We start from the raw sequence: 54,109 nt of genomic DNA, 5'->3' as shown, positions 1-54,109 counted from the left end.
CATCCAGGAGCAGCTGCAGCAACGTCGGGCGCACCACGAGCGAACCCGAGCCTGTGGCGTCCAGCGTCGCCGTCGCGCGGACGTCGCCGTTCGTCAGCGCCTGCACGGTCGCCCCGGGGGCTCCGCTGAGCTGGATCCGCACCTCTGTGACGGTGCGCACGAGCACCGTGTACGCGTCCACGACCGCGGGCGTGCCCTCCGGTAGCACGGGACCCGGGTCGGGTGTCGGTGTCGGTGTCGGTGTCGGTGTCGGCTCCGGGGTAGGTGTGGGCGTCGACTCGGGAGTCGGCGTCGGGGTCGGCGTGGGCGTGGGCTCCGCGCTCGGCGTAGGACGCGGGGTCGCCGACGGCGCCGGGGTTCCGCTGCGGACAGGGTCGGGCGACGCCGGAGCGGGTGGCGTCGTCACCGTCAACTGCGCCGGATCGCTGGCGCGCGGAGTGCTCGAGGCAGCCGGGGTGGGGAACGCCGGGAGCGACACCGTCGGCGTCGGGGTGACTGCCGACGGGGACGGCGACGGGGGCGGCGGGGAGCCGACTGGCGTGGGTGGCGGGGCGGTCGGCATCTCGGTCACCGCGACGACGGGATCGCCCGGTGCGCGCTCCGTACCCTGCGCCGCCGTGAACGACACTGCCGCCACCACAGCCGCACCCGCGGCGAGCAGGGCGACGGTGGCGCCGACGCCCCCGGCCGCGGCCGTGCCGGCTGCCGCACCGCCGGCGACCGCACCGCCGGCGACCGAGGCACCGGCCACCGTCATCGCGTGCGCGGCACCCACCGCACCGGCTGTGCCGCCGGCACCGGATGCGGCGGAACCGCTGATCACCGCCGACGGCATCGCCGCGACGGCCACCGCCGCGCCGGCGCCTTCGCGCAGCGCCGTGAGCGTGGCCAATGCCGCCCCGGATCCCACGATGACCGGCAGCAGGACCATCGCGAGCCGCCCCGACACCTGCCGCGCCTCCGAGGCCACGGCGGAGCATCGCGTGCAGCCGGGCAGGTGGTTCCGCACACGACGGAGATCGCGACTGGAGAGGTTCCCCCGGGAGTAGGCACCCAGGTGGTCGACGACCCAGTGACACTCGTCGTTGTCGTCGATGGCCCGCAGGTGCGCCTGGATCCACGCCTCCCGCAGCCCCTCGCGGGCCCGGAACGCCAGTTGCGCCACGGCGACCGGCTTGATGCCCAGCAGCGGCGCGACATCGGCGGGCTTGAGCCGCTCGACCTCGGTGTACCAGAGCACCTCCTGCCACCGCGACGGCAGAGCCTGGAAGGCGTCGCTGGTCAGCGAGCGGTCGAGGGTGGCGTCGGAGGCGTGCGCCTCGGCATCCGGGTCTGCGACCTCGGCGACCTCGTCGGTGGAGGCATCCACCCGCGGTGCGCGGCCCCAATCTGCGGCCGTGTTGCGGATGCTGGTGAACAGGTACGCACGGAACGACCCGGTCGGGCCGCCTCCGCGGCGCACCGAGTGGTAGATGCGCGAGAAGGCCTCCTGCACGAGGTCGTCGGCCTCGAAACGCTGAGTGACCGAGCGTGCGACGGTGATCCCGGACCGATGGTGTCGTCGCCAGAGTTCGGCGAAGGCCTCCGGATCGTCGGCCCGCGATCGATCGAGCAGTTCGGCGTCCGACGGCTCCAGGCCGTCCTCTTCCACGGCAGCACTGTTCTGCGCCATCTCTCCCCCCAACGCATGTTCCCCCTGAACATGCGAGATTTCGCGCCGCGAGCACAGCAGCCGTCATTCCCCAACGGCGCCTGCTCGCGGGGCAACATTACGCCTCGCGAAGCGGCGACGGAAGAATTTCGCAGAACCCCGTAATAGAACGTGCCTTCCTGCGTCTCATCAGTGAAGGACACAGCGCCCCTGCCTGGGGGTGGGGGCTAGGGTCTGCGACGCCTTACTTGGGGGCTGCTTCGGTGGCGGGGCGTCGACGCGGGGCCCGAGCCCTCTTCCGGAGGAGCGTTCGGGCCCCGCCACTTCTTTCCGCCGTCACACGCACAGCGGGTCGCCCAGATCGATGCGCGTGCCGTCGATGGTGAGGCTTCCCTCGGCGCACAGCAGCGTCTCGGGACTCGGGCGCACGACGAGCGCCGTATAGGCGCCCTGCACGTCGTGCTCGGTCGCCTCCTGACGGTCGGGGCCGTGCGGGGCGGTCTGCGGGTAGATCGCGATCGTGACGGTGTTGCCCATCGCGAGGCCGTCGTAGCGCGTGATGCGGCCCCATCCGGCCTGGCACTTGTCCGACCAGACGACCTCGAGCAGAGAGTTGTCGGCGCGGGTGTCGCCCGAGACCACTCGGGCGTCGTCGAGGCACTCCGTCAGCGCAGGGTCCTCGCCGGAGGCCACCTCGATCTGCGGAGCCCCGTTGGCCGCGCCCGCCGCCTGCACCGAGAGGATCTGCGTCGCCACAACGGCGGCGGTCGCGCCGCTGACGGCCGCCCCGATGAGGAACGCCGCCGCCATGAGCCAGCCTGCGGTGCGCCGGGGGATGGACGGCGCCTGCTCGGGGCCGGCAGCCGCGGGCTCCTCCCCCGTGTCTACCGTTCCCTGGCCTTCGGCCGGGGCAGCAGCGGCCCGACGAGCCTGCGCGAGCGCGTCGCGCCGGTCGATCCATGCGGCGGGGTCTCCCCCGCAGGCCCGTGCGATGCCGTCGACCGTGCGCGTGGACGGCAGGTGACGGCCGGAGAAGGCCTCCGACAGGACGGTGCGCGAGATGCCGGTGTCATGCTGCAGCCGTGCGAGCGTCGGGCTTCCCGCGGCGAGCCGCAGCTTGCGCAGGTCGGCCACGAACTGGGCGACGGAATCGGCGTCGCCCGTCACCTCGGCATCTGACATGACCCTCCCCGGGGGTTCGCAGTTGCGTCTTTGATGTATACCACCCGGGGCATGGGCAAGTCCATGCGCACGCATCGGAGATCGGGGCAGGTTCCGGTGCGTTCGGGATTTCCGGATGCGTCCGGATCGGATCATCCGCGCCCCCGCTGCTTCTCCGGGGCGGGTTCAATGGAATCGGCATCAGCGCCGCGCGTCACACTGGACCGCGGCGCAGCCACGTCGGCGGGACACCGGGGGGTTCCCGCCGTGCGGTCACGCTTTCCGTGGCCGGAGCGCCCGCCGTCCTGTGGGGAGGCGGGCGCTCTTGCGTGCCGCGGAAGCGTGTCGGCGACTACTCCGCGAAGGCGGCCGCGATCTCCGCCAGCGCGCGGGGAGCGTCCTCGCCGGGCTGCACCTGCACGCACACGTGGTCGGCCCCCGCGTCGAGGTGCGCGCGCAGGGCCCGCACCAGGTCGGTCGCCTCGCCGTGCACCACGATGCGGTCGATCAGTTCGTCGCTGCCCTCGCCCGCGACATCCGCCTCGCTGAAACCGGCTCGGAGCATGTTGCCGGTGTAGTTGGTCAGCTGCAGGTACCGCCGCAGGAACGCGCGCGCCGCCCGGCGGGCCGCATCGACGTCGGCGTCGAGCACGACGGTCTGCTCGGGTGCGACGAGCTTGCCGGGCCCGAGCGCCTCCCGGGCCTCTGCCGTCTGGCTCGGCACCGTGAGGTACGGATGCGTGCCCCCGCTGCGCTCGGCGGCGAGCGCCAGCATCCGCGGGCCCAGCGCCGACAGCGCGCGGTCCTCCAGCGGTACGCCCCGCTCATCCAGCACGTCGAGGTAGTCGGCCATCGCCTGCAGGGGCTTCGTGCGGTGCGGCGTCGCCTCGCGGTGGCCCGAGCCGATGCCCAGCACCAGCCGGCCCGGGTGACGCGCGACGATGCGGTGGTACGCGTCGGCGAGCTCGGCGGCCTCGTCGCGCCAGATGTTCACGATCCCGGTGGCCACGACCACCGACTCCGTGCCGTCCAGCACCTGTTCGGCGCGTGCGAGGTCGGCGGCGGGCGAACCGCCCAGCCACACCGTGCCGTAGCCGAGGCGCTCGGCCTCACGGGCGAAGGGCACGTCGACGTCGCTCACACGCGCCCACACGCCCAGCTGCCCCAGGCGCGCGGTCCACGCGGGTGCCGCGCTCATCGCTGGTACGTCCCGTGCAGGATGGCCCGGCCGAGGGTCGCGAACGCCAGGCGGAACGACACCACCGCGGGCGTCGCGTCGGGAGTCACGCCCAGGGATTCCTCCCCCACGGCATGCACGACGAAGAAGTAGCGGTGCACCTGGTCGCCCTCCGGCGGCGCCGCGCCGGAGTAGCCGGCCTTCCCGCCGTCGTTGCGCACGTGGAAGGCACCGCCGGGAAGCGGAGCATCCGCCGCCCCCGCCGGCAGCTCGGTGACGGAGGCGGGGAGGTCGACCAGGGCCCAGTGCCAGTAGCCGCTCGGGGTCGGAGCATCCGGGTCGAAGCACGTCACGACGAAGGACTTCGTGCCCTCTGGCGCACCCGACCAGCGCAGTTGGGGCGACGTGTTGCCGGAGTCGGCGACCTGCGCGGGGTCCAGGGGCCGGCCGTCGATGACGTCGTCGCTCTCGAGGGAGAATGCGGGCACGGCCGGGAGGAGCGGATACGGATCGGGGGCCTGGGGGCGCGTGAGGTCGGTCATACCCCGAACCTATCGAGACGGACGCTGGGCGGCGGCGGGGTTGCGCGGCTAGCGTGAAGCCATGAGAACCGTGCTCCTCGGACCCACCGATACCCTCGTGCCCAACGTCGTGGCCGGGATGATGCGCATCACCGACAAGACCGACGACGAGATCCGCGCCCTCGTGTCGGCGGCGCGGGAGGCGGGCATCGACTTCTTCGACCACGCCGACATCTACGGCGACGAGCCGCACCAGTGCGAGCGGCGGTTCGCCGAGGCACTCCGTCTCTCCCCCGCCGAACGGGCCGAGATCACGATCCAGACCAAGGCGGGCATCGTCAAGGACGGTCCGTACTTCGACTTCTCCTACGAGCATCTCGTGCGCGCGGTCGAGGGTTCGCTACGGGCGCTGCGCACCGACTACATCGACATCCTGCTGCTGCACCGCCCCGACGCGCTGGTGGAGCCCGAGGAAGTGGCCCGCGCGTTCGACGACCTCGAGGTGGCCGGGAAGGTGCGCAACTTCGGGGTCTCCAACCACACGCCGCGCCAGATCGACCTGCTGCGCACCGCGGTCCGCCAGCCGCTCGTGGCCAACCAGCTGCAGCTGTCGATCCCGCACTCCCCGATCGTCGCGCAGGGCCTGGCGGCCAACATGGACATCGACCAGTCCGTCACGCGCGACGCCGGCGGCATCCTGGACTACTGCCGCGTGCACGGCATCACCGTGCAGGCGTGGTCGCCGTTCCAGGCCGGGTTCTTCACCGGCGTGTTCCTCGGCGCGCCCGAGTACGCCGAGCTGAACGCGGTGATCGACGACCTGGCCGCGAAATACGACGTGCCGCCCATCGCCATCGCGACCGCGTGGATCACCCGTCACCCCGCCGGCATGCAGGTCGTCCTCGGCACGACCACGCCCGAGCGGGTGACCGGCGCCGCCCTGGGGTCGGACATCCGGCTCACCCGCCCCGAGTGGTACGCCCTCACGCGGGCCGCGGGGCACCGCATCCCGTAGGGGTCAGAGCCACTGCTTGCGGCGGAAGACCGCCCACAGCGCGACCGACGTCCCCGCCATCAGCGCAAGGGCGGCCGGGTAGCCCCACATCCAGTCGAGCTCGGGCATGTAGGTGAAGTTCATGCCGTAGATCGTGCCCACCAGCGTCGGGCCGAACAGGATCGCGGCCCACGCCGAGATGCGCTTGACCTGCTCGTTCTGGGCGAGCGCGGTCTCGGTCTGCCGCTGCGTCTCCAGGGTCGCGTTGACCGTCAGCGCGTTCTCCAGGATCGCACGGAGGGAGGTGAGCTTGTCGGTGATGCGGAGGGCGTGGTCCAGCACGTCGCGCAGCGACCGTTGCAGTTCGATGTCGACGCCGTACTTGTCCGCTCCGCGCAGGAGGGAATCCAGCATCCCGCGCAGCGGCTCGGTGGCGCGCTGGAACAGGATGACCTCGCGCGAGAGGTCGTAGATGCGGCGCGACAGCCCCGCACCGCTTTCGGAGAACAGCTGGTCCTCGATCTCGTCGACATCGTTCTGCAGGCCCGCGGCGACGGGGGCGTACTCGTCGACGACCTCGTCCATGATCGCGTACAGCACCGCCTCGGGGCCGGTGGCGAGGAGATCGGGCTGAGCCTCCATGCGCTTGCGCACGCGCGCGAGGTCGGGCACGTCGGCGTGGCGCACGGTGACGACGAAATCCGGACCCACGAACACGTGCAGCTCGCCGAACTGCACCGACTCGGTCGCGTCGTCGTAGTGGGCGGGGCGGAGGACGGCGAAGAGGATGTCGCCGTAGCGCTCCAGCTTCGCGCGCTGATGGCCCGACAGGGCGTCTTCGACGGCGAGGGGATGCAGCGAGAACTCCGCCGCGACCTGCTCGAGCTCCTCGCGGCTGGGCCGGGCGAGCCCGATCCACGCCATCCCGTGGTTCTCGCGCATGTACTCGAAGGTCTGCTCCAGGCTCGCCGGGTTCTGGATGCGGCGGCCGGCGACGTACACGCCGTTGTCGATGATGGGCATCCGATCAGTCTGGACCACGGCCGCCCGTCAAGCCCCCATTCCTGCCGACGGCGGATCCGTATCGTGCAGCCATGACACGTTTCGGATACACCCTCATGACCGAGCAGAGCGGACCGCGGGACCTGGTCGACTACGCCGTCAAGGCCGAGGCGGCCGGGTTCGACTTTCTCGTCTCCAGCGACCACTACTCACCGTGGCTGATGTCGCAGGGTCACGCGCCCTACGCGTGGAGCGTCTTGGGCGCCGTCGCCTACGCGACCACCGACGTCGGGCTGATGACCTACGTGACGTGCCCCACGATGCGGTACCACCCCGCCGTCGTCGCGCAGAAGGCGGCGACGCTGCAGCTGCTGTCCGAAGGCCGCTTCATCCTCGGCGTGGGCTCGGGCGAGAACCTCAACGAGCACGTCGTGGGCGAGGGATGGCCCGCCGTCTCGGTGCGCCAGGACATGCTCGTCGAAGCCCTCGAGATCATCCGCGAGCTGCACAGCGGCGACCTCGTCACCTACGAGGGGGACTACTTCCGCGTCGACTCGGCGCGCATCTGGGACTGCCCCGAGGGCGGCGTGCCGATCGGCGTGGCGGTCTCCGGCGACAAGTCCATCGACAGATTCACCGACCTCGCCGAGCACATGATCGCCGTGGAGCCCGACGCCGAACTGGTCGAGAAGTGGAACTCGGTGTCGCCGCTGGGCGGGTCGGAGTCGGGTGAGTCGCGCAAGATCGGCCAGATCCCGATCAGCTGGGACCCCGACCGCGACACCGCGATCGCCCGCGCACACGACCAGTTCCGCTGGTTCGGGGGCGGCTGGGCCGTCAACGCCGATCTGCCGACGCCGGCGGGCTTCTCCGCCGCATCCCAGTTCGTGCGTCCCGAAGACGTCGCCGAGTCGATCGCGAGCGGTCCCGACCTCGACGAGCTCGCCGAGAGCGTGCGGCCGTACGTGGACGCCGGCTTCACCGACATCGCGATCGTGCAGGTCGGCGACGAGCAGCAGGACCGCTTCGTCAGCGAGGTCGCCGAGCCGCTCCTGGAGAAGCTGCGCGCGTTGTGATCAATGCGCTGTGACCGTCAGCGCCCGAAGGTGAGGAAGGCGGCGATCACGAGCACGATCGTGCCGAGCGCGATGATCGAGACCCCGACGATGAGCCACACCGGCTGACGGTACGGCGAACGGACGGGAACCCGGGAGCGAGATTTTCCCCTGCGGCTTGGCATAGCTCAGAAGGTACTAGATCAGGCGCGTCCTTTGAGGATCATGTGCCAGTACACCCACGGGAGCACGCGACGGTCGGCGATCCACGACAGGCGCCGCTCGCGGAACAGCGTCCGCCAGAACGGGACGCTGGGGGCGAGCCGGCCGCTGCGGTCGAACTCCGCGAACACGACCGTGCGCCGGCTGACCGTGTAGGGGCAGACCGAGTAGCCGTCGAAGCGCGCTCGCGGCTCCTGTCCGCGCGAGACGGCGAGGAGGTTTCGCACGAGCACCTTGGCCTGACGCCGCAGCGCGCCGCCGGAGCGGTACGAGGTGGTGTCGGCAGCATCGCCCAGGCCCCACACGTCGGGATGATCCCGGTGCTGCAGCGTCTCGGGATTCACCCGCAGCCAGCCGCCCTCCGCCGCCGGGCGGGCCAGGGAGGTGGCGGCGAGCCAGTCGGGAGCGCTCTGCGGCGGCGCGGCGTGCAGCACGTCGTAGGAGAGGGTCTCGGTGACATCGCCCCGCCCGATCGTGACCATGCGCGCCGACGGGTTCACCGACAGCAGGTGCATGCCGTAGTGCACCTCGATGCCGTACTCGTCGATCTTGCGCTGCAGCTCGGCGTCGATGGCGGGGATCCCGTGCGGGGTCGCCTCCGGTGTGACCAGGACGACGCGGATGCGGTCGAGCACGCCGACCGCGCGCCACCACGCGCACGCCAGATACATCGGCTTCTGCGCGGCGCCGGGGCACGTGGTGGTGTCCGCGGCCTGCACGAACACGACGGTGCCCCCACGCAGATCCCGCAGCAGCGGCGAGGCCTTCGCGGCGAGCGCGAGGTCGTAGTTCGACACGCCGGCCGGCGTCCGCATGGCCTCGGCCAGGCCCCCCACGGCGGTCCAGTTCATCTGGATGCCGGGGCACACCACGAGCTGGTCGTAGGTGACCGTCGCCCCTGAGGCCAGGACGACCTCGCGCGCCTCGGGCCGGATGTCCACCGCGGCATCCCGGATCCACTGCACGCCGCGCGGTGTCACCTGCCCTTGCGGCCGCACCGCGTCCTCGGCGAGCGCGGCACCGCCGGCGATGTGCGACTGCAGCGGCGCGAACACGTGCATCTCCCGCGGTTCGATGACCACGACCTCACGGATGCCGGAGCGCTTCAGCCGCCCCGCCACCGAGAGTCCGGCGTTGCCGCCGCCGATCACGACGACCCGGGAATCCGACATAGGCGCCATGCTAGGCGCCGCACCTCACGGCTTCCCGGGGTTGCGTGGCAGGCGTCGCGGCCCTAGCGTGCCGCAGCGTCGGGTACTCTCGACGGACAGCAAGGGGAGTACTCCCACCAGCGGCGGACCCGTCAATACGGACTCGAGGCAGCGTCCCGGCCCGCCGGCCCGGTTCCACCGGGATGGAGGAGACCTTGGCGTTCGGCAACGCCTACCTCTCTGGAGACCCCATGCATGTCACCCCCCTGGTCTGGGGCATCACCCTGGCCGTCACGGTCGCGTTCTTCGTCTACGAGTTCTTCGCGCACGTCCGCAAGGCGCATGAGCCGAGCATCGGGGAATCGGCGCGCTGGTCGGCGTTCTACATCGGCCTCGCCCTCCTCTTCGGCCTCGTCATCGGCCTGGTGTGGGGGTGGGACTTCGGCGGCGAGTACTACGCCGGCTACCTCACCGAGAAGGCGCTGTCGATCGACAACCTCTTCGTGTTCCTCATCGTCATGACCGGCTTCGCGGTACCGCGGATCTACCAGCAGAAGGTGCTGATGATCGGCATCGTCATCGCCCTCATCCTCCGCGGTGGCTTCATCGCCATCGGCGCGGCGCTCATCGAGAACCTGTCGTGGATCTTCTACGTCTTCGGCGCACTGCTGCTGTTCCTGGCCTACCGGCAGGCGTTCGCGCACGGCGACGGGAACCCGGCCGACGGGCGGATCATGCGCTTCGTCCGGCGCCACCTCGCCGTCACCGACGAGTACGACCACGACCGGCTGACGGTCGTCAGAGACGGACGGCGCTTCGTCACCCCGATGCTGCTGACCATCATCACGATCGGGTTCGTCGACCTCATCTTCGCCGTCGACTCCATCCCCGCCATCTACGGCCTCACCGAGCAGGCCTACATCGTCTTCACCGCCAACGCGTTCGCGCTCATGGGGCTGCGCCAGCTGTACTTCCTCATCGGCGGCCTGCTGGAGCGCCTCATCTACCTCTCCCAGGGGCTCGCGGTCATCCTGGGCTTCATCGGCGTCAAGCTCGTGCTCCACGCCCTGCACGTCAACGAGCTGCCCTTCATCAACGGCGGCCGGGGCGTGGAGTGGGCGCCGGAGATCCCCATCTGGTTCTCGCTGCTGTTCATCGGCGCGACGATCCTGGTGGCGACGGTCGCGAGCCTCCTGCGCACGCGCACCCTCCGCCGCGAGGACGCCCAGCCATGATGGGTCGATGAGAGCGTCGTTCTGGCGGGCGGCGGCCGTGCCGGCCGTCGCCCTGCTCGTCGCCGGATGCAGCGCGCCCGGCTCCCCCGCGCCGGCTCCTCCCCCCGCGGGCGCCGCGTTCGACTACCAGCTCGGCGGGGCGTACCCGCCGCCCGGCGGCGTGGAGGTGGTCGTGCGCGACCGGTCGGCGGCCCCGCTGGAGGGCGGATACTCGATCTGCTACGTCAACGGCTTCCAGACGCAACCGGGAGAGGCGGACGAGTGGCCGGTCGACGCGCTGCTCCGGCGCGAGGACGCACCCGTCGTCGACCCGCAGTGGCCGGATGAGATCCTGCTGGATGTCTCGACGCCGGAACGCAGAGCGGAGATCGCGGCCGTCGTGACACCGTGGATCCAGGAGTGCGCCGACGCCGGGTTCGACGCGGTCGAGTTCGACAATCTCGACACGTTCGCCCGCTCCGGCGGCGCCCTCACCGTCGACGACAACGTCGCACTGGCCGCTGAGCTGGTCGCCGCCGCCCACCGGGCGGGGCTGGCGGCGGCGCAGAAGAACGCCGCCGAACACGCCGAACGGTTCTCCCACGATGCCGGCTTCGATTTCGCCATCACGGAGGAGTGCGCGGCCTTCCAGGAGTGCGACGCGTACGAAGCCGTCTACGGGCCGCACGTGCTCGACATCGAGTACACCGATGCGCTTCCCCGTCGCTTCGATGAGGTGTGCGCCGACCCCGCGGTGCCCCAGTCGGTCGTGCTGCGCGATCGGGGGCTGGTGTCTCCCTCCGACGCGGGCTACTTCTTCGAAAGCTGCTAGCGCGTCGACCACCATGCCCACGCGACGAGCGCGGGCTGGAAGAACAGGCGGATGAAGCGCTTCCGGTCGGTGTCGAGCCCGAACGCCGACCGGCGCTTGCGCCACTGCTCGATGTTGCCGGGGAAGACGGCGAGGAAGAAGGCGGCGAGGGCGGCGCCGATCGTGCGGCGCTCGCGCGGCAGGGCGATCAGGGCCGCCCCGAATGCCATCTCGACGACCCCCGAGGCCAGCACGACGTCGTCCTTGTCCAGCGGCACGACCTCCGCGGCCCAGTCGGGCACCTGTGCCTGGAAGTCGCGCCGGGCCCAGAACAGATGGCTCAGGCCCGCGAACAGCATCGCGCCCCCCAGCATCCAGCGGGCGAATGTGCGCATGCGATCTCCTCTGTGGTTCATTCCAGGACGTGGGCCCGGATGGCCTCGCCCAGCAGTCGTGCGCCATCGACGGTGGGATGGACGCCATCCCACGTCAGGCCTTCGCGGTACGTGTCGTCGGAAGTACGCAGCGCCGCGGCGGCGTCGGCGAACTCCCACCCGCGCTCGGCGGCGAGTTGCCGCAGGTCCTCGTTGTAGGAATCGACCGCGTCGGCGGCGAAATCGATGGGCGGCACACCGACGAGCACGACCCGATCCACGCCGGCGGTCTCGGCGATCCGGACGAGGTGGCGCTCGGTGTCACGCAGGTCGACGCCCAGGGCCACGTCGTTCGTCCCGCCGAGGATCACGAGCACGTCGGCGTCGTAGGGCCGCACGTTCTCCGCCATCGCCTCGGTGAGGGCGCCCGACACCGCCCATCCCCCGGCGAAGACCACCCGCTCATCCAGCGCCCACGGCAGCCACGACAGCTCGCCGAAGTCGCCTCCGGCGAAGTCCGCACTATCGCCCTCGCTGATCGAGTCCCCCACCACGGCCATGCGCACGGCGCCTTCCGCGGCGGGCGGCGGTGCGGCGGCGCGGGGGGACGGAGGCGCGGAGGTCCCCGCCGCAGGAGCGCACGCCGGGGCGAGCGCGACGAGGGCCAGAGCCACCGCTATGCCCAGCGCAGATGAGAGGATCCTCACCCGCGGCCTCTCGCGGCTGCGCGGGCGGCGGGGCAGGATGATCGCCGAGTCGCTTCGCAGCGACGGGCGCGATGCGTGGCCGTCGGCCGACTGCCCCGACCGGCCGACGTCCACCGCACCGCTCACATCACACGGGAATGCCCGGGATTCGCGGGCGGCGGCTCGTCGTCGTCGGTCGCGGTGACCCACTCCCGCTGGCGTGCGGTGCTGTACTGCAGTGGGGGGCGGTGCGGAATCTCCACGGGCCGCCGCCACGGCTCTTGCGAGGAGTACATGGGATGCTCCGTATTTCTGCTTCTTCGCGTACCCCACCATCCCTCGACCATCGCCCCCGATCGATGGGCTTGACAGCGACGTCTCGGGCTCCCCCAAGAAGCCCGTCCCGTCCCCACCGGGGCCGCGTCAGGCGGCCCGCGCCCCGACGGGGACGCGGGCCGGCGGCGTCGAAACCTCGTCGTTCACCGGCACCGGCATGTTGAGGTCGACGGAGAGGCCGCCGGAGGAGTTGGCGGCGTTGGCCAGGTCTTTCAGGAAAGCAGGGTTGAGCATCTCGGGCTCGGCGCTGGAGAAGACGAATCGCAGGGGGATCGACGGGTGCAGCCAGATGGTCGAGCGCCCACCGGGGATGTCCTCGGGGTGCCGCCAGGAGAGCGTGAAGCTCTCGCCGCGGCGGAGCTTGGTCGCGGTGACCACCTTGACGTGGGCGAGCAGCCGGTCTGGCATCTCGATGGGCTGGGTTGCGTTGCCGTAGAACAGTTGTCCCATGATGCGGTGCGGTCCCCTCTGCCGGTCAGACGATTGAATGTCAGACGATTGATTTATTACTCAGCACGTTACTAGGCAAACTAGCAATCAGGCAACTGGATGAGGAACGTCTCATGTTTGTCGGCGTTGAGAAAGCTCACCTGGTGAGTAATCACCCTCCCTAACTACAATGGGAGCTTCACCGTTCCCAGCTCCGCCCGACGGAAGGATGCAGGTGACCACCACGGACACCGGCGACGCGATCGCCGAGGCCGTACGGGCCGTCGAACGACTCCGGCAATCGGAGTCGCGACTGGCCCGCCGCCGCCAGAATGCGTGCGGCCCCAGCGAGAACGCGCGAGCCGCCATGCGCTACATCCTCGAATGCACCGACGAGGGCGAATCGGTCACCCCCACGGGGATCGCGCAGCACCTCGGCGTCTCCACCGCATCCGTCACGGGGATGCTCGACCGCCTTCACGCCGGCGGTCTCGTCGCCTTCACGTCGAACCCGACGGATCGGCGCAGCAAGTACGTCGTCCCCTTCGACCGCGACATCGACCTCACCGACGTCGATCCGCTCAGCGCCCGCATCCGGGAGTTCGCCGGCGAATTGTCCCCCGCCGAAGCCGAGCACGTCGCGCAGTTCCTCGACCGCGTGCGGGAGGCCGTCGACCAGGAGTGCGCTTAGGCGCGCTCGGGCATCACCGGCGAATCGGGGTCCGGCTCGGGGATGATCGTCAGTCCGTTCGGACCGTTCGCCTCGCGCATGAGGTCGTCGACCCAGCGGCGGTTCAGCACGGGCGCGCGACTGCCGTAGAAGTGGAAGACCACCGGGATCGAGGGATGGATCCACGAGCTGCGGGTGCCGCTGCCGTCGCCGGCGGTGTGGTGGAACATGAAGGGCTCACCCCGGCGGAGCTTGTTCATGAAGATCACCCGGAGGTGGGCGAGCGCACGATCCTCGATATCGAACGAGTATCCGAGCCCGGTGTAAATCAGTTTTCCCACGTTCCGAGCGTACCCAACGGCGGCGCCTAACCATTCCCGCGGGCTTATCCACAGAGGGGGGACCCTGTCCCCCGAACGGGGGACACGCTCTGTATACTCGTGGAAGCGACCCGGCACCGGTCGCGAAGCCCCTGCCGGCGTGGATCTTTCATCCGCCGTCGGGGGCTTTTCCTGTCGGGCGCGCGGCCGGCCACTCGGCTAGAGTCCAAGTGATGATGAGACCGACCTCGCCACCGGCGAACCGTCGGCGTCTCCGGCGGATCCTCCTCGTGGGCGGGTCCTCCCTCGCCGTCGCGGGTCTCATCGCCGCCATCGTCCTCGTCGCCACTCACACGCAGGCCTTCTTCCAGATGCTCTCCGCCCGTCCACCTGCCGTCGACACGGTCATCGTGGTGCCGGACGAGTCCAAAGCCGCCCACGCGATCGCCGAGGGTGAGCCGACCACCGCGGCGGAGATCGCCGCGACGGAGTATCTCGCCGCCCAGCCCACCGCGTACTGGCTCACCCCCGAGCTCGAGCCCGCCGACGAGGTGTGGGACCGCATCGCGCACCTGGCCGCAGAGGCGCGCGAGCAGGACGCTGCTCTCGCCGTGGTCGTCTACGGGCTGCCCGGTCGCGACTGCGGCAACCACTCCGCCGGCGGGCTGGATGAACAGGCCTACGCCGCGTGGACGCAGCGGATCGGCGAGGCACTGCGCAATGCGCGCGACGTGCAGAAGATCGTGGTCCTGGAGCCGGACAGCCTCGCGCTCGCCCCCGAGTGCGGCAACGTCGCCGACCGCGGACGACAGCTGGCCGGCGCCGTGGACGCGATGACCGGCGTCGACACGTGGATCTACCTCGACGGAGGCCACTCCAGCTGGCTTCCCGCCGAGCAGATGGCCGACCTCATCCGCGGCGTGGGCGTCCTCGACCGCGTACGGGGCTTTGCGACCAACGTGTCCAACTACCAGACGACCTCGGCGGAATTCACCTACGCCCACGAACTGTCGGGGCTGCTGGGAGGCGCTCACGCGATCATCGACACGTCCCGCAACGGCGACGGACCCGGCGGAGCGGAGTGGTGCAACCCTCCCGGGCGGCTCGTCGGCGAGCCCGGCGGCACCTACGGCGACGGCGTCGTGGACACGAATCTGTGGATCAAACCGCCGGGTGAAAGTGACGGCGAGTGCAACGGCGGACCGGCCGCGGGGGCGTGGTGGCCGCGCGCGGCGGTCGAGCTCACCCGCGAGGTGCGATGAGGTCGCCGCGCACAACGCATCGTTCGAAGTGTGCGAGGATGGCGCACGACCCAGCGGTGGATCGAGTGAGGCGAAAACAAGGATGAGCGACTCCGCGGACGCGCACAAGACCGCCGTGATCGTCGAGGACGATCCCGACATCCGGCACCTCCTGGTCGAGGTGCTCGAGTCGGCCGGCTTCTCCACCGTCTCGGTGGGAAACGGCATCGATGGAGTGCGGGCCGTCATCGCCTACCAGCCGCTCATCACGACGCTGGATGTCAACATGCCGGGCATCGACGGGTTCGAAGCGGCCCGCCGCATCCGCGCCCAGTCCGACACCTACATCATCATGCTCACCGGGCTCGAGGACGAGGCCGACGTCGTGCTGGGTCTGGGCGCCGGCGCCGACGAGTACGTCGTGAAGCCGTTCCGTCCTCGCGAGCTCCGCGCCCGCATCGAAGCGCTGCTGCGCCGACCGCGCAGCGGAGCGGTCAGCGCGCCGCGCCAAGGCCCCGTCGGGCCCTCGTTCCCGGGAGCGCGCCCGGCCACGCAGAGCGTCCCCGTCGTGCGGCCGGAGGAGTACGCTCCCGCCGCAGCGGCGACGCAGGAGGCGCCGGTCATCGTCCCCGCGACGCAGGGTCCGGAGCCGCAGGCCGCCCCCGGCACCGACCTCGCGCCGCGCGCGGTCGGCGAGGTGGCCCCCGCGCCGGCGAACTGGCTCGTGCACCGCGACCTGCAGCTCGACCCCGACAGCCGGATCGTGCTGCTGGGCGGACGCGAACTCGAGCTCACCCGCACGGAGTTCGACCTGCTCGCCACCCTCCTCGAGTCCAAGCGACGCGTGCGCAGCAAGGCGGATCTGACCCTCGTGCTGCGCGGGGAGTCCTACGTCACGAGCTACTTCGTCGGCGAGGCCGACAAGCGCGCGATCGAAGCGCATATGACGAACCTGCGGCGCAAGCTCGGCGACAACCCGACGACCCCGCGGTACATCGAGACCGTGCGCGGCGTGGGCTACCGGCTCACGTCGGAGCTCGTCGCCCCGTAGCTGTACCGCGCCACGGCGCGATGCACGGATGCTCCGGCCCTCCCCAGGACCGGAGCATCCGTCTTTCCGACGCGTTCGGGCGCGTCAGACCTTGTATCCGTGGTGGCGACGGATGAGCTTTCCGAACATGAGCAGGGTCTGCAGGACGGTGACGACACCGACGATGGGCCACCCGATCCACAGGATCGAGGACTGCGTGACCGGGCCCACGAGGTTCCAGATGACGGCCATCGCGACGGCGACGGCCAGCAGCACGAGAAAGGGCGCCCAGTGCCCGAGCCCGCCACCCTTCTCGGCCTTGGCCTGCATCGCCCAGTTGTCGACCTGCTTGCGGGAGAGGAAGCGGGTCCACGAGCGGACGAAGTGGCTGATGCGGATCCACATGAAGATCTCCGCCGGGATGAACGTCGCGGCGAACAGGAGGTCGCGGCCGTTGCAGTTCTGCATCGTGCGGGCGATGCGCACGTTCAGGAGGATGGCGATCACGGGGGGCACGAGCCACAACGGGGAGAAGATGAACGCGTCGATCGAGAGCGAGCCGGCCAGCAGCGTGAAGAACGCCACGCGCACGAAGAGGTTCGTCAGCATGCCGAAGTTCTCGAACCAGCGCAGCCGCAGGTTGGGGTGGAACGGCTGGCCCTTCGTGTCGCCGCGCTGGCCCGGCCACATGAGCTCGATGGCGCCGTAGGTCCACTTCACCTGCTGCGCGTCGTACGCCGACAGGGTCGTCATCCCGCCCACGTCCGCGCGGGCGTAGGGGCTGATCTTGGTGAGGTAGCCGGCGCTCTTGATCTGCAGCGACAGCAGGGAGTCCTCCACCTCGGAGTCGCGCACCCACGGCGTGCTCTGGTGGTTCTGCTTCATCGCGTCGCGCAGGGCGTTGGTGGCGAAGATGGAGAACTGCCCTCCGAGCACGGCCATGTTGCGCCCGCGCAGGAGGTTCTGCAGATTGAAGGCGGCGAACTGCGTGCGCTGACCGGCGGTGAGGAACTTCGCGATGAGGCCCTTCATGGGCCGGTCATCGATGGAGTAGATGGCGGAGATGCCGCCGATGCGGGAGTCGGAGACCGCTTCGGTCTCCAGGTACTCGACGGCCTTGGTGTCGGCGATGGTGTCGCCGTCCACGCCCAGGAGGTAGTCGTAGCCCTCCACGAGCGAGTAGCCGTAGTTGAGCGCGCCGACCTTCTTGTCGGGGTTCTTTCCGATGTCGTGCACGAAGACCTCGGTGAACTGCTCGCCCAGGTCGGTGACGATCTCGTGGGGGCCGCTGTACTCGGAGGCGATCTTGACGGTGTTGTCCGAGGTGTTGTTGACCACGACGTGGATCACGTCGGGCACGCGCGTCTGGCTCAGCAGACCCTCGATCACCGCGGCGATCGAGTCCTCCTCGTTGTACGCGGGGATGATGCATCCGATGGTCGAACGGTGACCGGTGCTGTTCTCCAGGACAGAGGAGAAGTCGTCGGCGAGGTCCATCTCCGTGCCGGGACGCACCGGCTCGGCCGCATACGACGGGGCGTATGCGACGGGTGCGAGGTTCGTACGCGGTGCGTTCACGGTTCTACTTCCTGGTCCTGCGGGGGATCCCCCTGCCCGGCACTCACAGATTGACGCACGTGCCGCGAGGTACCCCGCACGCGGCGAAAGGGCAACCGCAAGATTCCCTCAAGACCGCCTGGATTCCGACCGAGCAGGCTCAGCCCGCGGCTCCGCCGGGGTGGATGGCGATCGGCAGGTACTGGTAGACCGACTGCTGCGCGAAGGACGTGTCGGTGTCGGCGGCGCCTTCCACCCACACGTTCATCGCGAACTCCAGCGTGATGCCGTAGGTGTCCTGGGGCAGCTGGTGGATCGTCGTCTCCGGCACGTGCAGCCCGCCCTGGAACGTGTTCAGCAGCAGCCCGCGGTCGGAGCGGATGGTGTCCTGCGGGACGAGCGTGCGCGGGTCCGCGCTGAAGCGGAACGGCGACTGCACCTGGCCGGAGGTCTGAGCGGTGCTGGAGGAGATGGAGATGCTGGAGATGTAGACGCGGCGCTTCTCGGCCAGCACGGCCTTCTCGTCGACGCGGTGGTCGACGACGTTCACGGCGAAACCGAACGTCTTGGGCGCCTCAGGCGTCCACTCCTGGGTGCGGCGGGAGTCCACCGCCCACACGTCCAGGACGAGTTCGAGCTCGTCGGCGATCTCGCTGGTCAACGACACGGAGCCGTTGTAGGTGAACATCGAGTCGAAGGCGATCGCCGACGAGGTGGGTTCCGGCGACGGAACCGTCGTCGGCGCGACGACCCGGGGCGCGGGGTTTCCGGAGAGCGTGTTGAAGGCGTCGACCACCTGCGTGCAACCGGTGAGCGCTGCCCCGGCCAGGACGAGAGTGACTGCGATCGCGGCAGCACGGAGAGAGGGACGGATCGGTCGAGTGTTCACTGCATGCTCCTGAGGACGGACCGCGCGACAGCGGGTACGGGCGGGTGACCACCGCGCTGCGCAGTGCAGGCCTCAGGGGGAATCTGCCGGTCGGCGGACCCGAAACGGGCGGCCGGCGGAGCAGAGACAGGATGGCGCCTAGGAGAATACACCACGGCCCCTGGACCCGCGGTCACTAGACTCAGAGCTATGGCAGCCGTGAACAGCCTCCCGGCCACGTCGCCTGCCGACACCGCACCGGACGGCCCCGACGGCGGCGGCCTCGCCGACAACCGCACACGGTCGATCTGGCTGCTCCAGCTCGTGCTCGCCGCGAGTGTCGTGGTCACCGTGCTGGTCGTGCAGGCGCTGGAACCGGCGCTGTTCGGGGTGTGGACCTTCTCCACGGGTGTGGCGATCATCATCGCCCTCACCGCCGCCTGCCTGGCCGTCCCGTGGCGCCGCGTGCCGCGGGAGTACATCGCACTCGTGCCCTTCGGCGACCTCATCGGCGTGAGCTTCCTCGTCCTGCAGAGCGACCTGCAGTTCGGCTTCTTCTGGGTCTTCCCCATCACGTGGATCGCGACGTACTTCGCCCTGCCCGCCCTCTTGGGCGCCCTCGCGATGGTCGCCGGCGTCATCATCCTCGACGGCACCCTCACCGGACCCGGCACCCACGACGTCGTGCGCCTCATGGTGGTGCTCCTCGCCCTGACCTTCATCGGCTTGACCACGTATCTCGCCGCGCGGCAGAGCCGCGCGTTCCGCCAGCTCCTGCGGAGGCAGGCCGGCCGCCTCCAGGGCACGCTCGCCCGCGTGAGCGGGCAGGAGCGGCGCGTGTCGCAGATGCTCAACGGCCTGGACACCGGCATCGCGCGGCTCTCCCGCGCCGGCGAGGTGCTGGCCCTCAACGACACGTACGTGTCGCTGTACGCGATCGACCGGGACGACCCCAAGCGACCCGGCCGCTCCGTGGAGTACTCCGCGCTGCGCGGCGATCCCCTGCCCGAACTCGATCGCCCCTTCGCCCGCGCGGCTCGCGGCGAGCTGTTCGAGGACGAGCGGGTGTGGCTGTTCGACACGGACGGCGAATGGCATGCCCTGTCGGTCTCGACGCGCCGTCTGACGCCGGCGGGCGACGAGCCCGAGAGCACGCTCCTCATCGTCCACGACGTCACGGCCCTCATCGAGGCCGAGCGCGCCCGCGAACGCCTCGCCGCGGTGGTCTCCCACGAACTGCGCAACCCCCTCACCGCGATCATGGGACACGCCGAGCTCGCACTGGAGTCGGACCAGTTGCCGGCCAAGACGCGCGAGCAGCTGGAGGTCATCGACAGCGCCGCCGAGCGCATGCAGACCCTCATCTCCGAGATCCTCGCCGGGTCCCGCGCGGAGGCGCGCGATCACACGGACGCCTCCTCCATCGACATCCGCCGCATCCTGGATGCCTCGGTCGAATCGTTCCGCCCCGCCGCCGATGGCCGCCGCGTGCGCGTGAGCGTCGACGCACCGCCGTCGCTGGAGGTGCGCGGAGACGCGTTCCGTCTGCGTCAGGCCGTCGACAACGTGCTCAGCAACGCCATCAAGTACACGCCGGGGGGCGGATCGGTGCGCATCTCCGCGCGGGCTGAGGTCGGTCACGTCGTGGTCGTGGTCACCGACACCGGCATCGGCATCGCCGCCGACGAGCTCCCCCGCATCTTCGACCCCTACTTCCGTGCGCGCACCGCACGGGAGAGTTCGACACCCGGCACGGGGCTGGGCATGGGGATCCTCCGCACCATCATCGAGGAGCACCGCGGCACGCTGCACCTGGAGAGCGAACAGGGCACCGGCACGACCGTGACCATCACGCTGCCGGCGGGGCGCGGCGAATGACCGGCGATCTGAATTCGATCGCCACCGCCAACCTCGGGATCGCGCAAGCCACCGTCGCCACCCTGGGCACGGTCATGATCATCGGCCTGGGCTTCCTCCAGCGGCCTTCGCGCGCGTCGCTGCTGTGGTCGCTCGCCTTCGTCCTCGCCATGGTCAGCACGTGGGTGAGCCTGGCCGGCGAGGCGCTCGGAAACGAACCGGTACGGCGCATCGGCCTGGGCGTGCTGCTGGGTGCACCCGCCCTGATCTGGTCGGGCTTCCGGGCCCGCCGCCGCGTTCCCGCCCTCCCTTGGATCGCGGCGGCCATCTCGGTGCTGTCGGCCCTCGGCCTGTGGCTGGGCTCGCACACCGAGTTCTACAACCTCATCTTCCGCGTGGACTTCTTCCTCGCGTCGATCTTCGCCGGCCTGACGCTGCTGGAGATCCGCCGCTCTCCCGATCGGCACGAGCGGCTGGTGGTCCCCCTCGTGCTCGTGTCCGGGAGCTTCGTCCTGCTGGCCTTCTTCATCCTCATCGCCGGCCTGTTCCACCCGACGGGCTCGGTCGACGACCTCTCCTTCGTGCGCCTGCTCAACACCCTCGGGATGCTGATCTACCTCGTGTGCGCGACGGTCACGCTGCTGTTCTTCACCACCGTGTCACCGGTGGGCGTGCAGACCGCCGCCTCCTGGCCCCAGTTCACCGTCACCGCGGCCGACCGTCTGGCGCGCGCCCGCGAGGCCGGCGAGACGTCGTGGGCCATGCTCGTCGTGCGACTGGACGATCCCGACGACATCCGCGCCGCCGCGGGAGAAGCCCTGTTCGGGCAGATCATCGAGCGGTTCGAGCACACCGTTCGTGCGTCGTTCCCGGCGGAGGCGGACATGGGCCGGGAGGGACGCGAACGCGTCGCGGTGCTGGTGTCGCGCCCCGGGCCGGTCCTGCGCGATCACGTGAGCCGGATGCTGCGGGCGATCACCGAGCTGGATGCTGCGCAGCCGATGGCGGTGCAGCTGTCGGCGAGCGTGGGGTGGGCGTCGGCGGACGTCGTGGGATACGACTTCCAGACGCTGCTCGTCCATGCCCAGCAGGCCTCGGAGGAGGCATCCGAGGGCGGCGGCGACCGCTGGCAGCGCGTGGGCGCGTAGCCTCAGTCCTCCGAGGCCGGTGCGACCCCTCCGCCGGCGATGGCCACGCGCACCGCGTCGGTCGTGGTCTGCTTGGCGTACTCGGCCGAGGTGGGCGTGGTCTGCACGAGGAACTCGTACGTGAACTGCAGCGTCACGTGGGTGGCGGCGGCGGGCACCTCGCCGATGTTGAACGTCTGCGAGTAGCTGTACGGCGCGAGCACGGGGTACCCCGCCGTCTGGTTCGACTGGTCCAGCTGCGCCTCCAGCGGCGCGAAGGTCTCGGTCGGGTTCGCCGGCACCGCGATCATCGACACGCGCTGCAGGCCCACCTGCTGGCCGTCGTCGGGGGTGACCGTCGTCGTGAGCGACAGGCTGACGGGTTTCAGCGCGGTCGGGGTCCACTGGTCCATCGACAGCGTGGACCAGTAGTTCACGGCCGCCGCGACGGCGCCGGCCTGCAGCGCGCGCTCCGTCGATCCGCTGGAGAGGTCGTTCGGCACGGGCTGCGGCACGACCGCGGCCGTGCGCGTCGGGCTCGGCGGCGCGGAGGTTCCGCCCGCCCCGCCCGCCCACGGGGCCGGGCCGCATGCCGTCAGCGACAGAACGCCGGTGAGAACGAACGCGGCGCCCACCGCTGCGCGGCGACGGGTTGATCGGACCATGGGGCACCCTTCGTCGTACGCCGTCAGTCTAGGGGGAGCCGCCGCGCCCTCCTGCGCGCGTCGACCAGCGCGCGGCGGCTCGCCTAGGGTGATCGAGTGACCGAATACCCCGTGAGCACCTCACGCCGGGTCGCGGGTCGCGTCGTCGCGGGGCTTCTGGCCGCCTTCGTCGCCGTCCTCCTCCTCGGCGGTCTGTGGATCGGCGTGCGCGGCGCGATGGCCTACGGCCACGTCGCCGACGCGCGCGCGGCGGCCGCCGATGCCCAGCAGGCGCTGTCCGATCCGGCGCAGGCGGCGGAGGTCATCGACCGGATCTCCGAGCACACCTCCGCGGCCAGGGCGCTCACGGGCGACCCCGTGTGGGCGCTCGCGGCGGGGCTCCCCTGGATCGGGCCGCAGCTGGATGCCGTCGCCACCCTCACCCGCACCGCCGACGAGGTCGCCACCACCGCCATCGCGCCGCTGGCCGAGGTCGCCACGTCCTTCTCCGTCGACTCGCTGCGCCCGCAGGAGGGCCGCTTCGACATCGCCGCCCTCGCCGACCTGCACGAGCCGGCCGTCGCGAGCGCCGAACGCCTGGCGGCCGCATCCGAGGAGGTCGCGCGGATCCAGCCCGAGAACCTGCTCGCGCCGCTGCGGGAACCGGTCGCCGAGGTGCAGACCCTCTTCGCCGACGTCGCGACCGGTGCCGACGCGCTGGGGCGCGCGACCGCGCTCATGCCGGCCATGCTGGGCGCGGAGGGCCCCCGCGATTACCTCGTGCTCTTCCAGAACAACGCCGAGTGGCGCTCGCTCGGCGGCATCGCCGGGGCGATGGCCGTCGTCCGCACCGAGGACGGCCGCATCTCGCTCAGCGCACAGGGGTCCACGCGCGACTTCCGGCGGTACGCCGAGCCTGTGCTGCCCCTGTCTCCCGAGCTCGAGGAGATCTACGCCCTGCGCCCCGCGCAGTACGTGCAGAACGTCACGCAGATCCCCGACTTCACCGTCGGCGCCCCTCTCGCCCGCGAGATGTGGCAGCGCGAGTTCGGCGGCCTGCTCAGCGGCGTCGTCGCGGTCGATCCGGTGACGCTGTCGTACCTGCTGGAGGCCACCGGACCGGTGACCCTCCCCACCGGCGACGTGCTTTCGGCTGAGAGCGCCGTGCCACTGCTGCTGAACGAGGTCTACCAGCGCTACGAGGTGCCCGCCGACCAGGACGCGTTCTTCGCCGCCGCCACGGCCGCGGTCTTCGGCACGCTCACCTCCGGCACGGCCGATCCGGTCAAGCTCGTCGACGCCCTCGCGCGCGCCGGCAGCGAGCAGCGCCTCTACCTGTGGAACGCCGACGAGGCCGACCAGGCGATCCTCGACGGCACGAGCCTGCAGGGCCGGCTGCCCGAGACGGATGCGGAGGCCACGCGATTCGGCGTGTACCTCAACGACGGCACCGGCTCGAAGATGGACTACTACATGAACGTCGCCGCATCCGTCGGCTGGTGCACCGACACGGAAGGCTCCCCCGACGCCCTGCTGTCGGTGCGGCTGCGCAGCGACGCCCCCGCCGACGCGGCCACCCTGCCCGAGTACATCACCGGCGGCGGCGCCCTCGGCACGCCCGCCGGCACGACCGAGACCGTCGCCTACCTCTACCTGCCGGAGGGGGCCGAGATCGTCGCCGCCCAGCCGGGGGGCACCGCGTCGCAGCCTTCCACCGGGTTCGGCGGCGGGATGCACGAGGGCCGGCGGGTGCTCACGTGGGCGACGAATCTGCTGCCGGGCGAGGAGGCGACGGTCACCCTGCGCGTGCGGACGCCCGCCACGCCGGTGCTCGAAGCCGTCGTGACGCCCACCATGCGCGACGTGGAATCCGCCGAACTTGCTCCGGGGTGCACGCCTACGGGACAATGAGGCACGCACTCGCGGCACCACCCCCTCCCCCGGAAGCGGCCCGATGAAGAAGTTCTTCCCCCGTCTCGTCGCCGTCGCGGCTCTGGCAGCCGGCGCCGTGTTCGCCGTCCCCGCCGCCGCGCTGGCCTACCCGGCCGAGGACGCCGCGAGCGTCTCCAGCGCCGTGGTGGAACCCGGTGGCAGCGCGACGCTCTCGGTGGCCGACGGGACCTTCGCGGCGAACGAGCCGGCCACCATCACGGTGACGGGCGAGAACGGCGCCGGAGCGACGTTCGGAATGGTCCGCGCCGCGGTGTCGACCGCGACGTACCGGGATGCCGTCACCAACGCGCAGGGCGGCCTGGATCCGGTGCGGATCACCTTCCCCGCCGACGCGCGCGGCGCCTACACGATCGCCGTCTTCACGGCCTCCTCACCGGGTGACACCGTCACGGTGACCGTCAACGGCCTCTCCGCCACCGGCGCGGACTTCGGCCCGTACCTGGGCATCTGGATCGGCGGCGGGGCGCTGGCGCTGGCCGGCGGAGCCGTGGCCGTGGCCACCGCCGTCGTGCGGCGCCGCCGCGACGCGGCGTAATCCACGCGCCCGCGCCGGCGGTCAGGCGACAGCAGCCGCCCGGCCGGCCGACACTTCCGCCGTCACGAGGATCGGCAGGTGGTCGCTGGAACCCTGCGGCAGCGTACGGATGTGCTCGATGTCGAACAGGTACGACGTGGCGAAGTCGTAGTGCCCTCGGAAGAAGCGGTAGCGCGTGTAGGTGCGGGCATCGCTCAGGGTCAGCTCGTACCCCTGGGCACGCACCTTCTGCCCCAGGTACTCCTTGAAGACGGGGTAGTTGTAGTCCCCGACCATGAGGGCGGGAAGGCCCTCCCCGAGGTTCTCCAGCTCGGCCAGGGCGGTGCGGATCTGGTGGCGGCGAAGCGAATTCAGCGCCGTCAGCGGGGCCGCGTGGAAGGAGGCGACGACGATGTCACGGCCGTGGTCGATGTCGTGCAGGCGCACGCCGAGGAGGCGCTCCTCTGCGGGCTTGAGCACGTAGTCGTGCAGCGACTTCTTCAGCGCCAGGGCGCGCACCTCCACGGGGCGGAAGGTGTTGGCCCGGTAGTAGACGGCGAGTCCCAGACGGTTGCGCTGCGTCGAATCCGCCAGGCGCAGCCCGCCGATCTCCTCGGGCATGTCGGTGGTGTCGCATTCCTGCAGGCACAGGACGTCGGCACTGTGCCCCTCGACCAGATCGACCAGTTCTCCGGCGGCTCGGTGTTTGCGCAGGTTGTACGAGATGACCCTCATGACGACTCCACCCTCGCATACGCGGCGCCGTCCCGGGTGCGGTTGACACCGATCCTTCAGCGTTCCCGGAGGACGCTCACTCCGCGTCGCGGCGGTTGCGGGTCTGCTCCGCCCGCGCGGCCAGCAGCTCGGCGGCGGGGTACCCCACCTCGACGAGGGTGAGCCCGCGGGCGGCCAGGACCTTCGTCTGCGCCGTGCGCTCCCCCGCATCCCGGATGGCGGCCACCTCGCCCACGGCGAGGCGCCCCTCGCCCACGGCGGCGCACGCGCCCACGAGGGCGCGCACCATGCTGTGGCAGAACGCGTCGGCCTTCACCTCCGCCACGAGCACGCCCGCGGCATCGCGCTCCCACCGGAAATCCAGCAGCGTGCGGATCGTCGTCGCCTTTTCGCGCGGCTTGCAGTAGGCGGCGAAGTCGTGCAGGCCGATGAGCGAGCGGGCCGCAGCATCCATCGCCGCCTCGTCCAGGACGCTGCGCACCGTGGTCGTGCGGTGACGTTCGAGCGGGTCGTAGTCGCTCGCGCCGTCGGCCAGGCGGTAGCGGTACCGCCGCCACACCGCCGAGAAGCGCGCGTCGAACCCCTCGGGGGCAGGCGTCGAGCGGCGCACCGTGACATCGGGATATGCGCCCAGGACGCCGCGGAGGCGACCGGCCAGCGCGGCCACCGGATCGCCGTCCCGCCGCCCGCGCGGCAGGCGCAGGCGCTGCTGCTCGTCGAGATCGATGTGGGCCACCTGTCCCGTCGCGTGCACTCCGGCATCCGTGCGACCGGCGACCACGAGGCGGGGCGCGGTGCCGAGGATGCGGGCCAGCGCGTCTTCGAGTGTGCCCTGCACGGTGCGCAGCCCCGGCTGGGCCGCCCAGCCCCGGAAGTGCATGCCGTCATAGGCGATGTCGAGACGGATGCGCACCCGTTCAGCCTAATCGGACGCCTCGGGCGCCTCGTCTAGACTGGCATGTCCCCCGGCCGCGACTGTGACCCGCACGCCTCTATGACCCCTCCTGCTCCGCCCCGCCCCGCGCGTTTCGCCGGGCTCGACGGGCTCCGCGCCGTCGCGGTCGCCCTCGTGATCGTCTACCACCTGTTCCCCGGATGGGTCTTCGCGGGTGGTTTCGTGGGCGTCGACGTGTTCTTCGTGATCAGTGGCTTCCTCATCACGACGCTGCTGCTGGGCGAGCGGGAGCGCACGGGGCGGATCGCCCTGGGCGCGTTCTGGACGCGGCGCGCCCGCAGGCTCCTGCCGGCGCTGGCGCTGGTCGTGACGGTGTGCGCGAGCGCCGCGTGGCTGGTCGGGGGCGACGTGCTCGCCCGCGTCGGCGCGCAGGTGCTGGGGGCGGCGACTTTCGGCTACAACTGGATCTCCCTCGCCGAGGGCTCGAGCTACTTCGCGTCCTCCGCTCCCGAGCTGCTGCGCAACCTGTGGTCGCTCGCGGTGGAGGAGCAGTTCTACGTCGTGTGGCCGCTGCTGCTGCCGCTCGTGCTGCTGCTGCCGTGGCGCTCGGCCAGGGTGGGGCTCGCGCTGGTGGCCGCCGCCGCGTCCGCGTGGTGGATGGCGCACCTCGTCACCGTGGACGGCGCCGTCACGCGAGCCTACTTCGGCACCGACTCGCACGCGTTCGGGATCCTCATCGGCGTCGCCCTCGCCTTCGCGATGCAGCGCGTCCTGCACGATCCACCCGCGTGGATGCAGCGGCAGCCGTGGCGGGTCGGAGCCGCCGCGGCCGGCAGCGGCGCCCTCGCGGGCATCGTATGGGTGGCCACTGTGCCGGCCACCGACTCGGCGGCCACCTTCCCCGGCGCGCTGGGAGCAGCATCCGTGCTGACCGCCGTCGCGATCGCCGCCGGGGTGTGGCCGGGCTCGAAGTTCGGACGCGGCATCGACGCGGCGCCCCTTCGCTGGATCGGCGACCGCTCCTACGGGCTGTACCTGTGGCACTGGCCCCTCGTGGTCCTCCTCGCCTCCGGGGCCGCGCCGGGGGCGGGCGTGCCGGTGGAGGCGGGCTTCGCGGCGCTGATCCTCACCGCTGCTCTCTCCGAGGCGTCGTACCGCCTCGTGGAGACGCCCGTGCGCCGGCTCGGGTTCCGCGGCGCGGTGCGCCGGCTCGGGACATCCCTCACCGGCGGGCCGGTGCGGCGCCTGGGCGCCCTGGCCGCCGTGACGTGCGCGGTGCTCGTGCTGGGCGGGACCACCGCCGCGATCGCCGGTGCGCCGGCCGCCACGACCGCGCAGAGCGCCGTGCAGGCCGGCATCGACGCGCTCCGCGCCCAGGAGGCCGCGCCTGCCGCGACACCCGAGCCGGAGCAGCCCCCGGCACCGGCCCCTTCCCCCACGCCCGTGCAGGGCGCGGAGATCACGGCGGTCGGCGACTCCGTGATGCTCGCCTCGGCTCCCGCCCTCATGGAGCGGTTCCCGGGCATCCACGTGGACGCGTCGGTGTCGCGGTCGATGTACGCCGCGCCGGGGATCCTCGAGCAGCTGGAGTCCACCGGCCAGCTGCGCCGCTACGTCGTCGTCGCGCTGGGGACGAACGGGCCGATCGAGCGATCCACGCTCCACCGCCTGCGCGAGATCCTGGGGCCCGAGCGGATCCTCATCCTCGTGACCGCACACGCTCCGCGCGACTGGGTGCCCGGCGTCAACGAGGAGCTCACGACGTTCGCCCGGGTCACCGGCGTCGGGCTGGCCGACTGGTCGGGCGCCGTCGCGCCGCATCCCGACCTGCTCGCCGGCGACGGCATCCACCCCGGCGATGCCGGCGGGCGGGTGTTCGCCGAGACGGTCGCGGGGGCGGTGGATGCGGCCGAGGCGCGCCGCGCCGCCTCTGCTCAGAAGTGACGCGTCAGCACGCGTGAGCGGTCGGTGGCGGCGAAGCCCAGCCGCTCGTACAGGCCGTGCGCGCCGGTGGGGCTCGCGGTGTCGACATCCAGCACGGCCTTGCGCAGCCCCGCATCGCGCGCGGCGGCGAGGGTGCGGGAGATCACGGTCGGGGCGTACCCGCGGGCGCGGCGGTCCCGGACCACGCCGATGAGGTCGATGTACGTGTTCGGCGCCCCCAGGGCCTCCCAATCCTCCTCGTTGACCGACGCGAGGCACAGCGCGACGACGCGGTCGCCCTCCAGGAGCAGCGTCGACAGGTCGGGGCGCAGATACGGGCCGTCCACGAACGCGCGCCACGGCGCCTCCACCGAGGGCAGGCTCCCCCAGTGGTCGCGGAAGGCGTCGTTGCGGGCGGCGAGCACGTCCATCGCCCGCTCCGGCGCGTAGGGGACCAGGCGCGTCCCCTCCGGCGCCGCGCGCTCGAGGACGGGCTCGGCCAGGTCGCGGACCATCGTTGTGAACCACCGCTCCGTGGACAGGCCGATCCGCTCGGCGATGGCCGCCGCATCCGTCGTGCGCTCCTCGGCGTACATCGCCACCTCCCCGGGGATGGGCACGTCGATGGAGGCGAGGTGCTGCAGCGCGCGGTCGTACGTCCACGCGAGGGCCGCCGTGCCGATGCCGCGGCGGCGGTGCGCCGGATGCACCGCCCCCTCCAGGATCACCTTGGCGGCGGTGTCGCGGGAGGGATGCAGGATCGCGCTGGAGGCCGCCAGCAGCTCACCGTCACCACCGAAGCCCAGGATGGTGTCGCGGGCGGGATCGATGTGCGGGAGTGCGAAGTGGTCGGCGATCTCCTCGCGCGGCACCGTGTAGGTGGGGTGATCCACGCGGCCCGCGGCGGCGAAGAGGGCGTGCACCGCGTCGATGTCGTCAGAGGTCGCCCCGCGCCACGCCGGCACCTGCGGATGCTGCGGGGCGGCGAGCTGCGCGGGCGCGGGCACGCGCGCGGACAGGGGTGTATCGATCACCGACCCACCCTACGACGAGACCCCCGTCCACAGGGACGGGGGTCTCGATCGAGTGCAGACGAGCGGTTACTTCGCGGCATCCTCGGCGGCGGCCTCAGCAGCCTCGCCCTCAGCGGGCGACTCGGCTCCCGCGTCGGCGGCTGCCTCGTCGGCGGCCGGCTCCTCCGCGGTGGGCTCCTCGGCGGCCGGCTCAGCGGCGGCGGCCGGAGCGGCAGCGGCGGGCGCGGACGACGTCTTGGTCGACTTCACCTTGGGGGTCACCGGCTCGAGGACGAGCTCGATGACGGCCATCGGAGCGTTGTCACCCTTACGGTTGCCCACCTTGGTGATGCGGGTGTAGCCACCCGGGCGGTCGGCGACCAGCGGCGCGATCTCGGTGAAGAGGACGTGCACGACCTCCTTGTCGCCGATGACGCTCAGCACCCGGCGGCGCGCGTGCAGGTCGCCGCGCTTGGCGAAGGTGATGAGGCGCTCGGCGAGGGGACGCAGGCGCTTGGCCTTGGTCTCGGTCGTCTTGATCGAGCGGTGGGTGAACAGCGCCGCGGCGAGGTTGGCAAGCAGCAGACGCTCGTGGGCGGGGCCGCCGCCGAGGCGGGGACCCTTCGTGGGCTTGGGCATGTCTCAGTTACTCCTGGAAGGTCTCGTGTCGGGGGGCCGCAGGTCAGACGGTCTCGTCGTCGTAGCCGCCGTAGAACTGGGCGCCGTCGAATCCGGGCACCGAGTCCTTCAGCGACAGACCGAGCGAGGTGAGCTTGTCACGCACCTCGTCGACGGACTTCTGACCGAAGTTGCGGATGTTCATCAGCTGCGTCTCCGACAGGGCGACGAGCTCCGACACGGTGTTGATGCCCTCGCGCTTGAGGCAGTTGTACGAGCGGACGGACAGATCGAGGTCCTCGATCGGCATCGCGAGCTCGTTGGAGAGGACCGTCTCGACCGGCGGCGGGCCGATCTCGATGCCCTCGGCCTCGACGTTGAGCTCGCGCGCCAGACCGAACAGCTCGGTCAGGGTGCGACCGGCCGACGCGACGGCGTCACGCGGGGCCATCGAGGGCTTGCTCTCGACGTCCAGCACGAGCTTGTCGAAGTCGGTGCGCTCACCGGCACGCGTGGCGTCCACGCGGTAGCTGACCTTCAGCACGGGCGAGTAGATCGAGTCGATCGGGATCTGGCCCGCCTCGGCGTACTCGTTGCGGTTCTGCGTCGCCGAGACGTAGCCGCGGCCACGCTCGATCGTCAGCTCGAGCTCGAACTTGGCGGTGTCGTTGAGGGTCGCGATGACCAGCTCGGGGTTGTGCACCTCGACACCGGCCGGCGCGGAGATGTCGGCGGCGGTGACCTCACCGGCGCCGGTCTTGCGCAGGTACGCGGTGATGGGCTCGTCGCGCTCGCTGGAGACGACGAGCTGCTTGATGTTGAGGATGATCTCGGTGACATCCTCCTTCACGCCCGGGATGGTGCTGAACTCGTGCAGCACGCCGTCGATGCGGATGCTGGTGACGGCGGCGCCGGGGATCGACGACAGGAGGCTGCGACGCAGCGCGTTGCCGATCGTGTAACCGAAGCCGGGCTCGAGCGGCTCGATGACGAAGCGGCTGCGGAACTCCCCGATCTTCTCCTCGGTCAGAGTGGGACGCTGTGCGATGAGCACTATGGGTTCCTTTCGATCACGTGCCCGCTATATGACACGTGCGGTGGGTGAGGTGTTGAGTTGTACTCAGGGATGCTGCGGCCGCCGCGTTCAGCGGGGCCGCAGCATCCATGCGACGAGGGGTCAGACGCGGCGGCGCTTGGGGGGACGGCAGCCGTTGTGCGCCTGGGGGGTGACGTCCTGGATCGAGCCGACCTCGAGGCCGGCGGCCGTCAGCGAGCGGATCGCGGTCTCACGACCCGAACCCGGGCCCTTGACGAAGACGTCGACCTTCTTGACGCCGTGCTCCTGCGCCTGACGGGCGGCGGACTCGGCCGCCATGCCGGCGGCGTACGGGGTCGACTTGCGCGAGCCCTTGAAGCCCACGCCGCCCGACGATGCCCAGCTGATGACCGCGCCGGAGGGGTCGGTGATCGAGACGATGGTGTTGTTGAACGTCGACTTGATGTGGGCGTGACCCAGCGCGATGTTCTTCTTCTCCTTGCGACGCGGCTTGCGCGCGGCGCTCTTGGCCTGTGCCATGGTGTGCGTTCTCCCTAAATCCTGGGGCGCCGGCGGAGGCCTAGCGCGCCTTCTTCTTGCCGGCGACCGTGCGCTTGGGGCCCTTGCGGGTACGCGCGTTGGTCTTGGTGCGCTGTCCGCGCACGGGAAGGCCGCGGCGGTGGCGGATTCCCTCGTAGGAACCGATCTCGACCTTGCGGCGGATGTCGGCGGCCACCTCGCGGCGAAGGTCACCCTCCACCTTGTAGGTGCCTTCGATGTAGTCGCGCAGGGCGACCAGCTGGTCGTCGGACAGGTCCTTGACGCGCACATCCGGGCTGATGCCGGTGGCTGCGAGGATCTCGGTCGAGCGGGTACGGCCAACGCCGTAGATGTAGGTCAGGGCGATGACCACGCGCTTATCGCGCGGGATGTCGACGCCGGCGAGACGTGCCATGCGACTCTCCTAGGAGTGTTGTGGAGGTGTGGAGCAGGATCGGTGCCCGGGCCTCCGCCCCGAGGTGTCCCCCTTGCGGGTTCTGATCCTGCCGTTGTGTGTATTGAGTTGTGAGTCGGTGGGTGTCAGCCCTGGCGCTGCTTGTGGCGCGGGTTGCTCTTGCATATCACCATCACCCGGCCGTGACGGCGGATGACCTTGCAGTGATCGCAGATGGGCTTGACGGAGGGGTTGACCTTCATGATGTTCCTGTTCGCTGTCTTCGTACCGCGCTCCGCTTTCGTCGAAGCGCGGCCGTTACTTCTCGACCGGTCTAGCGGTAGCGGTAGACGATCCGGCCCCGCGTGAGGTCGTAGGGGCTGAGCTCCACGACGACACGGTCCTCGGGGATGATGCGGATGTAGTTCTGCCGCATCTTGCCGGAGATCGTGGCGAGCACCTTGTGTCCGTTGCTGAGCTCGACGCGGAACATCGCGTTGGGCAGCGCCTCGGAGATGACACCTTCGATCTCGATGACACCGTCTTTCTTCGCCATATACTCGCTATCGCTCATTGCAGACCGGTCGGTCTGCGGTGGATGGGGATTCGGTGCTGTGACACGCCAATGAAGGCGCAACGCACCAAAGATCAATCATACGTGGTATTGCGCCCCCCGGCAAACCGCCGCCCCCGCCCCTCCCACGCCGCTCCCCTCGCCGCCCGCTTTTCGCCGAGACACCACTTCTCGTCCGAAACACGCGGCGTCGCCGGGTGTCTCAGCCGAAGTGTGGTGTTTCGAGCGGATGCGCCGCTCCTCCCCCGCCCGCGGACCCGACGATCGATCCACAGATCGTGCGTGCGGCCGGCCGCTCGTCCACCGCGGACGAGGATGGCGCCATGTCGCTCCTCGATCCGCACGCCCTCCGCGTCCTGCGGCCCTCGCCGGTCGTCCTCTCCGCTGTCCGCGACGAGTCCCTCACGGGCACCCGCCTGCGGGCCTCGAACGCGCACGTGCGGGTGCGGCCCGGCGTCTACGCGCGTGCCGACGAGTGGAGCGCCCTGCCGCCGTGGGACCGCTATCTCGCCCGCGTGCACGCCTACGGCCTCATCCATCCCGACGCCGTCTTCTGCCTCGAGTCCGCCGCGGCGCTGCTCGGGCTGCCCGTGTTCGGCGAGCCCCGCGACATCCACGTCTTCGACATCGGCCGCGCCCGCGGTCGTCGGCACGGCGACGTGTGCATCCATGCGAGCGACGATGGCCGCGCAATGACGGTGGGCGACCTCATCGTCACATCGGTCGCCGACACCGCCGTGGATCTGTTGCGGGTCCTGCCGCCGGCGTTCGCCCTCGCCGTCGGCGATGCCGCCGCGCGCCACCCGGCCGACCCCTGCACCGCCGACGACCTGCGGCTCGTCGCCGAGGTGCAGTCGAACCGCCGCGGTCGCGCGCAGCTGGAGTGGACCTTCGCGCGGATCGACGACCGGGCAGAATCGGTGGGCGAATCGGTGAGCCGCGCCGTCATCGAGTGGTGCGGCTTCCCGGCGCCGATCCTGCAGCAGACGTACCACTACGAAGGGGTGGAGGACCGCAGCGACTTCTACTTCCCCGACCAGCGGGTCATCGGCGAATCCGACGGGTTCGGGAAGTACCTGTCGGGGCCGGATGCGGCGGATCCCCGCGTCCTGCGCAAGGAGAAGGCCCGGGAGGACCGGCTCCGGCGACACGAAGGGGGCTTCGCCCGGTGGGAGTACGCCGACGCCATGCAGGCGGCCCCGCTGGACGCCAAGCTGCGGATCGCTGGGGTGCCGGCGGTCCGCCCGCCCCAGCACGCGCTGCTGGCGACCCTGCGCCACCACCCCCGCTCGCGCTGAAACACCACTTTCCGGGTGAGACGCCAGGCGACGCCTGGTGCTTCAGCCGGAATGTGGTGTCTCGGCGATCAGTTGAAGCGGGAGACGATGTCGCGCTGGGGGTCGCCGGTCAGGTCGGTCTGGTTGGCGAGCACCTCGCCGTTGACCACGATCGTCGGGGTGGCGACGCCGGAGGCGCCCTCCTGCAGCGGCGTCTCGCGGGTCATCGCGGCGACGAAGCGCTTGTAGGTGCCGTCGCTGACGCACTCGGCGACGTCGTCGGATGCTCCGACCCCCTGCGCGATCGCGACGATCTCGTCATCGGTCAGGCCTGTCCCGCCTTCGCTGGGCTGGTTGGCGTACATCGCCTGCACGAAGGGGAGCACGTTGTCGGCGTCGTCCTCCGCGACGCAGTAGGCCGCGTTCGCCGCCCGCGTGGAGTACTCGGTGCCGCCGGAGGCGCGGTCGAGGATCGAGACGGGGTGGATGTTGAGGGTGATCGTGCCGTCGGCGGCGAGATCGGCGAGGGCAGGACCGTACGCCTGCTCGAACGACGCGCACGCGGGGCACATGAAGTCGACGTACGTGTCGACGGTGTCGGGACCGTCGCCCACTGCGATGGCGCCGGTGGATGCATCCACCGCCGGGCTGTCCGGTGCCTCACCGGCGGAGTTGGCCAGGGCGTTGCCCCACCACACCGCGACACCGATGCCGATGAGCACCACCACCACGGCGATGCTGATGCCGATTGCGAACCAGTTGACCTTGCGCTGCGCCACGATCTATCCGATCTCCGTCGGGACCACACCGAAGGGCGCGAGCTTGTCCGCGCCTCCGTCGGGGGCCGTGAGTACCCAGATGCCTCCATCGTGCACCGCGACGCTATGTTCCCAGTGTGAGCCGTCTGAACGGTCGATGGTGGAGACCGTCCAGCCGTCGTCCTCGACGAAGGTCTCCTGGTCGCCCGCGACGACCATCGGCTCGATCGCGACGGCGAGGCCCGGACGCACGGGGGCACCCGGATCGGCCGTGCGGTAGTTGAACACGCTCGGGGACTCGTGCATCTTGCGGCCGATGCCGTGCCCGACGTAGTCGCGCAGGATGCCGTACGTTCCCGTCGCCGGGCTGTTCGCCTCGATGTACTCCTGGATCGCGGCGCCCACCTCGCCCAGGTGCGACGCCGTCGCGAGCCGCGCGATGCCGGCCCACAGCGAGCCTTCGGTGACGTCCGACAGCCGCCGGCGGGCGGCGACGAGCTCGGCCGGCGCGTCGCCGGGCACGACGACGCTGATCGCGGAGTCGCCGTTCCAGCCGCGCAGCTCGGCGCCGGCATCGATCGACACGAGGTCGCCGGGCTGCAGTGCACGGTCGGAGGGGATCCCGTGCACGACCTGCTCGTTGACCGAGGCGCAAATGGTGTGGCGGTAGCCGCGCACGAGCTGGAAGTTCGAGCGCGCGCCGCGGGAGCGGATGACGCGGGATGCTTCGGCGTCGAGGTCGAGCGTCGTGACGCCCGGCGCGATCATCGCGCGCACGGCATCCAGCGCGGCGGCGGTGATGAGCCCGGGCTCGATCATCGACCGCAGCTGCGCGGCGGACTTGTAGGCGGAGGAGCGGAAGGCCACGTCAGACCGCGGCGGAGCGCGCGAAGCCGCGCACCTCGAGCGCGGCGAAGATGCGCTCGGTCACGTCGTCCAGCGAACCGACGCCGTCGATCTCGTCGACGATGCCGCGCGTTCCGTAGATGCCGAGGATCGGCGCGGTCTCGGATTCGTAGATCGCCAGGCGCTGCGCGATGGCCTCTTCGGTGTCATCCGCGCGGCCTTGCTCCTGCGCGCGCTTGCGGAGGCGCTGCATCGACTCGTCGCGCGGCACGACCAGTGCCAGCACGGCGTCGAGGCTCTCGTTGCGTCCCTCGAGGAACTCGTCGAGGTTGCGCACCTGGCTGATGTTCCGCGGGTACCCGTCGAGGAGGAACCCGTCGGCGGCATCCTCCTTCGACAGCCGGTCGCGCACGACGGCGCCGGTGAGCTCGTCGGGCACCAGGCGGCCGGCGTCGATGATCTCCTGGACCTGCAGGCCCAGCTCGGTGCCACCGGCCACGTTGGCGCGGAAGACGTCGCCGGTGGAGACGACGGGGATGCCGAAGGCCTCGGCGATGCGGGCACCCTGGGTGCCCTTGCCCGAACCCTGCGGGCCGACGATGAGGAGGCGGAGGGGACGAGCCATCAGCGGAGGAGCCCTTCGTAGTGACGCTGCTGCAGCTGGGCGTCGATCTGCTTCACCGTCTCCAGGCCCACGCCGACGATGATGAGGATCGAGGCGCCACCGAACGGGAAGTTCTGGTTGGCACCGACCGTCGCGAGGGCGATGAGCGGCAGGAGGGCGATGAGGCCCAGGTAGATCGAGCCGGGCAGCGTGATTCGGGTGAGGACGTAGTCGAGGTATTCGGCGGTGGGACGGCCGGCGCGGATGCCGGGGATGAACCCGCCGTAGCGCTTCATGTTGTCGGCGACATCCACCGGGTTGAAGGTGATCGCGACGTAGAAGTACGTGAAGCCGATGATCAGCAGGAAGTACACCAGCATGTACAGCGGCGAATCGCCCGTGGTGAAGTACTGCGAGATCCAGGCGACCCAGCCGGGCACTTCCTCGCCGGCCTGCGGCTGGTTGAACTGGGCGATGAGGGCGGGGATGTACAGCAGCGACGAGGCGAAGATGACCGGCACGACACCGGCCATGTTGACCTTGATGGGGATGTAGGTGTTGGTACCGCCGTACGTGCGCCGCCCCACCATCCGCTTGGCGTACTGCACCGGGATGCGTCGCTGGGACTGTTCGACGAACACCACGAGCGCGACCACGAGGATGCCGACGGCGAGCACGAGGAGGAACACCTCGAAGCCGCGGGCCTGCGCGATCGCCCACATCGCGGCGGGGAAGGTCGCGGCGATGGAGGTGAAGATGAGGATCGACATGCCGTTGCCGACGCCGCGCTCGGTGACGAGCTCGGCCATCCACATGATGAGGCCGGTGCCGGCGGTCATGGTGATGATCATGAGCAGCTGCGCCCACCACACGTCGTTGGTGAGGACGTTCTCGCACTCGGGGATGCCGGTGACGCCGAACAGCTGGCCGCTGCGGGCGACGGTGACGAGCGTCGTGGACTGCAGCAGCGCGAGGGCGATCGTGAGGTAGCGGGTGTACTGCGTGAGGCGGGCCTGGCCGGACTGGCCCTCCTTGTAGAGGGTCTCGAAGTGCGGGATGACGACGCGCAGCAGCTGCACGATGATCGTCGCGGTGATGTAGGGCATCACGCCCAGCGCGAAGATCGACAGCTGCAGCAGGGCGCCGCCGGAGAAGAGGTTCACCAGCGAGAGCAGACCCTCGGTGCCGCCGGACTGCGCGAGACAGGACTGGACGTTGGGGAAATCGACGAAAGGCGTCGGAATGTGCGCACCGAACCGATAGATGGCGATCACACCCAGGGTGAAGCCGATCTTGCGTCGCAGATCAGGCGTGCGGAAGACCCGCGCAATGGCGCTGAACAAGTGGATTCCTCCAGAACGGTTCCGGCGCGCCGAGGCGCACAGACGACCAGCGTAACCCAGAAGGGCCGGGGGCTTACGCCTCCCGGCCCTTCTGCGGTTGGGGCGTGGTCAGTTGACCGAGCCGCCCGCCGCGACGATCTTCTGCTCGGCCGAACCCGAGACCTTGTCGACCGTCACGTTCAGCTTCACCGAGATGTCGCCGGTGCCGAGCACCTTGACCTTCTCGTTCTTGCGCACGGCACCCTTGGCGACGAGGTCACCCACGGTGACGTCGCCGCCGGCCGGGTACAGCTCGGCCAGCTTGTCCAGGTTCACGACCTGGTACTCCACGCGGAACGGGTTCTTGAACCCGCGCAGCTTCGGGGTGCGCATGTGCAGCGGCATCTGCCCACCCTCGAAGCCGACCTTCACCGAGTAGCGGGCCTTCGTGCCCTTGGTGCCACGGCCGGAGGTCTTACCCTTCGAGCCCTCACCACGACCCACGCGGGTCTTGGCGGTGTGCGCGCCGGGGACCGGACGCAGGTGGTGCACCTTGAGCACGCCGGGACGCGTCGCGGGAGCGGCGTTCTTGGCGGCGGCGGGCTTGCTCGCCTTGGCTGCCGCGGGCTTGCGCGCGGGCGCCTTCTTCGCGGGCTTGTCGGCCTCGACGTTGTCGTTGTCAGCCATCAGTCGATCTCCTCAACCTTCACGAGGTGAGCGACGGTCTTGACGTAGCCGCGCGTCTGCGCGTCGTCGGGACGGACGACAGCGTCGCCGATCCGCTTGAGACCGAGGCTGCGCAGCGTGTCACGCTGGTTCTGCTTCTCGCTCACCTTGGACTTGATCTGGGTCACCTTCAGTCGGCTCGCCATCAGACACCTGCCTTCTGCGCAGCGGCGGCCTTGGCCTCGTTGCGGATGATGATGCCGGGGACGACAGCGTCGTACTCCAGGCCACGGCGCGCGGCCACGGCACGGGGCTCTTCGAGCTGCTTGAGCGCCGCGACGGTCGCGTGCACGATGTTGATCGTGTTCGACGAGCCGAGCGACTTCGACAGGATGTCGTGGATGCCGGCGCACTCGAGCACCGCACGCACCGGACCACCGGCGATGACACCGGTACCGGCGGCTGCGGGACGCAGCAGCACGACGCCGGCGGCCGCCTCACCCTGCACGGGGTGCGGGATGGTGTTGCCGACGCGGGGAACACGGAAGAAGTTGCGCTTCGCCTCTTCGACGCCCTTCGAGATCGCCAGGGGCACCTCGCGGGCCTTGCCGTATCCGACACCGACGACGCCATTTCCGTCGCCCACGACCACGAGGGCCGTGAAGCTGAACCGGCGACCGCCCTTGACGACCTTGGACACGCGGTTGATCGTCACGACGCGCTCGAGGAACTGGCTCTCGTTGCGGTCGCGCGATCCGCGGTCACCACGGTTGGGGTTGCGCTCGCGGCCGCCGCGGCGAGCCTCACGAGGCTCGCGGTTGGCGTCGGCGGTGCCGGCCGTGGCCGTCTCGGCCGTGGCCGGTGCGGCCTGGGACGCGTCGGTCACTTCGGTCTCCTTGTTGTCACTCACAGGTTCAGCCCTCCTTCGCGGGCGCCCTCGGCGATGGCGGCGACGCGACCGGCGTACCGGTTGCCACCGCGATCGAACACGACGTCGGTGACGCCGGCGGCCTTCGCACGCTCGGCGACGAGTTCGCCGACCTTGCGCGCCTTGGCGGTCTTGTCACCGTCGAACGCACGCAGGTCCGTTTCGAGGGTGGATGCGGAGGCCACGGTGTGACCCTTGCTGTCGTCTACGAGCTGGACGAACACGTGGCGCGCCGAGCGGGTCACGACAAGACGAGGACGGACCTCGGTGCCGACGACCTTCTTGCGAAGGCGTGCGTGGCGTCGCGCACGTGCGACGGACTTCGACTGCACAGCCATGCTTACTTACCAGCCTTTCCGGCCTTGCGGCGGACGACCTCGCCCGCGTAACGCACACCCTTGCCCTTGTAGGGCTCGGGCTTGCGGATCTTGCGGATGTTGGCGGCCGCCTCACCGACGGCCTGCTTGTCGATGCCGCTCACGGTGAGGCGGTTGTTGCCCTCGACCGTGAAGGTGATCCCGGCGGGCGGGTCGACGAGCACGGGGTGGGAGAACCCGAGGGCGAACTCCACCGAGCTGCCTCGCTGGGCGACACGGTAACCCGTGCCGACCACTTCGAGGCCCTTGGTGTAGCCCTGGGTGACTCCGATGATGTTGTTGGCGATGAGCGTGCGGGTCAGGCCGTGGAGCGACCGCGACTCGCGCTCGTCGTCGGGGCGGGTGACGAGAACCTGGTTCTCCTCGACCTTGACCTCGATGGGGCGCGCCACGGTGAGCGACAGCTCGCCCTTGGGGCCCTTGACGGCGACATCCGAACCGGTCACCGTGACGGTGACACCGGCGGGGATGTCGATGGGAAGACGTCCGATTCGCGACATGTCAGATCACCACACGTAGGCGAGGACTTCCCCGCCCACGCCCTTCTGCTCGGCCTGACGGTCTGTGAGCAGACCGGAGGAGGTGGAAAGGATGGCCACGCCCAGGCCGCCGAGAACCGTGGGGATCTCGGTGGAGCGTGCGTACACGCGCAGGCCGGGCTTGGAGACGCGCTTGATGCCGGCGATCGACCGCTCGCGGTTCGGGCCGTACTTCAGCTGGAGCGTCAGGGTCTGGCCGACGCGGGCGTCCTCGACGGACCAGCCCGCGATGTACCCCTCCTGCTGGAGGATCTCGGCGATGTGGGTCTTGAGCTTCGAGCTCGGCAGCGACACGGTGTCGTGGTGCGCCGAGTTCGCGTTGCGCAGACGGGTCAGCATATCTGCGACCGGGTCTGTCATCGTCATGTGATGCTTCTTTCGATCATGAGGTTTCGGCTGCCGTTACACGACAGACGACCTTCTATGAATGGGTGGGGTATTACGCCTGCGCGTCTTCGGAACGGAAGGGGAAGCCCAGCTGACGCAGCAGCGAACGGCCTTCCTCATCGGTCTTGGCGGTCGTGACGATCGTGATGTCGAAACCACGGACCCGGTCGATGCGGTCCTGGTCGATCTCGTGGAACACTGCCTGCTCCTGGAGACCGAACGTGTAGTTGCCGTTGCCGTCGAACTGGTCGCCGGACAGGCCGCGGAAGTCGCGGATGCGCGGCAGCGCCAGGTTCACCAGGCGGTCGATGAACTCCCACGCACGGTCGCCCCGGAGGGTGACGTGCGCGCCGATGGCCTGACCCTCGCGCAGCTTGAACTGCGCGATGGACTTGCGGGCCTTCGTCACGATCGGCTTCTGGCCGGTGATCTTGACGAGATCGTCGATCGCGCCGTCGATCACCTTGCTGTCACGAGCGGCCTCGCCGACGCCGGTGTTCACCACGACCTTGACCAGGCCGGGGATCTGCATGACGTTGGTGTACCCGAACTCCTCCTGCAGCTTCTGCTGGATCTCGTTCCGGTACTTCTGCTTCAGGCGGGGCTGGATCTTGCCAGCCGCCGCGGCAGTCGCGGTGCTCATATTCAGAGGTCCTTGCCTGACTTCTTCGCGTAGCGCACGCGGACCGTGCGCTTGACGCCATCCTTGACCTGCTCCTCGACCCGGTGGCCGACACGGGTCGGCTTCTTGGTCTCGGGGTCGACGAGGGCGACGTTGGAGATGTGGATGGGGGCTTCGAAGGTCTCGATGCCGCCCGTCTTGGTGCCGCGCTGGGACTGGCCCACGCGGTTGTGCTTGGTGACGTAGTTCACGCCTTCGACGATCACGCGGTTCTGCTCGACGAGGACCTCGAGGACCTTGCCCTGCTTACCGCGATCTCCGCCGCGCTCGGGCTTGGCGCCCGAGATGACCTGAACCAGGTCGCCCTTCTTGATCTTCGCCATGATCAAATGACCTCCGGGGCGAGCGAGACGATCTTCATGAACTTCTTGTCGCGAAGCTCACGACCGACGGGACCGAAGATGCGGGTGCCGCGGGGCTCCCCGTCGCTCTTCAGGATCACGGCGGCGTTCTCGTCGAACTTGATGTAGGAACCGTCGGGACGACGGGTCTGCTTGACGACGCGCACGACGACCGCTTTCACGACGTCGCCCTTCTTGACGTTTCCGCCGGGGATGGCGTCCTTGACTGTCGCGACGATGACGTCGCCCAGGCCCGCGTAACGGCGGTTGGAGCCGCCGAGCACACGGATGGTGAGCAGCTCCTTCGCGCCGGTGTTGTCGGCGACCTTCAGTCGGGATTCGTTCTGAATCATGCGATCACTTGGCCTTTTCGAGAATCTCGACCAGGCGCCAGCGCTTGGTGGCGCTGAGCGGACGGGTCTCGTTGATGAGGACGAGGTCGCCGATGCCGGCCGCGTTCGCCTCGTCGTGCGCCTTCACCTTGGAGGTGCGACGGATGACCTTGCCGTAGAGAGGGTGCTTCACGCGGTCCTCGACCTCGACGACGATCGTCTTGTCCATCTTGTCGCTCACGACGTAGCCGCGGCGCGCCTTGCGGTATCCGCGGGCGTCGACGTCGCGCACATCGTGCGCGGCGCTCTCGTGCCCGGTGGCCTGGTCGGCGACCTCGGCGGTCTTCTTGGTGGTGGCCATCACTCAGCCTCTTCCTTCACGGCCTCGTCGGCGGGGGCCGCCTTCTTGGCCTTCGTGGACTTCTTCGCCTTGGGGGCGGCCTCGACCGGCGCCGGCGTGGCCCTGATCCCGAGCTCGCGCTCGCGGATCACGGTGTACAGGCGCGCGATGTCGCGCTTGACGGCGCGGATGCGGCCGTGGCTCTCGAGCTGGCCGGTGGCCGACTGGAAGCGCAGGTTGAACAGCTCTTCCTTGGCCTTGCGGAGCTCCTCGACCAGGCGGGAGTCTTCGAACGTGTCGAGCTCGCTGGGTGCGAGCGTCTTGGTGCCGATCGCCATTACGCGTCGCCCTCCTCGCGCTTGATGATGCGTGCCTTCAGGGGCAGCTTGTGGATGGCACGGGTCAGCGCCTCACGAGCGAGTTCCTCGCTGACGCCCGCGACCTCGAACAGGACGCGGCCCGGCTTGACATTGGCGACCCACCACTCGGGCGAACCCTTACCGGAACCCATGCGGGTTTCGGCCGGCTTCTTGGTGAGCGGTCGGTCGGGGTAGATGTTGATCCACACCTTGCCGCCACGCTTGATGTGACGGGTCATCGCGATACGAGCGGACTCGATCTGACGGTTCGTCACGTACGCGGGCGTCAGGGCCTGGATGCCGAACTCGCCGAAGGAGACCTTCGTGCCGCCGGTGGCCTGCCCGGAGCGACCCGGGTGGTGCTGCTTGCGGTACTTGACCTTGCGGGGGATGAGCATTACGCCGACGCTCCTTCTGCCACGGGGGCCTCGTTACGGGGGCCGCGCGGCGGGCGACGGTCGCCGCGGTCGCCACGGTCGTCGCGACCGCGGGACTTGGGCGCGTTGGCCTGCTCGCGTGCGAGCTCCTTGTTGGTGAGATCACCCTTGTAGATCCAGACCTTCACGCCGATGCGGCCGAAGGTGGTCTTGGCCTCGTAGAAGCCGTAGTCGATGTTCGCGCGGAGGGTGTGCAGCGGCACACGACCTTCGCGGTAGAACTCCGACCGGCTCATCTCGGCGCCGCCGAGGCGGCCGGAGACCTGGACGCGGACGCCCTTGGCGCCGGCGCGCTGAGCACCCTGCAGACCCTTGCGCATCGCGCGACGGAAGGCCACGCGGGCGGAGAGCTGCTCGGCGATGCCCTGTGCCACGAGCTGGGCGTCGGCCTCGGGGTTCTTGACCTCGAGGATGTTGAGCTGGATCTGCTTGCCGGTGAGCTTCTCGAGGTCGGAGCGGATGCGCTCGGCCTCGGCACCGCGGCGACCGATCACGATGCCCGGGCGGGCGGTGTGGATGTCGACGCGGACGCGGTCACGGGTGCGCTCGATCTCGATGTTCGAGACGCCGGCGCGGTCGAGCTGCTTCTTCAGCAGGTTGCGGATCTTGATGTCCTCGGCCACGTAGTCGGCGTAGCGCTGTCCGGGCTTCGTCGAGTCGGAGAACCACCGCGACACGTGGTCAGTGGTGATGCCGAGGCGGAAGCCGTACGGGTTTACTTTCTGGCCCATTACTTGCTCGCCTTCTTCTTCGTGCCGGTCGCCGAGCTCGTCGGAGCGTCAGCGGTCTCCGGCGTCGAGAGCACGACCGTGATGTGGCTCGTGCGCTTCTTGATCTGGAACGCGCGGCCCTGTGCGCGGGGCTGGAAACGCTTCAGCGTCGTGCCCTCGTCGACGTACGCGTTGGACACGTACAGGTCGGCGTCATCCAGGAATTCGTTCTCCTTGTCGGCCGTGACGCGAGCGTTCGCCATCGCCGAGGCGACGAGCTTGTAGATGGGCTCGCTGGCGCCCTGCGGCGCGAACTTCAGGATGGCCAGGGCCTCCTGAGCCTGCTTGCCCTTGATGAGCGCGACGACACGACGAGCCTTCTGAGGGGTCACGCGGATGTGTCGCACGCGTGCGATGGACTCCACCATTTCTCTCTCCTCTTCGCCTCCGCGTCAGCGGCGGCGGCCCTTCTTGTCGTCCTTCACGTGGCCGCGGAAGGTGCGGGTGGGCGCGAACTCGCCCAGCTTGTGGCCGACCATGGTCTCGGTCACGAACACAGGGATGTGCTTGCGACCGTCGTGCACGGCGATCGTGTGACCCAGCATCGCCGGGATGATCATCGAGCGTCGCGACCAGGTCTTGATGACGTTCTTGGATCCCGCTTCGTTCTGCGACACGACCTTGCGAAGCAGGTGCTCGTCGACGAAGGGGCCCTTCTTAAGACTGCGTGGCATCTTCTGTTCCTACCTACTTGCGCTTCTTGCCGGCCGTGCGACGGCGGACGATCAGCTTGTCGCTTTCCTTGTTGGCGTGGCGGGTGCGGCCCTCAGGCTGACCCCACGGCGTCACCGGGTGACGTCCACCGGAGGTCTTACCCTCACCACCACCGTGCGGGTGGTCGACCGGGTTCATGGCGACACCGCGGACGGTCGGGCGCACGCCCTTCCACCGCTTGCGGCCGGCCTTGCCCCAGTTGATGTTCGACTGCTCGGCGTTGCCGACCTCGCCGATGGTCGCGCGGCAGCGCGCATCGACGTTGCGGATCTCGCCCGAGGGGAGACGCAGCTGCGCGTACGGGCCGTCCTTGGCGACCAGACGCACCGAGGCGCCGGCCGAACGGGCCATCTTCGCACCGCCGCCGGGGCGGAGCTCGATCGCGTGCACGACCGTACCGGTGGGGATGTTGCGCAGCGGCAGGTTGTTGCCGGGCTTGATGTCGGCGCCGGCACCCGACTCCACGACATCGCCCTGCTTCAGCTTGTTCGGCGCGAGGATGTAGCGCTTCTCGCCGTCCACGTAGTGCAGGAGCGCGATGCGCGCGGTGCGGTTGGGGTCGTACTCGATGTGCGCGACCTTGGCGTCGACGCCGTCCTTGTCATTGCGACGGAAGTCGATCAGACGGTACTGGCGCTTGTGACCGCCACCGATGTGACGCGTCGTGATGCGGCCCTGGTTGTTGCGGCCACCGGTCTTGGACAGCGGGCGCAGCAGCGACTTCTCAGGCGTCGATCGGGTGATCTCGGCGAAGTCGGCCACCGACGAGCCGCGGCGACCGGGGGTCGTGGGCTTGTACTTGCGAATAGCCATAGTTGGAGTCCTTCTGTCCCGACCGTCAGCCGACTGCCGTGAAGATGTCGATGGTGCCCGACTTCAGGGTGACGATCGCGCGCTTGGTGTCCTTGCGCTTTCCCATCCCGAAGCGGGTGCGGCGGGCCTTGCCGACACGGTTGAGCGTGTTGACCGCGGCCACCTTGACGCCGAAGATCTTCTCGATGGCGAGCTTGATCTCGGTCTTGGTCGCGCGGCTGTCCACGTAGAACGTGTACTTGCCCTCGTCGATGAGCCCGTAGCTCTTCTCCGAGACGACCGGCTTGAGGATGACGTCGCGCGGATCCTTGTTGACGGTGGTCATGCCGACACCTCCTGGGTTGCGCCGGCCTTGGACGCGACGAACGCGTCGTAGGCGGCCTTGGTGAAGACGATGTCGTCGGAGACGAGCACGTCGTAGGCGTTGAGCTGGTCGAACGTGAGCACGTGCACGTACGCGAGGTTGCGCACGCTCTTGACGGTCAGTTCGTCACCGCGCTCGATCACGACGAGGACGTTCTTCTTCGTCGGGGCGAGAGCCGACAGCACGGCGGCCGCCGCCTTGGTGGAGGGCGCGCCCTCGATGCCGAACGAGTCCACGACGTGGAGACGGTCGCCGCGTGCGCGGTCGCTCAGCGCGCCCAGGAGCGCGGCGGCGATCATCTTCTTGGGGGTGCGCTGGCCGTAGTCGCGGGGCTTCGGGCCGTGCACGATGCCACCGCCGGTCATGTGCGGCGCGCGGATCGAGCCCTGACGGGCGTTACCCGTGCCCTTCTGCTTGAAGGGCTTGCGGCCGGCGCCGGAGACCTCGCCGCGACGCTTGGTCGAGTGCGTGCCCTGGCGAGCCGCCGCGCGCTGCGCGACGACGACCTGGTGGATGAGCGGAATGTTCGTCTTGACGTCGAACAGAGCGGCGGGCAGCTCCACGGAGCCGGCCTTTCCGCCGTCTGCCTTCACGACGTCGAGCGCGAGAGTCGAGTCAGCCATGGAGATCAGGCACCCTTCACTGCGTTGCGGACGTAGACGATGCGGCCGCGCGCGCCGGGGACGGCGCCCTTGACGAGCAGCAGACCCTTCTCGGCGTCGACGGCGTGCACCTTGAGGTTGAGGACGGTCACGCGCTCGCCACCCATACGGCCGGCCATGCGCATGCCCTTGAACACGCGGCTCGGGGTCGACGATGCGCCGATCGAACCGGGCTTGCGGTGGTTGCGGTGCGCACCGTGCGAGGCGGAGACGCCCTTGAAGTTGTGGCGCTTCATGACACCCGCGGTGCCCTTGCCCTTGCTGGTGCCGACGACGTCGACCAGCTGGCCCGCCTCGAAGAGGCCGTCCACGGTGAGCTCCTGACCGAGTGAGTAGTCAGCAGCATCCGCGGTGCGGACCTCGGTGAGGTGGCGGCGAGGGGTGACGCCGGCCGCCTCGAAGTGGGCGGTGAGCGGCTTGTTCACCTTGCGGGGGTCGATCTGCCCGTACGCGATCTGGACGGCGTTGTAGCCGTCCTTCTCCGGCGTGCGCACCTGGGTGACGACGTTCGGAGCGACCTCGATGACGGTGACGGGAACGAGCTTGCCGTTCTCGTCCCAGACCTGGGTCATGCCGAGCTTGGTGCCCAGCAGGCCCTTCGAAACCTTGGAGTTGATATCAGCCATGTCGGACCTCAGAGCTTGATCTCGATGTTGACGTCGGCGGGCAGGTCGAGACGCATGAGCGAGTCGACGGCCTTGGGCGTCGGGTCGATGATGTCGATGAGGCGCTTGTGGGTGCGCATCTCGAAGTGCTCGCGGCTGTCCTTGTACTTGTGGGGCGACCGGATGACGACGACGACGTTCTTCTCGGTCGGCAGCGGCACGGGGCCGACGACGGTGGCGCCGGCGCGGGTCACGGTGTCGACGATCTTGCGCGCGGACGAATCCAGTCCGGCGTGATCGTACGACTTCAGGCGAATGCGGATCTTCTGTCCCGCCATTGTCTGCTCACTCTCTTTCTCGCGTCTTACCGCTGTGTTCATTCGGAACACGGGCATTGGACGCACCATGGCGCTTGCGCGCCGGGCACTTCGGCGCCCTTTCGGGCGATGCTGCACCGCTGTTCTGCTGTCAAACCGGACGCCTGCGCATCCGGCCCGTCCTCCCCGCGCGCGGACGCACGGCTCCGGAGGGAGCAGAGGGGGTCGGTGTGTTGTTCTGCTGCCCGCGGCCTAGGTCTCGCGCTTGCGCGCTGCCTATGCACAGCCCTGGCAGTGATCCGGAGCGCACGCACGCGGCGGCACTCGGAATGTGGAACTGAACTAGTCTACGTGCAGCCCGGGCGTGTCGCAAACCCGGGCGTGTCGCGACCCGGGCCCCGGGTCACGAACCCGCCGCGACGTCCTCGCGCGGACGGCGCCGCACGGTCAGAGCGGTCGCTCCCCCGGCCAGTGCCAGCACACCGAGCAGGACGAAGGCCGCGAGCGGCCCGCCTCCCGTGGGCGGTAGCAACGATACCCGCACGGCCGCGTCGTCGCTGTCGCGGCCCGCGTCGCCGGGGTCGCCGAAGGTGTGGGAGTCGACCACTGCCACGTTGCGGATGGTGGTCGAGCCGACGCCGGGATCGACGGTGGCGGCGAGCGTGATCGGCGGTGCGCCGGATGCTCCGAGGCCCGACCCGGCCGGATGCAGCGGTCCGAACAGCTCGCACCGCAGCGTCCCGCCGTATCCGGCGGCGTTCTGGCCGGTCACCGCGCAGGTCCGCCAGTTCGGGAACGCCTCGGCGTCGCCCTGCCCGGGCCAGCTCACGTCGGTGACGCGGATCTCGGCGGGGATCGCGTCGGTGACGACGACGCCCTCGGCGGCGGAGTCGGTGCTGACGTTGACGGCCTCCAGCCGGTAGGTGAAGGAGCCGCCCGGCGCCGTCCGCTCGAGGGCGGCCGTCTTCTCGATGCGCACGTCGGAGTGGCGGGCGGCGGCGCAGTCGCCGCCGGCGGGCATCTCGGGGATCTGGAACGTCAGGGCGGGGTTCACGGTGAGGGTCAGGGTGCTCGGACCGCGCCACGCGAAGTCGGCCTCGCCGGGGTCGAGGATGAGCCCGTTCACGACGAACTGCGCCTGCTGCTCCGGTGTCATGACCGTGGTGGTCCCGGGGAGGTAGTACCCGCCACCAGGGGCGTAGTCCGACGCGCGCAGCGGCCGCAGACCGGCGTTGTCGATGCCGACACCGGCGGGAGTGGTGCGCACACCCACCCACGGGAACTCGTCCGCGTGGCTCGTCGATCCGCCGGGATAGGACCGCTCGACCGAGGCGGGGTCGGTGACCGGGCTGGCGCCATCCGGCGTCCACGACAGCTCGAGCGGCTCGTCCACGAGGTCACCGGTCTTCACCAGCGTGAAGCCGACGCTGGGCACGTCCGTCACGCAGCGCGTGAACAGCGCCGCAGCGATGTCGCGGGTCTGGACCGTGATGTCGTCGCAGTCGTTGCTGGGATCGCTGTCCCCGACCGCCGTCACGCACGCCTCGTTGACGAGGATGCTCTCGGGCAGCTCGGGAGTCGGGGCGGGGTCATCCGGACCGAGGGCGACGACGGGCGGCGCGGGCAGCGCGTTCACGGTGACCGAGAGGCGGATCTGCACGCTCGCACCCGGCGCCAGCCTGGCCGCGCTCAGCGCCACGGCGTTGTCCGCGTCCACGAGCGCGGGCGCGTTGTCGTTCGACCAGCCCGGGGCCGCGGAGAGGTCGATCGCGGTGACGGTGAGGCGGCTCGGTACGGGGTCGGCGACGCGCACGTCCGTCGCATCCACGATGCCGTTGTTCGTCACGGTGAGCACGTAGTCGAACGCGTCGCCTGCTTCCAGGGGGCCCTCGACGCCGTCGGTGGTCTTGGTGATGCCGACGTCGTCGAAGGGCACGAGCTCGCACGCGTCGTCGTCGGCGCTGTACCCGCCCGACACCACGGTCGCGGTGTTGGCGATGGGGACGCCGGGCGCCTCGACGTCGCCGCACTGCACCGGCTCGCCGGTCGGCGTCGCGGTGGCGCGCACCTGCGCCGTGATGGTGAACAGGTGCTCCCGCACCTCATCGGCGGCAGGATCGAAGGTGCCGTTCACGATCGTCCACGTGCCGGTGCCGTCCCACGAGGGGGCGTCGGGTGCGGGGGTGTCGGTCGTGCCGGCCTCCGCCGTCCATTCACCGGCCAGTTCCACGCCGTCTGGCAGGTCGGGGACGTCGGTGAGGACGTACGCGAGCGTCGGAAGCGGGTCGGCGGTGCTCGCCGGGTAGCGCACCGCGATGTCGTAGACGACGGTCCACAGCCCCGTGTCGGGGTCGAGCACCGCGTCGCCGACAGCCGTCTTCTCGATCTCCGGGAAGACCGGCTCGGCGCACGCGCGCACATCGGTCTCGACGCTCGCCGAGGTCAGTTGAGCGGTGTTGAGGAACCCGCCCGCCCCGTCGGGCAGGCAGACGGTCGTGCCGCCCTCCACGGCGGCGGCGGTGACGGCGGCCACGACGCGCACGGTGTAGGTGTGCGTGACCCCGGGGCCGATCGCCGTGCCGGAGGCGAGCACCGCCGGGTCGGGCGAGAACGTGAAGTCGCCCGAGGACTGTCCAGACCACGAGGCGCTGCGGATGTCGATGCCGTCGCCGAAGTCGAGCGTGTCGGTGAGGTCGTACGCCGCGGACAGGCCCTTCGGGTTGTCTTCGCCGACCGGGGGCAGGGTCACCTCGAGGTCGTAGAGGATGGTCCACAGGCCCGTCTCCGGATCCTGCTCGGCGCTCGTCACCGTCTTCGCGACGGACGGGTACACCCGCTCGTCGACGGGGATGCAGTCGGTGGCATCGATGGGGATGTCACCCACCCCCAGCTGCGCGGCGTTGAAGAACCCGCTCCCCGGCTCGCCGGTGCAGGCGGCGTCGTCTTCGCTGTAAGCGTCGGTCAGCTGCACGACCCACGTCACGCGGTACACGTGCGTGGCACCGGCGGCCAGCTCGACCCCGGTGACGAACTCCGTCCCCGGGGTCACCGGAAGCACCGGCTGGCCGGCGAGGTCGGTCCGCTGCGCGGTGCCGGTGACCGGTTCGATGCCCGTGGGGAAGCCCGGCGTGTCCGCCAGCGAGTAGAACGTGTCGAACCCGCCCGAGGTCACGGTGACGTCGTACGTCACGGTCCACCGCTCGGGGTCCGCCGGGTCCTGGGTCGCCGCGACGCCGACTTTCTCGATCGTCGGCAGGGCCGGCTCCGCGCAGTCGGAGGCGGGGACCTGCTCACCGGCGACGGTGACGGTCGCGGTGTTCAGGAACCCGCCGGCCGTCGTCCCCTCGCACGCGAGGTCGCCGCCCTCCCAGGCGGCCGCGTCGATGGTGGCCTGTGCCACGACGGTGTACGTCTCGGTCGTCCCTGGGGCCAGCGCGCGATCGGTCGCGAGAGTCGCCGTGCCGTCGGCGGCGAAGTCGCCCGTGCCGGTGGGGCCCGTCCATGTGGCGACGTCGACCGTGATGTCGCCGCCGAACTGCAGCGCGTCGTCGAGGCTGTAGACGGCCGCGAGGGTCTCGGAGGAGTTCGCCACCGCGATGTCGTACGTGATCTGCCACGTGCCGTCAGCGAGCTGGACCGTGGAGGTCACCGTCTTGGTGACGTCGGCGTCGGGCCGCTCGACCTCCGCGCAGTCGGACGAGGAGGGCTCTGCGATCCCGTTGGTGACGGACGCGGTGTTCCACACTCCGCCACCCTCGCCCACGACCGCGCCGCACGTGAGCGCCTCGTCGGGAACGGATGCCGCCACCGTCACGGTGCGCGAGAGGGTGTAGGTGTGCGTGGCCCCCGGCGGGAGCGTGCCGGTGGCCAGCGGGCCGTCTCCCACCGGGTCGGGGCTGCGCACGAAGGTGCCGCCGCCGACGGCGACGGGATCGGAGACCGTCCACTGCCCGCCGGACACTCCGGCCGGGAGGGGCCCGGCGATGTCGGTGAGGTCGTACGACAGCTCGATGTCGCTGGGGTTGGCCACGGCGATCCGATAGCTGAGCGTCCACGCGCCGGTGGCGAGGTCCTGCACCGAGGGCTGCGCGATCTTCTCGACGGTCGGGGCGGCCGGGACGGCGCATCCGGTGTCGCTCGCCTCGCCGCCGGGGTACGCCGCCTCGGCGGTGTTGAAGAACCCGCCGCCGGTCGTCGGCGAGCACTCCAGTGCCGACGCGTCGACCGGCGTGCGGTTCACCTCGGCCGTGATCACGTACGTGTACTCGTCCGTGCCGCCGGCCTCCAGCGGCACGTCGGTCACATCGGGCGCGCCCTCCCAGCCCTGCGTGAGGACGGTGAAGCTGGCGTCGAAGCCGGGCACGTCGGTGAGCGAATACGTCGTGGGCAGGGTGCTGCTGGTGTTGGTGACGACGACCGGGTACCGGATGGTCCACACCCCGCCCGCCGCCTGCGCCACGGCGCCGTCGGACTTCTCGATCGTCACCGGGACGATGACGTCGTCGTTGGTCAGGGTGCACGTGACCGCGTCGCCGGGCTGGAGGGTCAGCTCCGGAGCGGCCCTCGTCGTGTCGGGATAGCCGGTGCAGGTCAGGTCCGTCCAGTCGTATCCGTCCGGGCCCGTCTCACCGATCGTGTACACAGCGCCTGCGGCGACCTCCCCCGACGTTCCCGTCGGGCCGCTGAGGTTCGGGCCATCCGCGGTCGTCGCCGTGAGCGTCCAGTCCGTGGGGGCCGCGGTGCCGCCGGTGTCGCTGACGACCTCCTTCTCCAGGGTGAGGGTGGGGGCGATGTCGTCGTTGACGAAGCGGTACACCGGTGCGCCGAGCGCGGGCACCGTGACCTCCCAGTCTCCGTCGGCGTTCTGCCGCGGGTAGCCGGCCGGATCGGGGTTGGCCTCGACGTCCACCCACTCCTCGCCCACGCGCTGCTGCAGGCGCGAGAACTCGTACCCCTCGACGGTCGACTCGGTGAGGGTGTACACGTGGTCGGGGCGCAGCTGGATGATGCTCTCCGCCACCACCTCCTCGGAACCGGCGACGGTGGTGGGGGTCAAACCCGCCAGGGTCGCCGGGGTGGCGGTCAGATCCCATTCGTCTGCCGTGGCGGAGCCGCCGTCGTCGTTGACCACGGTCTTCAGGAGGGTGAGCTGGGCGTCCTGGTTCACGAAGGTGCACTGCACGCGGTAACCCAGCGGCACGTTCACGCCGCCGTTGATGCCGTCCGAATACCCGCTGTTCGGGTAGGGGTCACCGTTCTCGTCGACGCGGATGCACGTCGCCGATCCGGTCGACTGCGGATTGCTCTGCAGGTCCGTGCGCTCGTCGACCTGGATGTACCGCGCGTCGCCACCGGACTCGAACAACTGATAGCGGGCATTGGGGGTGACCGGCTGCGACGTCGTGCCGGGGGCACCGTCGACACCGGAGAACCCGGGGAGCCCTTCTTCGACCGGCGCGCCGGCCAGGAACGACGCGTTCAGTGTCCAGCTCGTCGGGTCGGCGTCGCCGCCGTCGACCTCCTTGGCGAGGGTCAGCCGGCTCTCGCATGTGACGGTGTTGGTGATCGTCGCGGTGTTCTGCGCCTGGGAGAGCGTGAGGTCGTACCCCGTGCCCAGGGGGATGTCCACGGCGGCCCCGTTGAGGCTCGTCACCACCGCGTCGTCGGTGCACAGCGTCGTATCGATCAGGGAGACCTGCTCGGTGACCGTCACGGTGTCGCCCTGCGCGTACCCCGACCGGGTCACGCCCCACCCCTGGTTGCTCGCGGCGGCGTCGTCGGGACCGGTGAGCTGCAGCTGCGCGGACAGGCCTCCGGGCTGGGCGCCCTCGGCGTACGCGACACCGTTCACGACCCAGTTCTTCGTCACCGTGATGTCGGCTTCCGGGCTGGGGGCACGGTTGTAGACGGTGCAGTTGACCGCCTGCGTGCTGGGCACGGTGACGGTGAAGCCGTCGGTGGGCGAGCCGGTGGGCACGACCGGATCACCGGTGTTCAGATTCGTGCAGACGGCGTTCTGCCCGTCGACGGGCTGGAGCGTGAATCCGGGCTGCTGGGCCTCGGTGACGGTGACCGAGGCGGCATCCGTGCCGCCGGGGAACTGCAGCGGGAAGCTGACGGTGCCCGTGGCATCCGCGGTCGTCGTCCGGACCGGCTCGGGCGTCGTGACCCCGGCCGTGCCGATCTCGCTGGTGAACTGCCAGCCGGCGCCGGCGGGCGTGGCCCCCTCTATCGAGCCGGCGGGAGCGGATTGCGGGACGATCTGCTTGGTGACGTTCAGGGTTCCCTCGCAGGTGCCCAGCGCGAGGCTGCGCAGGTCCCGCCCCACCCCGGCGTAGTCGGCCGTCTGGTAATAGTCGGCCGACGCGCCGTTGGAGCCGTCATAGGCGACCGGACCGGAGATCGCGCGAAGGTTCAGGGCCGTGGCCGTGCCGCTCGCGCCGTCACCGACGCCGAAGGCGATGAGCCGCGTGGGGGATCCGCCCGCCGGTCCCGCCTTCAGCGCGTTGGCGGAAAAGATGCCGTTCTCCGTCTCGCGGAAGCGGTTGAAGTTGCCGGGCCCCTGCTGCGGCTGGTTGTAGAACGTCGGGTCGCCGTCAGTGATGATGACGGCGAGGTCGAAGTTGTTCGCCGCGGTGTTCGCCGCGGCGGCCACGCCGAGTCCGCGGTCCCAGTTCGTGCCGCCCACCGCCGTCCAGCCCGCGTACCGGTTCTTGAAGGCATCCGCCTGCGTCGCGGTGGCCACGGAGGTCAGGCTCGGGAAGTTCGCGCTGGCGCCCTCTGCCGGCGACACGGTGGAGAAGGAGAACAGCGACATGCGGGAGGGGGTGCCCTGGAGGGAGTCCACGAAGGTGTTTGCCGCGCTCTTCAACTGCGCGAGATCGGAGCCGACCGACCCGGACAGGTCGAGGATCAGTGCGACGTCCAGGCCGCACGAGACATCCAGCGGCGCGTTGTTGCGCGACTGCTGCCAGATGCCTCCGGAGGCCGTGGCCTGCGAGCCCGACGACAGCATGAAGTCGCTCGCGTTCTGCGAGCTGTAGACGTTGCCGGCGCGCAGCTGGTTGCCCGTGCGGAACTGGTATGCGGTGGCCGCACCGCCTCCGGTGCCGGGTCCGGTGCGCAGCGACGGATTGGCGTAGTACCCGTCGGGGACGCTGGCCTGGACGACCCAGTACCGGTCGTCGCGGTTGGCCTGGGGGAACCCGAAGGGCCCGAGGCCTGTGTTGGGGACGATGAAGGAGCAGTCGCCCGCGGCATCCGAGACGCACCTGGCCCACCCCTCCCCGGTGCCGGCCACACCGTCGGGGCGCGTGCCGTTGGGTCCGCCGGCGCCGCCCTCGTTCAGCAGCAGGACGACACCGGCCAGGTTCGAC

General features: G+C 70.2%; 62 protein-coding genes (2 of these 62 only partly in view). 13 read left to right on the top strand and 49 right to left on the bottom strand.

What is annotated here, in order from left to right; genetic code table 11:
- From E4K62_RS02970 to E4K62_RS02955, 4 genes are all read right to left on the bottom strand, one after another.
- Positions 1–1,672 carry the 5' portion of a sigma-70 family RNA polymerase sigma factor gene (locus E4K62_RS02970; RefSeq protein WP_135063409.1) on the bottom strand. It extends 77 nt beyond the left edge of the window, so 1,672 of the gene's 1,749 nt are visible here — the first part of the coding sequence; the start codon lies at positions 1,670–1,672; its stop codon lies beyond the left edge, outside the window.
- 315 nt (positions 1,673–1,987) lie between these two features.
- Positions 1,988–2,833 carry a DUF2690 domain-containing protein gene (locus tag E4K62_RS02965; protein WP_135063407.1) on the bottom strand — a complete coding sequence of 282 codons (846 nt, stop codon included), beginning with the start codon at positions 2,831–2,833 and terminating at the stop codon, positions 1,988–1,990.
- Between the two features lie 331 nt (positions 2,834–3,164).
- Positions 3,165–4,010 carry a TIGR03620 family F420-dependent LLM class oxidoreductase gene (locus E4K62_RS02960; RefSeq protein WP_135063405.1) on the bottom strand — a complete coding sequence of 282 codons (846 nt, stop codon included), beginning with the start codon at positions 4,008–4,010 and terminating at the stop codon, positions 3,165–3,167.
- Positions 4,007–4,531, bottom strand: a complete 525-nt coding sequence (locus E4K62_RS02955) for a YbhB/YbcL family Raf kinase inhibitor-like protein (RefSeq protein ID WP_135063403.1) — start codon at positions 4,529–4,531, stop codon at positions 4,007–4,009. Before E4K62_RS02955 ends, E4K62_RS02960 begins: the two co-directional genes overlap by 4 nt.
- A gap of 61 nt (positions 4,532–4,592) precedes the next feature.
- Between E4K62_RS02955 and E4K62_RS02950 the strand changes: the two genes are divergently transcribed.
- The gene (locus tag E4K62_RS02950; RefSeq protein WP_135063401.1) at positions 4,593–5,525 is read left to right on the top strand and encodes an aldo/keto reductase; all 933 of its coding nucleotides are present in this window, start codon (positions 4,593–4,595) and stop codon (positions 5,523–5,525) included.
- A 3-nt stretch (positions 5,526–5,528) separates the two neighbouring features.
- On the opposite strand, the gene corA is transcribed toward E4K62_RS02950, so the two are convergent.
- A complete protein-coding gene (corA, locus tag E4K62_RS02945; RefSeq protein ID WP_135063399.1) occupies positions 5,529–6,527 on the bottom strand; it encodes a magnesium/cobalt transporter CorA in 999 nt (332 codons plus the stop codon).
- Positions 6,528–6,598: 71 nt separating this feature from the next.
- Here corA and E4K62_RS02940 point away from each other — a divergent pair, with 71 nt between their 5' ends.
- Positions 6,599–7,582: an LLM class F420-dependent oxidoreductase gene (locus E4K62_RS02940; protein ID WP_135063397.1), complete on the top strand. Its 984-nt coding sequence runs from the start codon at positions 6,599–6,601 to the stop codon at positions 7,580–7,582.
- Positions 7,583–7,599: 17 nt separating this feature from the next.
- Here the strand turns inward: E4K62_RS02940 and E4K62_RS18645 are convergent, their stop codons facing one another.
- Both E4K62_RS18645 and E4K62_RS02935 read right to left on the bottom strand, forming a co-directional pair.
- Positions 7,600–7,746 (bottom strand): hypothetical protein, encoded by a 147-nt coding sequence (locus E4K62_RS18645; protein ID WP_167747714.1) that lies wholly within the window; start codon positions 7,744–7,746, stop codon positions 7,600–7,602.
- Between the two features lie 18 nt (positions 7,747–7,764).
- Positions 7,765–8,955: an NAD(P)/FAD-dependent oxidoreductase gene (locus E4K62_RS02935; RefSeq protein ID WP_374108165.1), complete on the bottom strand. Its 1,191-nt coding sequence runs from the start codon at positions 8,953–8,955 to the stop codon at positions 7,765–7,767.
- 230 nt (positions 8,956–9,185) lie between these two features.
- Between E4K62_RS02935 and E4K62_RS02930 the strand changes: the two genes are divergently transcribed.
- Both E4K62_RS02930 and E4K62_RS02925 read left to right on the top strand, forming a co-directional pair.
- Positions 9,186–10,169 carry a TerC family protein gene (locus tag E4K62_RS02930; RefSeq protein WP_135063393.1) on the top strand — a complete coding sequence of 328 codons (984 nt, stop codon included), beginning with the start codon at positions 9,186–9,188 and terminating at the stop codon, positions 10,167–10,169.
- 7 nt (positions 10,170–10,176) lie between these two features.
- Entirely contained in the window at positions 10,177–10,980 is an 804-nt protein-coding gene (locus E4K62_RS02925) for an endo alpha-1,4 polygalactosaminidase (RefSeq protein ID WP_135063391.1), read from the top strand.
- Here E4K62_RS02925 and E4K62_RS02920 read toward each other — a convergent pair.
- The 4 genes from E4K62_RS02920 to E4K62_RS02910 form a co-directional block, all read right to left on the bottom strand.
- Complete coding sequence (locus E4K62_RS02920; protein WP_135063389.1) at positions 10,977–11,354, bottom strand: DoxX family protein; 378 nt, start codon at positions 11,352–11,354, stop codon at positions 10,977–10,979. The two genes, E4K62_RS02925 and E4K62_RS02920, sit on opposite strands and share 4 nt — an antisense overlap.
- Positions 11,355–11,371: 17 nt before the next feature.
- Positions 11,372–12,040, bottom strand: coding sequence for an SGNH/GDSL hydrolase family protein (locus E4K62_RS02915; protein ID WP_167747713.1), 669 nt, complete (start codon positions 12,038–12,040; stop codon positions 11,372–11,374).
- A 122-nt stretch (positions 12,041–12,162) separates the two neighbouring features.
- A complete protein-coding gene (locus E4K62_RS18640; protein WP_167747712.1) occupies positions 12,163–12,315 on the bottom strand; it encodes a hypothetical protein in 153 nt (50 codons plus the stop codon).
- Positions 12,316–12,442: 127 nt separating this feature from the next.
- Entirely contained in the window at positions 12,443–12,805 is a 363-nt protein-coding gene (locus E4K62_RS02910; protein WP_135063385.1) for a DUF7882 family protein, read from the bottom strand.
- A 214-nt stretch (positions 12,806–13,019) separates the two neighbouring features.
- Here E4K62_RS02910 and E4K62_RS02905 point away from each other — a divergent pair, with 214 nt between their 5' ends.
- A complete protein-coding gene (locus tag E4K62_RS02905; RefSeq protein WP_167747711.1) occupies positions 13,020–13,475 on the top strand; it encodes a MarR family winged helix-turn-helix transcriptional regulator in 456 nt (151 codons plus the stop codon).
- Here E4K62_RS02905 and E4K62_RS02900 read toward each other — a convergent pair.
- On the bottom strand, positions 13,472–13,795 hold the full coding sequence (locus tag E4K62_RS02900; RefSeq protein WP_135063381.1) for a DUF7882 family protein: 324 nt from the start codon (positions 13,793–13,795) through the stop codon (positions 13,472–13,474). The two genes, E4K62_RS02905 and E4K62_RS02900, sit on opposite strands and share 4 nt — an antisense overlap.
- A 212-nt stretch (positions 13,796–14,007) precedes the next feature.
- Between E4K62_RS02900 and E4K62_RS02895 the strand changes: the two genes are divergently transcribed.
- Together E4K62_RS02895 and E4K62_RS02890 are read left to right on the top strand one after the other, a co-directional pair.
- The gene (locus E4K62_RS02895) at positions 14,008–15,036 is read left to right on the top strand and encodes a glycoside hydrolase family 6 protein (RefSeq protein ID WP_240742797.1); all 1,029 of its coding nucleotides are present in this window, start codon (positions 14,008–14,010) and stop codon (positions 15,034–15,036) included.
- A gap of 82 nt (positions 15,037–15,118) precedes the next feature.
- Complete coding sequence (locus E4K62_RS02890; RefSeq protein ID WP_135063379.1) at positions 15,119–16,066, top strand: response regulator transcription factor; 948 nt, start codon at positions 15,119–15,121, stop codon at positions 16,064–16,066.
- An 84-nt stretch (positions 16,067–16,150) separates the two neighbouring features.
- Here the strand turns inward: E4K62_RS02890 and E4K62_RS02885 are convergent, their stop codons facing one another.
- Positions 16,151–17,542, bottom strand: a complete 1,392-nt coding sequence (locus tag E4K62_RS02885) for a glycosyltransferase family 2 protein (protein WP_135070768.1) — start codon at positions 17,540–17,542, stop codon at positions 16,151–16,153.
- Positions 17,543–17,762: 220 nt separating this feature from the next.
- Positions 17,763–18,491, bottom strand: coding sequence for a fructose 1,6-bisphosphatase (locus E4K62_RS02880; protein WP_240742796.1), 729 nt, complete (start codon positions 18,489–18,491; stop codon positions 17,763–17,765).
- A gap of 189 nt (positions 18,492–18,680) precedes the next feature.
- Here E4K62_RS02880 and E4K62_RS02875 point away from each other — a divergent pair, with 189 nt between their 5' ends.
- Positions 18,681–20,348, top strand: coding sequence for a sensor histidine kinase (locus tag E4K62_RS02875; protein WP_135063377.1), 1,668 nt, complete (start codon positions 18,681–18,683; stop codon positions 20,346–20,348).
- Positions 20,345–21,475, top strand: coding sequence for a diguanylate cyclase domain-containing protein (locus E4K62_RS02870; RefSeq protein ID WP_135063375.1), 1,131 nt, complete (start codon positions 20,345–20,347; stop codon positions 21,473–21,475). Before E4K62_RS02875 ends, E4K62_RS02870 begins: the two co-directional genes overlap by 4 nt.
- Positions 21,476–21,477: 2 nt before the next feature.
- On the opposite strand, the gene E4K62_RS02865 is transcribed toward E4K62_RS02870, so the two are convergent.
- Positions 21,478–22,119, bottom strand: coding sequence for a hypothetical protein (locus E4K62_RS02865; protein ID WP_240742795.1), 642 nt, complete (start codon positions 22,117–22,119; stop codon positions 21,478–21,480).
- Positions 22,120–22,215: 96 nt separating this feature from the next.
- On the opposite strand from E4K62_RS02865, the gene E4K62_RS02860 reads away from it, so the two are divergent.
- Both E4K62_RS02860 and E4K62_RS02855 read left to right on the top strand, forming a co-directional pair.
- The gene (locus tag E4K62_RS02860; RefSeq protein WP_240742794.1) at positions 22,216–24,009 is read left to right on the top strand and encodes a DUF4012 domain-containing protein; all 1,794 of its coding nucleotides are present in this window, start codon (positions 22,216–22,218) and stop codon (positions 24,007–24,009) included.
- Between the two features lie 43 nt (positions 24,010–24,052).
- Positions 24,053–24,586 carry a cell wall protein gene (locus E4K62_RS02855; protein WP_135063373.1) on the top strand — a complete coding sequence of 178 codons (534 nt, stop codon included), beginning with the start codon at positions 24,053–24,055 and terminating at the stop codon, positions 24,584–24,586.
- A 21-nt stretch (positions 24,587–24,607) separates the two neighbouring features.
- Here E4K62_RS02855 and E4K62_RS02850 read toward each other — a convergent pair whose 3' ends face one another.
- Positions 24,608–25,300, bottom strand: a complete 693-nt coding sequence (locus E4K62_RS02850; protein WP_135063371.1) for an endonuclease/exonuclease/phosphatase family protein — start codon at positions 25,298–25,300, stop codon at positions 24,608–24,610.
- Positions 25,301–25,376: 76 nt separating this feature from the next.
- Positions 25,377–26,213 (bottom strand): tRNA pseudouridine(38-40) synthase TruA, encoded by an 837-nt coding sequence (truA, locus tag E4K62_RS02845; protein ID WP_135063369.1) that lies wholly within the window; start codon positions 26,211–26,213, stop codon positions 25,377–25,379.
- Between the two features lie 81 nt (positions 26,214–26,294).
- Between truA and E4K62_RS02840 the strand changes: the two genes are divergently transcribed.
- The gene (locus E4K62_RS02840) at positions 26,295–28,139 is read left to right on the top strand and encodes an acyltransferase family protein (RefSeq protein ID WP_135063367.1); all 1,845 of its coding nucleotides are present in this window, start codon (positions 26,295–26,297) and stop codon (positions 28,137–28,139) included.
- Here the strand turns inward: E4K62_RS02840 and E4K62_RS02835 are convergent.
- The 7 genes from E4K62_RS02835 to infA form a co-directional block, all read right to left on the bottom strand.
- Positions 28,130–29,152 carry a GNAT family N-acetyltransferase gene (locus E4K62_RS02835; protein ID WP_135063365.1) on the bottom strand — a complete coding sequence of 341 codons (1,023 nt, stop codon included), beginning with the start codon at positions 29,150–29,152 and terminating at the stop codon, positions 28,130–28,132. The genes E4K62_RS02840 and E4K62_RS02835 overlap by 10 nt on opposite strands.
- A 66-nt stretch (positions 29,153–29,218) precedes the next feature.
- The gene (gene rplQ, locus E4K62_RS02830; protein ID WP_135063363.1) at positions 29,219–29,770 is read right to left on the bottom strand and encodes a 50S ribosomal protein L17; all 552 of its coding nucleotides are present in this window, start codon (positions 29,768–29,770) and stop codon (positions 29,219–29,221) included.
- 43 nt (positions 29,771–29,813) lie between these two features.
- Positions 29,814–30,803, bottom strand: coding sequence for a DNA-directed RNA polymerase subunit alpha (locus E4K62_RS02825; RefSeq protein ID WP_135063361.1), 990 nt, complete (start codon positions 30,801–30,803; stop codon positions 29,814–29,816).
- A gap of 123 nt (positions 30,804–30,926) precedes the next feature.
- Positions 30,927–31,325: a 30S ribosomal protein S11 gene (rpsK, locus tag E4K62_RS02820; protein ID WP_023954078.1), complete on the bottom strand. Its 399-nt coding sequence runs from the start codon at positions 31,323–31,325 to the stop codon at positions 30,927–30,929.
- Between the two features lie 40 nt (positions 31,326–31,365).
- Positions 31,366–31,740, bottom strand: coding sequence for a 30S ribosomal protein S13 (gene rpsM, locus E4K62_RS02815; RefSeq protein WP_135063359.1), 375 nt, complete (start codon positions 31,738–31,740; stop codon positions 31,366–31,368).
- Between the two features lie 125 nt (positions 31,741–31,865).
- Entirely contained in the window at positions 31,866–31,982 is a 117-nt protein-coding gene (gene rpmJ / locus E4K62_RS02810) for a 50S ribosomal protein L36 (RefSeq protein ID WP_005050492.1), read from the bottom strand.
- A gap of 71 nt (positions 31,983–32,053) precedes the next feature.
- Positions 32,054–32,275 carry a translation initiation factor IF-1 gene (gene infA, locus E4K62_RS02805; RefSeq protein WP_017201569.1) on the bottom strand — a complete coding sequence of 74 codons (222 nt, stop codon included), beginning with the start codon at positions 32,273–32,275 and terminating at the stop codon, positions 32,054–32,056.
- 341 nt (positions 32,276–32,616) lie between these two features.
- Between infA and E4K62_RS02800 the strand changes: the two genes are divergently transcribed.
- A complete protein-coding gene (locus tag E4K62_RS02800; RefSeq protein WP_135063357.1) occupies positions 32,617–33,591 on the top strand; it encodes a hypothetical protein in 975 nt (324 codons plus the stop codon).
- Between the two features lie 68 nt (positions 33,592–33,659).
- On the opposite strand, the gene E4K62_RS02795 is transcribed toward E4K62_RS02800, so the two are convergent.
- The 25 genes from E4K62_RS02795 to E4K62_RS02675 form a co-directional block, all read right to left on the bottom strand.
- Positions 33,660–34,349 carry a DsbA family protein gene (locus E4K62_RS02795; RefSeq protein WP_135063355.1) on the bottom strand — a complete coding sequence of 230 codons (690 nt, stop codon included), beginning with the start codon at positions 34,347–34,349 and terminating at the stop codon, positions 33,660–33,662.
- Positions 34,350–34,352: 3 nt separating this feature from the next.
- Positions 34,353–35,195, bottom strand: coding sequence for a type I methionyl aminopeptidase (gene map / locus E4K62_RS02790; protein WP_135063353.1), 843 nt, complete (start codon positions 35,193–35,195; stop codon positions 34,353–34,355).
- A 1-nt stretch (position 35,196) separates the two neighbouring features.
- Positions 35,197–35,799, bottom strand: a complete 603-nt coding sequence (locus E4K62_RS02785; protein WP_187270412.1) for an adenylate kinase — start codon at positions 35,797–35,799, stop codon at positions 35,197–35,199.
- Complete coding sequence (gene secY / locus E4K62_RS02780) at positions 35,799–37,121, bottom strand: preprotein translocase subunit SecY (protein ID WP_135063351.1); 1,323 nt, start codon at positions 37,119–37,121, stop codon at positions 35,799–35,801. Before secY ends, E4K62_RS02785 begins: the two co-directional genes overlap by 1 nt.
- A 108-nt stretch (positions 37,122–37,229) precedes the next feature.
- A complete protein-coding gene (gene rplO, locus E4K62_RS02775) occupies positions 37,230–37,787 on the bottom strand; it encodes a 50S ribosomal protein L15 (protein WP_135063349.1) in 558 nt (185 codons plus the stop codon).
- The gene (rpmD, locus tag E4K62_RS02770; RefSeq protein WP_135063347.1) at positions 37,787–37,972 is read right to left on the bottom strand and encodes a 50S ribosomal protein L30; all 186 of its coding nucleotides are present in this window, start codon (positions 37,970–37,972) and stop codon (positions 37,787–37,789) included. Before rpmD ends, rplO begins: the two co-directional genes overlap by 1 nt.
- Positions 37,972–38,676, bottom strand: coding sequence for a 30S ribosomal protein S5 (gene rpsE, locus E4K62_RS02765; protein WP_135063345.1), 705 nt, complete (start codon positions 38,674–38,676; stop codon positions 37,972–37,974). Before rpsE ends, rpmD begins: the two co-directional genes overlap by 1 nt.
- A complete protein-coding gene (gene rplR, locus E4K62_RS02760; RefSeq protein WP_135063343.1) occupies positions 38,673–39,032 on the bottom strand; it encodes a 50S ribosomal protein L18 in 360 nt (119 codons plus the stop codon). The genes rpsE and rplR overlap by 4 nt, the downstream gene beginning before the upstream one ends.
- Positions 39,033–39,034: 2 nt before the next feature.
- The gene (gene rplF, locus E4K62_RS02755; RefSeq protein WP_135063341.1) at positions 39,035–39,571 is read right to left on the bottom strand and encodes a 50S ribosomal protein L6; all 537 of its coding nucleotides are present in this window, start codon (positions 39,569–39,571) and stop codon (positions 39,035–39,037) included.
- A gap of 6 nt (positions 39,572–39,577) precedes the next feature.
- A complete protein-coding gene (gene rpsH, locus E4K62_RS02750; RefSeq protein WP_135063339.1) occupies positions 39,578–39,976 on the bottom strand; it encodes a 30S ribosomal protein S8 in 399 nt (132 codons plus the stop codon).
- A 73-nt stretch (positions 39,977–40,049) separates the two neighbouring features.
- Positions 40,050–40,640, bottom strand: coding sequence for a 50S ribosomal protein L5 (rplE, locus tag E4K62_RS02745; RefSeq protein ID WP_135063337.1), 591 nt, complete (start codon positions 40,638–40,640; stop codon positions 40,050–40,052).
- Between the two features lie 2 nt (positions 40,641–40,642).
- A complete protein-coding gene (gene rplX, locus E4K62_RS02740) occupies positions 40,643–41,002 on the bottom strand; it encodes a 50S ribosomal protein L24 (RefSeq protein WP_135063335.1) in 360 nt (119 codons plus the stop codon).
- Positions 41,003–41,004: 2 nt separating this feature from the next.
- Entirely contained in the window at positions 41,005–41,373 is a 369-nt protein-coding gene (gene rplN, locus E4K62_RS02735) for a 50S ribosomal protein L14 (protein WP_055833708.1), read from the bottom strand.
- Positions 41,374–41,377: 4 nt separating this feature from the next.
- Positions 41,378–41,713: a 30S ribosomal protein S17 gene (gene rpsQ / locus E4K62_RS18950; RefSeq protein ID WP_276321926.1), complete on the bottom strand. Its 336-nt coding sequence runs from the start codon at positions 41,711–41,713 to the stop codon at positions 41,378–41,380.
- On the bottom strand, positions 41,713–42,030 hold the full coding sequence (gene rpmC / locus E4K62_RS18945) for a 50S ribosomal protein L29 (RefSeq protein WP_135063333.1): 318 nt from the start codon (positions 42,028–42,030) through the stop codon (positions 41,713–41,715). The genes rpsQ and rpmC overlap by 1 nt, the downstream gene beginning before the upstream one ends.
- Complete coding sequence (rplP, locus tag E4K62_RS02720) at positions 42,030–42,449, bottom strand: 50S ribosomal protein L16 (RefSeq protein ID WP_105673694.1); 420 nt, start codon at positions 42,447–42,449, stop codon at positions 42,030–42,032. Before rplP ends, rpmC begins: the two co-directional genes overlap by 1 nt.
- Positions 42,449–43,219 carry a 30S ribosomal protein S3 gene (rpsC, locus tag E4K62_RS02715; protein WP_135063331.1) on the bottom strand — a complete coding sequence of 257 codons (771 nt, stop codon included), beginning with the start codon at positions 43,217–43,219 and terminating at the stop codon, positions 42,449–42,451. The genes rplP and rpsC overlap by 1 nt, the downstream gene beginning before the upstream one ends.
- Positions 43,219–43,626 (bottom strand): 50S ribosomal protein L22, encoded by a 408-nt coding sequence (gene rplV / locus E4K62_RS02710; RefSeq protein WP_135063329.1) that lies wholly within the window; start codon positions 43,624–43,626, stop codon positions 43,219–43,221. Before rplV ends, rpsC begins: the two co-directional genes overlap by 1 nt.
- A 24-nt stretch (positions 43,627–43,650) precedes the next feature.
- Complete coding sequence (gene rpsS / locus E4K62_RS02705) at positions 43,651–43,932, bottom strand: 30S ribosomal protein S19 (protein ID WP_135063327.1); 282 nt, start codon at positions 43,930–43,932, stop codon at positions 43,651–43,653.
- A gap of 13 nt (positions 43,933–43,945) precedes the next feature.
- Positions 43,946–44,785: a 50S ribosomal protein L2 gene (gene rplB, locus E4K62_RS02700; protein ID WP_135063325.1), complete on the bottom strand. Its 840-nt coding sequence runs from the start codon at positions 44,783–44,785 to the stop codon at positions 43,946–43,948.
- A 25-nt stretch (positions 44,786–44,810) separates the two neighbouring features.
- Complete coding sequence (gene rplW / locus E4K62_RS02695; RefSeq protein ID WP_135063323.1) at positions 44,811–45,110, bottom strand: 50S ribosomal protein L23; 300 nt, start codon at positions 45,108–45,110, stop codon at positions 44,811–44,813.
- Positions 45,107–45,772, bottom strand: a complete 666-nt coding sequence (gene rplD, locus E4K62_RS02690; protein ID WP_135063321.1) for a 50S ribosomal protein L4 — start codon at positions 45,770–45,772, stop codon at positions 45,107–45,109. The genes rplW and rplD overlap by 4 nt, the downstream gene beginning before the upstream one ends.
- Positions 45,773–45,777: 5 nt before the next feature.
- Positions 45,778–46,437: a 50S ribosomal protein L3 gene (rplC, locus tag E4K62_RS02685; RefSeq protein WP_135063319.1), complete on the bottom strand. Its 660-nt coding sequence runs from the start codon at positions 46,435–46,437 to the stop codon at positions 45,778–45,780.
- 8 nt (positions 46,438–46,445) lie between these two features.
- On the bottom strand, positions 46,446–46,754 hold the full coding sequence (rpsJ, locus tag E4K62_RS02680; RefSeq protein WP_045246810.1) for a 30S ribosomal protein S10: 309 nt from the start codon (positions 46,752–46,754) through the stop codon (positions 46,446–46,448).
- 382 nt (positions 46,755–47,136) lie between these two features.
- Positions 47,137–54,109: the 3' portion of a prealbumin-like fold domain-containing protein gene (locus tag E4K62_RS02675; protein WP_135063317.1), read on the bottom strand. It continues 470 nt past the right edge of the window; the window shows 6,973 of its 7,443 coding nt (coding positions 471–7,443); its start codon lies off the right edge, out of view — the gene reads right to left on this strand; its stop codon occupies positions 47,137–47,139.

Source organism: Microbacterium wangchenii (assembly GCF_004564355.1).
Classification (GTDB): Bacteria; Actinomycetota; Actinomycetes; order Actinomycetales; family Microbacteriaceae; genus Microbacterium; species Microbacterium wangchenii.
This window is presented reverse-complemented; position numbering and strand designations above follow the sequence as displayed.

Bases quoted from the DNA above. Each gene is read 5' to 3' on its own strand.
- E4K62_RS02965 (WP_135063407.1), bottom strand. From the start codon at position 2,833: ATGTCAGATGCCGAGGTGACGGGCGACGCCGATTCCGTCGCCCAGTTC.
- E4K62_RS02960 (WP_135063405.1), bottom strand. From the start codon at position 4,010: ATGAGCGCGGCACCCGCGTGGACCGCGCGCCTGGGGCAGCTGGGCGTG.
- E4K62_RS02955 (WP_135063403.1), bottom strand. From the start codon at position 4,531: ATGACCGACCTCACGCGCCCCCAGGCCCCCGATCCGTATCCGCTCCTC.
- E4K62_RS02950 (WP_135063401.1), top strand. From the start codon at position 4,593: ATGAGAACCGTGCTCCTCGGACCCACCGATACCCTCGTGCCCAACGTC.
- corA (WP_135063399.1), bottom strand. From the start codon at position 6,527: ATGCCCATCATCGACAACGGCGTGTACGTCGCCGGCCGCCGCATCCAG.
- E4K62_RS02940 (WP_135063397.1), top strand. From the start codon at position 6,599: ATGACACGTTTCGGATACACCCTCATGACCGAGCAGAGCGGACCGCGG.
- E4K62_RS18645 (WP_167747714.1), bottom strand. From the start codon at position 7,746: ATGCCAAGCCGCAGGGGAAAATCTCGCTCCCGGGTTCCCGTCCGTTCG.
- E4K62_RS02935 (WP_374108165.1), bottom strand. From the start codon at position 8,955: ATGTCGGATTCCCGGGTCGTCGTGATCGGCGGCGGCAACGCCGGACTC.
- E4K62_RS02930 (WP_135063393.1), top strand. From the start codon at position 9,186: ATGCATGTCACCCCCCTGGTCTGGGGCATCACCCTGGCCGTCACGGTC.
- E4K62_RS02925 (WP_135063391.1), top strand. From the start codon at position 10,177: ATGAGAGCGTCGTTCTGGCGGGCGGCGGCCGTGCCGGCCGTCGCCCTG.
- E4K62_RS02920 (WP_135063389.1), bottom strand. From the start codon at position 11,354: ATGCGCACATTCGCCCGCTGGATGCTGGGGGGCGCGATGCTGTTCGCG.
- E4K62_RS18640 (WP_167747712.1), bottom strand. From the start codon at position 12,315: ATGTACTCCTCGCAAGAGCCGTGGCGGCGGCCCGTGGAGATTCCGCAC.
- E4K62_RS02910 (WP_135063385.1), bottom strand. From the start codon at position 12,805: ATGGGACAACTGTTCTACGGCAACGCAACCCAGCCCATCGAGATGCCA.
- E4K62_RS02895 (WP_240742797.1), top strand. From the start codon at position 14,008: ATGATGAGACCGACCTCGCCACCGGCGAACCGTCGGCGTCTCCGGCGG.
- E4K62_RS02890 (WP_135063379.1), top strand. From the start codon at position 15,119: ATGAGCGACTCCGCGGACGCGCACAAGACCGCCGTGATCGTCGAGGAC.
- E4K62_RS02885 (WP_135070768.1), bottom strand. From the start codon at position 17,542: ATGGACCTCGCCGACGACTTCTCCTCTGTCCTGGAGAACAGCACCGGT.
- E4K62_RS02875 (WP_135063377.1), top strand. From the start codon at position 18,681: ATGGCAGCCGTGAACAGCCTCCCGGCCACGTCGCCTGCCGACACCGCA.
- E4K62_RS02870 (WP_135063375.1), top strand. From the start codon at position 20,345: ATGACCGGCGATCTGAATTCGATCGCCACCGCCAACCTCGGGATCGCG.
- E4K62_RS02865 (WP_240742795.1), bottom strand. From the start codon at position 22,119: ATGGTCCGATCAACCCGTCGCCGCGCAGCGGTGGGCGCCGCGTTCGTT.
- E4K62_RS02855 (WP_135063373.1), top strand. From the start codon at position 24,053: ATGAAGAAGTTCTTCCCCCGTCTCGTCGCCGTCGCGGCTCTGGCAGCC.
- E4K62_RS02850 (WP_135063371.1), bottom strand. From the start codon at position 25,300: ATGAGGGTCATCTCGTACAACCTGCGCAAACACCGAGCCGCCGGAGAA.
- E4K62_RS02840 (WP_135063367.1), top strand. From the start codon at position 26,295: ATGACCCCTCCTGCTCCGCCCCGCCCCGCGCGTTTCGCCGGGCTCGAC.
- rplQ (WP_135063363.1), bottom strand. From the start codon at position 29,770: ATGCCCAAGCCCACGAAGGGTCCCCGCCTCGGCGGCGGCCCCGCCCAC.
- rpsK (WP_023954078.1), bottom strand. From the start codon at position 31,325: ATGGCACAGGCCAAGAGCGCCGCGCGCAAGCCGCGTCGCAAGGAGAAG.
- rpsM (WP_135063359.1), bottom strand. From the start codon at position 31,740: ATGGCACGTCTCGCCGGCGTCGACATCCCGCGCGATAAGCGCGTGGTC.
- rpmJ (WP_005050492.1), bottom strand. From the start codon at position 31,982: ATGAAGGTCAACCCCTCCGTCAAGCCCATCTGCGATCACTGCAAGGTC.
- infA (WP_017201569.1), bottom strand. From the start codon at position 32,275: ATGGCGAAGAAAGACGGTGTCATCGAGATCGAAGGTGTCATCTCCGAG.
- E4K62_RS02800 (WP_135063357.1), top strand. From the start codon at position 32,617: ATGTCGCTCCTCGATCCGCACGCCCTCCGCGTCCTGCGGCCCTCGCCG.
- E4K62_RS02785 (WP_187270412.1), bottom strand. From the start codon at position 35,799: ATGGCTCGTCCCCTCCGCCTCCTCATCGTCGGCCCGCAGGGTTCGGGC.
- rplO (WP_135063349.1), bottom strand. From the start codon at position 37,787: ATGGCTGACAACGACAACGTCGAGGCCGACAAGCCCGCGAAGAAGGCG.
- rpmD (WP_135063347.1), bottom strand. From the start codon at position 37,972: ATGGCGAGCCGACTGAAGGTGACCCAGATCAAGTCCAAGGTGAGCGAG.
- rplR (WP_135063343.1), bottom strand. From the start codon at position 39,032: ATGGCTGTGCAGTCGAAGTCCGTCGCACGTGCGCGACGCCACGCACGC.
- rplF (WP_135063341.1), bottom strand. From the start codon at position 39,571: ATGTCGCGAATCGGACGTCTTCCCATCGACATCCCCGCCGGTGTCACC.
- rpsH (WP_135063339.1), bottom strand. From the start codon at position 39,976: ATGACGATGACAGACCCGGTCGCAGATATGCTGACCCGTCTGCGCAAC.
- rplE (WP_135063337.1), bottom strand. From the start codon at position 40,640: ATGAGCACCGCGACTGCCGCGGCGGCTGGCAAGATCCAGCCCCGCCTG.
- rplX (WP_135063335.1), bottom strand. From the start codon at position 41,002: ATGGCGAAGATCAAGAAGGGCGACCTGGTTCAGGTCATCTCGGGCGCC.
- rplN (WP_055833708.1), bottom strand. From the start codon at position 41,373: ATGATTCAGAACGAATCCCGACTGAAGGTCGCCGACAACACCGGCGCG.
- rpsQ (WP_276321926.1), bottom strand. From the start codon at position 41,713: ATGGCCACCACCAAGAAGACCGCCGAGGTCGCCGACCAGGCCACCGGG.
- rpmC (WP_135063333.1), bottom strand. From the start codon at position 42,030: ATGGCGATCGGCACCAAGACGCTCGCACCCAGCGAGCTCGACACGTTC.
- rplP (WP_105673694.1), bottom strand. From the start codon at position 42,449: ATGCTCATCCCCCGCAAGGTCAAGTACCGCAAGCAGCACCACCCGGGT.
- rpsC (WP_135063331.1), bottom strand. From the start codon at position 43,219: ATGGGCCAGAAAGTAAACCCGTACGGCTTCCGCCTCGGCATCACCACT.
- rplV (WP_135063329.1), bottom strand. From the start codon at position 43,626: ATGGTGGAGTCCATCGCACGCGTGCGACACATCCGCGTGACCCCTCAG.
- rpsS (WP_135063327.1), bottom strand. From the start codon at position 43,932: ATGCCACGCAGTCTTAAGAAGGGCCCCTTCGTCGACGAGCACCTGCTT.
- rplB (WP_135063325.1), bottom strand. From the start codon at position 44,785: ATGGCTATTCGCAAGTACAAGCCCACGACCCCCGGTCGCCGCGGCTCG.
- rplW (WP_135063323.1), bottom strand. From the start codon at position 45,110: ATGACCACCGTCAACAAGGATCCGCGCGACGTCATCCTCAAGCCGGTC.
- rplD (WP_135063321.1), bottom strand. From the start codon at position 45,772: ATGGCTGACTCGACTCTCGCGCTCGACGTCGTGAAGGCAGACGGCGGA.
- rplC (WP_135063319.1), bottom strand. From the start codon at position 46,437: ATGGCTGATATCAACTCCAAGGTTTCGAAGGGCCTGCTGGGCACCAAG.
- rpsJ (WP_045246810.1), bottom strand. From the start codon at position 46,754: ATGGCGGGACAGAAGATCCGCATTCGCCTGAAGTCGTACGATCACGCC.